The sequence below is a fragment of the Thermocrinis sp. genome, from assembly GCF_036781485.1.
GTDB lineage: Bacteria > Aquificota > Aquificia > Aquificales > Aquificaceae > Thermocrinis.
This window is the reverse complement of sequence record NZ_DAIQAX010000001.1, coordinates 228893-270451: the sequence shown is the minus strand read 5'-3', so window position 1 is coordinate 270451 and position 41559 is coordinate 228893. Positions and strand designations below refer to the sequence as shown.

Sequence of the window (41559 nt, the reverse complement as noted above, 5' to 3'; positions counted from 1 at the left end):
CAAAATTAGCCAAGAGATGGGAAACAGTTGGATAAAAAGCATAATAAACGCAAGGGAGGGGTTGGAGCTTATGTTTGATGAAAGCCCTTCCTTAAGAGGAAAAGCTCAGCAAGAGTTAGAAAAAAGCTGGAGGATAGCAGTAAAAAGGCTCATAGCTTGGTTCAAATATCCAGAGAATATAGCTTTAGCAAGGAAGTTTTTTGGAAGGCTACCAACGGAAAAAGACTTTCCAAGCAAGTGTCCATACACCTTTGAACAACTGCTTGAGTATGAACCTTGGATAGAATAAACTGTAATATGCCATGGAAAACGGCAGGGGAAGGTTGATACAAAAGCTAAGAGGCTTACAAAAAAGCGGTGCAAAGGCTTTGGTTTCTTACCTTATGGTGGGCTATCCTACCTTTGAGGACTCTTTGGAAGCCTTTAGAGTTGTACTCCGGGAAGGCACGGATATTTTGGAGATAGGCTTTCCCTTTTCTGACCCTGTGGCGGATGGTCCTAAAATTCAAAGGGCTCACGAGGTAGCCCTAAGCAACGGTATAAAGTCTAAGGATGTTTTTAAGGCTTCAAGTCTTTTAAAGGAAGAGTTCAAAGATGTGCCCTTTCTTCTGATGACTTACTACAATCCCATATTTAGGATCGGGCTTGAGAGGTTTGTAAAGCTCGCAAAGGACAACGGCATAGACGGCTTTATCGTGCCAGACCTTCCGCCAGAAGAATGCGAAGAGTTAAAAAAGGTATGCGAAAAAGAATCTATGGCTTTGGTGCTTTTGGCTTCTCCCACAAGCACCGAAAGAAGGCTTAAACTCATATGTCAATACACAGATGAGCTAACTTACTTTGTTTCTTTAACTGGAACCACGGGGGAAAGGGAAAAACTGCCCTTAGAAAGGCTAAGGAAAAATCTAAGTCTTTACAGAAGGGTGTGTAAAAAGCCTGTGGTGGTTGGGTTTGGAGTGTCAAAGGGAGAGCAGGCAAAAGAAATAGCTACGATGTCTGACGGTGTGGTGGTCGGAAGCGCCCTCGTTAAACTCTGTGGAGAAAGAAAGTTTGAGGAGTTGGCAGAAAAAGTCAGGGAGCTAAAAGAAAGCATGCTATCACCTTCTTACTCCCCCTGATATTTCAGAGATTGGTAAGATCACGCTTAGCACCACAAAGGCTACGAGAATACCTATAACCAGCATGGCAATAGGCTCAGCCAATCTTAGCCAAAGGTTTATAACCCTCATGGCTTGCTGGTCGTAGACCCTCTCCAAAAGGGAAAGGGACCTTTCCAGCTCTCCGCTCTTTTCGCCCACTGCCAAAAGACTAACAAAGAGTGGAGGGAAAACTTCTTTGGACCTTAGAAGTTCCGAAAGGCTTTTGCCCTTTGCTACCTGTTCCGGCAAGTCTTCCAGCTTTTTTCTGATATATTCGTTGGTTATACTGCCTATGCTCAAAGAGAGGGCTCTGACCATAGGTATGCCAGAAAAGAGAGCCATCCTCAGACTTCCCGCAAACCTTGAAAGCTGAAAGTAAAAGGAAACTTTTCCAAATATGGGGATCTTCAAAAAGTATCTGTCTAAGCTCTCCTTACTTATTAATCTTCTTCTGAGGAGCAAAAGCACGAGGGCAAGGGGTAAAAGGTAAAAGGCATAGCCAAGAAGGTTTGAAAAGAAAAGAAGAATTTTTGTTATTAGCGGTAGTTCCTTTCCCAAACCGCTTAGCACACTGGCGACCTTTGGGATCACAAACTTAACCACCAAAAGCACAGAAAGAAAACTAAAGACTATAACAAAGGCAGGGTAAGTTAAAGAGGAAAAAACCTTTGCCCTAACCTCGGACATTCTACGCAAAAACTCTCCTCCAATGTCCAAAACCTTTTCTAAGTTTTCTCCCCTCTCTGCAGTCTTTAACATTTCTAAGATAAACTCTGGAAAGATCTCTCCCTTTTCAAAGGCTGTGTGTATAGGTTCTCCTTTCTCTATGGCTTCCTTTACGGAAAGTAAAGCTTGTTTTATTCTTCTGTCTTCTACCTGTTGGCTTGCGGTCTCGAGGGCTTTTAAAAGGTTCAATCCGGAAGAAAGCAAAAGCGACAGCTGGGTCAAAACAAAAGCTAAGTCTTCTTGGGAGGGCTTTCTCCTAAAGATTTCTTTCTTCCAAAAGCTTTTGGTAGGCTCTTCTATCTTTATGGGCTTTATGCCCTGAGAGGTCAGAACTTCGTAAGCGGAAACTCCTTCTGGCACTTCTATTTTACCGCTTCTTAAGTTCCCAAACTGGTCTATGCCTTTGTATATCTTTACTTTCTTCACGGCTTTAAGACGTATTCTCTGTCTTCTATGATTATACGGTATTTTTCGGGCAAACCTTTAAAGCTCTTTTGAGTAGTGCCCGCATTTTCTGCAAGAAAAGAAAAGGACTTAAACTTTGCCAGTTTTATGAGCTTTTCCTCTTCGTAGAAGTTTATACTACCGTAAGGGTAAGGAAACTCGTAGTAGTAAAGGATGCCATCTTTGAATATGTAGGCGCACTTGACCATGCCTTCGTAGTAGTCCCCCGCATAGGTGTGTAAAAACAGCTTGTCCTCTTCCATGTAGGCGTCCTTTGCGGACATCAGCTTTCTTTGAATGTTCCAAACAAGCAAAGACTCATCCCTTAGTCTCTGACTGCTTTCCACCACGAAAAGAGAGCTTTCTGTGCCAGACTTTAAAACGTAAGACAAAAGACCAAAGAGCAAACCAAGCAATAAAAGGACAACAAGAACCTCAACAAGCGTAAAGGCTTTTTTCATCTTTTGTAGATGTATATTACCGCACTGCGGTATTTAAGCTCTACCTCCTTTATGTTGGGATAGTCCTTCAGATTTTTTTCTTTAACTTCTATGCTATCAAACTTGTTCTGTATGACTGAGTTGCTCAAAAAGATCACGTCTTCGTAAAGCTTTTTTGAAAGTTGATATTCCCTTTGGGCGTTTGCTAAGAGTTCAAAGAGCACACCAAAGCCTATAGCCAAAACCGTTAAAGCGACCAAAACCTCCACAAGCGTAAAGCCTTTACAGGTTCCAAACATCTATGTCGTCTTCTGTGCCTTCCCTTCCGTCTGGACCAAAGGACCTAAGCTCAAAGGGTCTTTGCACACCCGGAGATATGTAAATAAAATCGTTGCCCCACGCATCCTTTGGAAGCTTGTCCAAATATTGCCTCCATCTGTTGGGCACGGGAGGAGTGTTTGGCTTTTCCACCAAAGCCCTTAGCCCCTGCTCGGTTGTTGGATAAAAGCCGTTGTCAAGCTTATACTGCTCAAGGCTGTCTTTTATAGCTTTCATCTGAACCTTTGTTGCCTCCACCTTTGCCTCATCCACCCTTCCTGTGATCCTTGGCACCACAATAGCCGCAAGTATTCCAAGAATGACTATAACCACCAAAAGCTCAATGAGAGTAAAGCCCTTTTTCATCCTTGATTATTTTAAACCCTAAACCTGAAATAAGCCGCGCTTTTGGACACGGTAAAGCACAAAGACTTAAAATAGTACTGTCCGAGGTGCCCATACTCTACAAGCACTTTCCCATATCCTTTGTGGTTTCCAAAGTGGAGGGGGATAGGCTTGTAAAGGACATAAACATATTTTACAAAATAGAGAAGGACAACGGCTATTGCACCTATCTAGATCCAAACGTTGGATGCACCCTTGGCCAAGAAAAACCCTATCTTGCAAACAGTACCCTTTCTCAATAATAAAGGATCAGCTAAACAGATATTTGGTGAATTTAGACCTAACCTGTCTTGGTTTTAACACAGACGAAAACATGCTCGTAGAACTACCAAAAGAAATACTAAGGGAGTTTGTTATAAGAGGATACTTAAAGATCATCTATTACCATCTCCAACGGAGGAGGCTAAAAGCAGTATGACGGAAGGAGGAAGTCCCTTTGTTTTATAATAAAAAACCGGGGAGTTAGAACACATGGGCTTTTTTATTGTACTACTTCTTTTATTTCTTGGGTCTTCCCTTTCCCAAGAAAGATACGTAAAAGTTTTATACAGCGATGGAAGGGTTCAAGTTGTAGACACAAGAAAGGTTCCTCTGAGTTCTCTAAAGGCCAGAGGGGATGTTATTTACGTAGAAAAACCAATAAAGCTGAATCTTCTGGACGATGTTGCCTACTCCTCCTCTGTTGCTTTGAGGGGCTCTTCCAATCAAAGCATTAGCGTAAGAACATACAACGGACAAAGACTTTCCATACTTCACCTTGGGGCTAATGTTAGCTTTTCTGGGAGCTGTTCTGGAAGCTTGGAAAATCTAACATGCTCTGACGGGAATTTAAGCATAAATGTTTCTTCCACCACAGACTGGAGATTAATAGTCCAGTCCTTTGGCAGAAACTTACAGCGCTCAGACTTTTCCATTCCTGCCTATTACATAGGTACTGGTGCGGCAAACACCGGAAAGACCGGAAGGAATGTGATAATAGGGGTGATAGATACAGGTATAGACTGGTGCCACCCAGCCTTTAGAAAACCGGACGGCTCTTCCAAAATCCTATACTTTTATGAGCCAAGCACAAACACCGAATACACAAAAACCCAAATAGAGCAGTTTATAAGGCAGGGAAGGTGCAACGAGGATTACGATGGACATGGCACCCATGTGGCTGGTATAGCATCTTACATCGCAAAGGATGCGGAGCTTATAGTGGTGCGCACAAACCTTGAGGATACAGACATCATCTTGGGTTTGGAATACTTGAAGAGGAAAAAGGATGCCCTTAACAGACCTATGGTGGTGAATATGTCCTTAGGGGGACATTTTGGACCTCATGACGGCACAAGTTTTTTAGAAAAAGAGATTGCTCGATACTCTGGGAAAGGTTTTGTTGTTGTTGTGTCAGCTGGGAACGAGGGCCACAGAAAGATTCACGCAAAGCTAAACAGTATTTCATCCACAACTTCCGTAGGGATTAACTCGTCCACAGGGGATATAGTGGACGGCTGGTATAAAAACGGCACGCTTAGGGTTGAGTTTTGTAATAGCTCTGGTGGTTGTCTGTCTGCAAACCCAGGGTCTAAAGCAAGCGGAAGTGTGGGAGGATGTAATGTGGAGATTGATAACACCACATCAAGCCATCCTTTGAACGGAGATGGAAGGTTCACAGTTTCGTTTAATTGCACTGGAAATCTCACGCTAAAGCTCACGCCAGTTAGCGGAACGCCAAGGGCAGACCTATACTTATCTAGAAACAGTGAATTTACCAACTTCTTTTTAGAAGACGGTCTTGGTGGCTATCTTGGAACGGTTGCTGTGCCCGGCACATCTCCGCATGTTATAACCGTAGGTGCTCTAACCTCAAGGTGGAGTTCTACAGACTTCAGGAGTTTTACAGACTTAGGTAAGATCGCCTACTTCTCTTCCCGTGGACCAACCAGAGATGGAAGGATAAAACCGGATGTGGTGGCTCCCGGCTACTTTGTGCTTGGTCCTCTTGCAGGGACCATCCAATACATCACAAAGGCAGGCACTTCTATGGCTGCCCCGGTGGTAGCTGGTTTAGTAGCGCTCATTTTGGAAAGCAATCCTAACTTAACTGTGGATGAAGTAAGAGGAATCTTAACTTCTCAAGCACTTTCTGACGATTTCACAGGAACGCTTCCAAACAACGTATACGGCTACGGAAAGGCTTTCCTTGCTTCGATTCCAAGCTCAGGTGGTGATGGGGGTGGTGGTGGAGGTGGTGGAGGTTCTGGTGGTTCCGATGTGGGTGGAGGTGGTGGAGGTGGTGGTTGTAGCATGGCGCAGGGTTCCTTCTCCACACTGCCGGTGCTTGTGCTTGTGGCTTTCCTTTGGCTAAGAAGGCTCGTAAGGAAAGAGTGGAGATGAAAGCTTTTGGGGTTTTTGTCCTCCTCCTTTTTTCATGTGCTATGACCTCTGAACCTGAGCAAGACTACAAGGTTTTGGTTAAGGATAAAGAGTGCGCCCAAAAGATAAAGAAAAAGTATAGGGTAAAGGCTGAGGTTGGAGACGTTTTGGTGGTTACCTTGAACCAAAGGGAACTTGAAAGCATCAAAAAAGAGGAGTGTGTAAGATACGTGGAAAGTCCCATAAAGCTAAAGCCCTTAGATAAACAGCGTTAGACCAAAAGTGTAAAAAGGAGACAAAACTCAAAGAATTGGTTAGTCTGTATGCGTATCCAAAGATCAGCGAAGGGAAGAAGGTAAGCAGAGCATTAAGGCTTGGGTTTAGCAGAAGGTGGGGAAGGACAAACATAAAGGAGACCGCTAAGTTTGAATACCTCTGCATCAGGTAAGCTCTAAAGAAAAGCTCTTCCGCAAAGGCAGAAAGACTTAAGTTTAAAACTTCGTAAGGCTTGTATCCCATAAAGTATGCAAGGGGAATAAAAAGCCACAGAAGGGACCACCTGTCTAAGAGTTTAAAATCTTTGAAAAGCAAAGGAGACAAGAGAATAAATAGAGAAAGGTTTGGAAAAGCAAAGGCTTTGTGTAGTGCCAAAAGAAGGATAAGAGCGCAATAGAGCAAAAGCTCAGAGTATTTTTTTATACAGGATCTTATCAGCAGATCTGTCATAAACCGCTTCAAAGCTTGCCTTCCTTTCTCCAACTTTTAGCTCCATCAGTATGTGAAAGGTTGAGCTTTTTGTGTCTATCAGGTCCCTTATTGCATAAAGTATATCAAGGGTCATGCCCTCTACCATAAGGAGGTCTTCGGGCTTTTTGAAAGGTTCTCTGCTTCTTCTTTCTATGATCTTGCTTGCGAGGGTTTGGTCTATCCTTTGGTCCAAAGCCATAAGTATGTAAGCGTTGGCGGTGTTTACGTTTATCTTTCCCTTAGAATGAACTGTGGTAAGGCTCAAAAGTCCCGGGTAGAAATTTTCTCCAAGCTGTTTTCCAAGTAGGTCCTCCCTTTTAAAGCCTATCCAATATAGCTCTTCCTTTGAGTCTAAGGGTGCCCTTTTTATGGGAGAGTCTGTTTCCAAAAAGCCCTCCTGCTTTCCCATCCAAACAAGCAAAGCTTTTTTGTAGGCAGGGTCTATGGCAAGGACCTTCAAAAGCCTTTCAAAAAACTTTCCGTAATTTCCGTCATCCACAAAGTTTAGGTTCAAAAACCTCTCTTCGTCGTAGATGGATACGCTGATCTCCCCCCTTTCGCTTCTAAAAACCATAGGGTTAGCCCAACTGTCCTGAAGGCTATCAAAGGACGGCTCATCCCTTTTTATGGTTTCTATTACAAAGGGAAGAACGTGCAAAAATGCATAGCTTGACTGTATTTTGAAGTAAATTTCCTCCACCGTCCTTTGGGTAGATTTGACGGTGTAGTATGCGTCCAAAACGTAGTAAGTAGAAAACAAAAACACAAACAGGGCAAGTATGGCAATCATCTTAGGAGCATATAAACCTCAAACATACCCTGACCTGTGTTATCCACTGCCCTTAGCTTTACGATCCTTATTCCCCTTTCCTCTATGGCGTAAATAAGATCGGATAGCTTTTCTCCCTTCAGGTTTGTTCCCCACACCTCGTAGCCCGTTTCTACTTGCTTGAAAGACTTAAAATCCACTCCGCGAGAGGAAAAGATCTCCCTTATAAGATCTTCCGTTGGCTGTTCCCTTTTTGTATGGACGTAGTTTGCCATAAGAAACATAATCTCCTTGTGCCTAAGATAGTCTTTGTAATACTGAGCCCTAAGGTCGTAATACTTGCTGAGAAAAAGGTAAGCAAGCAGGAAATACAACAAAAACAAACCTACTGCTATATCCCTCTTTCTTAGGCTCATCTTACCTCCAACTCAAACTCTACTGTGCCCAAAGGCGTTTTCTTTACCGCCTTGGTTTTTAGTTGTCTTACAATGTTTTCCTCTCCTTCCCCTTTAATGAGAAGGGTGCCCTCGGAAAAATCTATGGAGTATAGCTTTATGCCTTCTCTTAGTTGGGATGAGAGCTGTGAAAGTTTGGAGGTGAGCTGGAAGGGGTCTTCCTTTGTCGCCTTTGAAAGGACTTGCTCCCTGAGTGCGGTGGTTGGTGCGTTGGGAAAAACCTTTCTAAACTCTGCCTTTTCCCTTTCCCTTAGCCCATCCACAGACCAGAGCCTCTCCAGTCCAAGGTAAGAAAGCCCAAAAAGGACAAGCCCTCCCAAAAGCGCAGTTCCAAGGACCTTCAGCTCCCTTTCAGAAAGCTCTCTTTCTACAAAGTCAGGGTAAGGTGTTTTGACAACAGACCTGAGACTTGCCCCAAAGGCGCTGGTGTGCGTTGGCTCACAGTATGGATTTTCTATAGTCTTTTTGAAAAAGTCCTTTATGCCCTTCAGTTTGGCACCACCACCGCTGAGCAATACCGCTCCTTCTTGCAGGTCTAAGACTTCTAAAAGTTTTTTGAATCCTTCATAGACTTCCTTTAGCTGTAAACCTTTCTCTTTTTTTAGTTTTTCTCCCTCTTCTGGCTTTTCTGGGTTTGCCAGACTGCTAAGGTAATCTCCACCCCTCAGAAGAACCCTGTATTCTTTTAGCACACCCTTCTCTACCCTTACGAGGGTAGTTTTTCTCCTTCCCAAGTCAAGCACATAGCCATCTACTCCCAAAAGCCTTAGCACTCTGGCTAAGGAGAAAATCTCCAAATCCACACCGTCGCAACCTTCCGGATTGAAGTTTTTATAAACCCCCACTATGGCATCTCCTTTGTGCAAAGACAAGTCCCACTTTACCTTTCCAAACTTTTCTGAAACCTCAATCTGATAATAGCCTTTTAGCTGGCTCAGCTTTTGGGTAAAGGCTTTTTCTATCTTGACAAAGCAAAGGTCCGATGGCACGACGCATATTTTTTTACCTGCCTTACTGGTAATAGCCCACCTTTTGGTAATAGGGTTTGTCCTTATGCTGAAAACCTTTTTTCCATCTACGCCCGTATAAACCATCACTCTACCTTTATGGCTCTTATTAGCTCTTCGGATGTGGTGATGCCCATGAGCACCTTTCTAACTCCGTCCTCCAGCATGTCCTTAAAGCCCCTTTCCTTGGCAAGCCTTCTTATGGCGTTGGCGTCTTGAGTTCTTAAGATAAACTGCTTTAGCTCTTGGTCAAGCTCTAAAACTTCAAACAAGCCCGTCCTTCCCCTGTAGCCCGCTCCCATACACTCATCACAGCCTACCCCTTTGTAAAAGGTATATTCCCCACTTAGTCCAAGCTCTCTTAACTCTTCTTCCGATGGTCTGTAGCTCACCTTACAGTTTGGACAGATCTTTCTTACAAGCCTTTGGGCTATTACTCCTTCCAAGGAAGAGGCTATCAGAAAGGGTTCTATGCCAAGGTCTGCAAGCCTTGCTATGGCGGAAGGTGCGTCGTTGGTGTGGAGGGTAGAAAGCACCAAGTGTCCCGTAAGGGCTGCATGAACTGCAATCTCTGCGGTCTCGCTGTCCCTTATTTCACCCACCATTATAACATCCGGGTCTTGTCTCAGAATTGCTCTTAGCCCACTGGCAAAGGTCAGTCCCACCTTAGGATTTACCTGAATCTGACTTATGCCCTTTACCTGATACTCGGGAGGGTCCTCTATGGTTATTATGTTTCTCTCTGGACTCTTTATCTGCAAGAGCATGGCGTAAAGGGTTGTGCTCTTTCCTGAGCCTGTGGGTCCCGTTGCCAGCACAATTCCGTAAGGCTTCTTTGCAAGCCTTTTTACTTTCTCCAAGTCTTCCGCAAATAATCCAAGGTCTTCAAGGGTAAGCATGGTGGAGGACCTATCAAGGAGCCTCAGAACTACCCTCTCCCCAAAGACGGTGGGCACCACAGAAACCCTTATGTCCAGCTCTCTGCCCCCTATCTTTACCCTTATCTTCCCATCCTGTGGGACCCTTCTTTCTGCCACGTTTAGGTTTGCCAAAACCTTTATCCTTGAGACCACAGCGTCGTGTAGGGACAGAGGAATGCTCATATAATCGTGTAGCACTCCGTCAAGTCTGAACCTAACGTAAGAACCGTCCTGATAAGGCTCTATGTGTATGTCTGATGCAGAAAGGGTAACCGCCTTTATGAGTGTGGAATTGACAAAGCTAACCGCAGGGCTTTTGTCTTCCTCAAGGAGTATGTCCTTTGGTCCCTCACCTTCTCCCTCTGCGCTTTCTATAATAACCTCCTCTTGGGCTAACCTTTTCTGCAGTTCTGCGGTAAATTCCTCATTTTCCACAAAGACCACATCTACTTCTTTACCAGAAATAAACCTTATCTCCTCCAAAAGGAAACTATTATACCCCTTTGGAGCCAAAAGCTTTATACTGCTTTCAGTTTCTTCTATGGGTATGAGCTTATAGGTTTTTAGAATGTCCATTGTTATTAATTATACGATTTCCTACCCGACGCATTATAATGCTAAATTGTCATGAATATAAACATACTGACTTATTTCTTCCTTGTTTTTGTCTGTTCCTTTGCCCTGCCTTTGTTTTTCTACTTCAATCTCACCTTTAGTCAAAGGCTGGCGTTCATTCCCACCCTAAGGGTGGAAAAGCCAAAAGTTGCAGACCTTAGCTTTCTTTTTAAAAGGGAAGAGGTCAAAGAAGAAAAGCCACTGAATATAACCCTGTTAGCCACAGTTTCGGGAAGCGTAAATATGGCTCTTGTAAATACAGGTGGGGAGACAAAGGTTGTTAGAGTTGGTAGTCAGATAGGGAACTACAGGGTGTCTAAGATAGAGAGAAACTACATACTCCTTTCAAAGGGTCAAGAGACGAAGGCTGTGGGGTTTAGTTTTGCAAGTGCGAGCGCAAAAGCGGAAGGGATGGTTTCTATTCAGAGTCCTGTCAGCACTCTTCAGTCTGTTATTCAAAAGAGAGAGATAGAAAGCATTACCGCAGACCCGGGTATAATGTTTAGACAGATAAGGCTTGTGCCCTACGTTGAGAATGGAAGAACGGTTGGTTTTCTCTTTGAATGGATAGATCCAAATAGCATATTTTCTAAGATAGGTATAAGCCCAGGGGACGTGCTGGTGAGTATAAACAATCAGTCTATAAGAAGTGGGGAAGATGCTTTTAGGATCCTTCAAGTTTTGAGAAATGAAAGCAGTTTTAAAATCAACTTAATTAGAGAGGGTAAATCTGTAGAACTTTTAGTAAGGGTTGAATGAATGGTTAGGTTTTTATGTCTCTTGTTGATTGTCCTTTCCTTCTCCGCTTACGCTCAGACTGGTGAGGATCTACAAAAAACAGCTCAACAGCAAAGAAAAACCGGTAAAGTATTCTTAAACTTTCAGGATGCGGACATATCTCTCGTGGTCAAGTTTATGTCTGAACTTACGGGAAAAAACATACTTTTGGACCCAAGCGTGAAGGGAACCATCACCGTGAGCTCAGCAAAGCCGGTTAGCGTAAAGGAAGCTTGGGAGATATTCCTTTTAGCCCTTTCTTTGCAAGGCTATGGTGCGGTGGAAGAAACAAACTTCGTAAAGATCCTACCTCTGCAAAAGGCAGTGTCCCTTGCAGAACTAAAAAAACCATCAACTTTGGGAGAGATAGTAATATACATATACACCGCACAGAACGCTCAGGCAGTCCAACTTCAACAGGCTATCCAACCGTTTTTATCCGCTACAGCAAAGATTGCGGTCCATCCCCCTTCCAACTCCATCCTAATCGCAGATATAGCAAGGAACATAGAGAGTTTAAAATCCCTTCTGAAAGAGCTTGATTCTCCTGAAAGAGCAATAAGCGTTAAGATCTACAAATTAGAAAGGGCAAAAGCGGAAAGTGTTTTTCAAAGCCTACAAACTATAGCCTCTGCCTTACAACAGCACTTTGGCACCCCCGTTTTCATAACCTTTAACAAAGACAGCAACTCCGTAGTAGTAGTGGCAAATGAAAAAACACAAAGTATAGCAAAGGAGTTTATAGAAACCTTAGACAGGGAAAGCTTGGGACCCTTAGAAAGAAGCTTTTACCTTATAAAGCTAAAGCATATCTCCGCAGAAGAGCTATACAAGAGTATTCAAACCCTTTTCAGGGAAGTTTCTCCAACCACCCCTGTTCAAACTCAAGAGCCAGGAAGAACATCCATTGACCTCAGAGGTCCAGAAACGCCTCTAAGAAGGGAAGAACCACAAAAACCACAGCCAACTCCTTTGACTACCATAGAAACCAAAGAAGGTGTAAGGATCGGCTTTGACAGGGGGACAAACTCCGTAATAATCTACGCCACACCTCAGGAGTATGAAAGTTTAAAGGTTTTTATAGAAAAGATAGACGTAAAAAGGAAGCAGGTTTTGATAGCAGCTACTGTGGTGGAAATGAGCACGAGTAAGGCTTTGGAGTTGGGGGTAAGGTGGCAGATCTTTGGCACCCACGGTGGAGGAGCGTTTGGTGGTTCAAGCCTTCAGGACGTCTATAGCGCCATAATATCCGGAAACTTTGTGATAGGTGCGTTAAGTAAAGCGGGTAGAACTATAACCGTAGGTGGGACTTCCCTGTTTTTCCCAGACTTGGTGCTTCTGTTTTCTCTTTTAGAAAAAGGTAGTGGTTTTAACATAGTGTCAAACCCAAAGGTGCTAACCCTTGACAACCAGGAGGCGGTCATAAAGGTGGGTCAAGTAATTCCCTTTGCCTCCGGAGTAAAGTTTGACATAAACGGACAGCCGGTAATAACCTACGATTACAAAGAGGTGGGATTAAACCTTAGCGTAACACCTACCATATCCGAAAAAGACCTAAGACTTTTGATAAACCTAAGCGTACAGGAGATAATAGACTTTCTTAGGCCTCAGATAGGAACGCTGAGCTATGCCATACCAGTAACCTCAAACAGACAACTAAACTCTGAGGTGGTGGTAGAAAACGGGCAAACTATAATCCTTGGTGGGCTTGTAAGCACAAAGGCTCTAAACACCAAAGAAGGCGTGCCCGGTCTTCAGGATATTCCAGTTCTTGGATGGCTCTTCAGAAGAGAGGTCAAATCCGAAGACAAGGTCTCTCTCTTCATATTTCTTACACCATATGTTATAGAAAGTGCAGAAGAGCTTTCGCGCATCACCCAAGAACATCAAAAGCTAGCCGAAGAGCTAAAAAACCTGCTTCAGGAAAAGAAGAAACAGGAAGATGAAGAGCAGTATTAAGCAAACCATCCTGTTGGGCTTACTTTTCTTTTTTTTTAGTCTTTTTCTCGTTTTTGCCACTCTTCCTAAGTTTCTAATACTTGACAGAATTCTTTTGAAAAACCACATCTACGTTATGGCTGAAGAAGTGACAGAAAGGATGCTTAGCCTAAGACTAAAGAAAGCTCAGATCTATATAAAGGACTTTAAACTTGGTGATTTTGAAAGTTTGGAGCTGTCTTTGGGGACCTTTTATCTTTTGCTAAGCGGACAGTGTGCAGGTGGTAGCTTTCAGATAAAGCTATATCTCAATAAAGAGATCGTCGCCAAGGGGAAAGACCTTGGTTGTATTAAAAATGCACAGGTAAGGTCCTTAGACCTCCGGATAGCAGAGGGAGTAAAGGGTAGCTTAGAGCTTACAAACGTAAAACTCAAAGACCTTAGTTTGAACGAGCTTAGTTTAAACTTTAAGGGAAATGCGTTCAGCGTGGAGGCAAAAACTGCTGGTTTAACCTTCTTGGGCGATGGGGTTATCTCCTTCAACAAACAAAACCCTCTTAGCTCTTCCATAAACGGCAAGCTTGTGGGAAGTGGTATGACTATGCTTTTATCTGGCACTTTAAATAGTCCCTCCCTTGAATTTGCCAGGTAATGCCCTACTCCACCATCCTCAACAATCTGGCGTGCTTTTTATAAACCTTTATCACATACTCGCTGTTTTCCTTTGCTTTGTCTCCTTTGTTGTAGCAATCTATCGTAAGCTTTACGTTTCCTCCCTTTGCATCCATACACCTTTTAAGAACCATAGCGCCAAAGTGTATGTTGTAGCAGGGTTCCCAGATCCATTCGGTGGGGATCTTATACTTTTTGAGCCAGTGGGAGTTTATCTGCATAATACCGTAATCTACGCTACCGTTTTTGTTGCGGTTTATTGCCCTTGGGTTAAAACCACTTTCCACGCTGGCAATAGCAACCAGAAGGTAAGGATCCACTCCATACCTTTTGCCCGCATCAAAAAAGCAGTGATAGAAGGCAAGGGAAGAGGTAGATAAAAGCAAAAGGAAGGCTATTGCTTTCATTCCTTCTTTTCAGGCACTTCAAGAACTTTGTAAAGAAGGACACGAATTTCCCTGAGCTCTTCCTTCACTTCCTTACGGAGCTTCTCAAACTCTCCCTTTACTTCTTTACGGAACTCCATAAATTCTCCTCTCAAGTCATCAATCCTCCTGTTAGTATCGTCAATCCTCTTGCTTGTGTCATCTATCCTTTTGTTTAGCAAGGATTGCGTCCACTCCATGAAAATTAATTTAACCGATACCTTTTAAAAAGGGTTTCTCTTAGCAGAAACAAAACAATCCCTATGGATATCATAGAATCCGCCACGTTGAAGGCTGGATAAGAAAACTTTCCGTAAGAGAAGTATATAAAATCTCTAACCTCACCAAGGATTAGTCTGTCGTAAAAGTTTCCAAGCGCCCCACCACCTATGGCACCCATAGACAGGGATACAAGCCAATCTCTACTCTTGACTGTGTAGAAAAAAGTAAAAACTATTGCAATGGGTGGGACCCCGAGCAATACTAGTATCCTTAACCAATCTGGAGCATCAGAAAGCAGTCCAAAGGCAACGCCCTTGTTATACACAAGCACCAGCTTTAGAAAAGGCAGAACTTGAATATCTTCCTTTATGAAAGATTCGGCCAAATGTTTCGTGAATAGGTCCAAAAGGAAAACAGTAGAGAGAAAAGCCAAGTATATCAAAGCGTGTTGGTTAAGTATTCTCTCCATACTCTTTCTAAGTCTTCAACCTTTTCCCTTAGGATTAGCTCTTCATAAATCTTTACAGAAAGCTCTGACTCTTCCTTTATCTTTCCCAAAAGCATCCAGTCTAAGCCAGACTCTTCTACAGCGTTCTTTAGGAGTTCTTCCTTGCCTTTCTCCACACTTACAACAACCCTTGTGGGACTTTCGGAAAAGAAAAACCTATCAAGCCTTTCCTCCGTGTATATATTAAGCTCAAGCCCAAACCCTGTGCCAAAAACACACTCCAGCAAAGCTATCAAAAGTCCTCCTGTGGATACGTCGTGGGCAGAAAGGACAATGTGTTCCTCTATGAGTTTTATAAGCACCTCTTGCAGGGCTTTTTCCTTCTTTAGATCCACCACTGGCACATCACCAGCCACTATTCCATGAACCACTTTTAGGTATTCGCTACCACCTAAACTGAGCTTTCTTCTTAGGTCTCCTATCAAAAAGATCAAGCTTCCCGGCTTTTCAAACCTGTGGGATACAAAAGTTTTTCCTTCAATGGAACCCACCGCAACCACTATGGGTGTGGGATATACGTTTCTTATCTCTTTACTTTCCACAGTTTCGTTGTAGAGAGATACGTTTCCGCTAACTACTGGCACACCAAAATACTTACAAGCGTCAGCCATTCCGCTTACTGCCTTTTCCAACTGCCACATAATTTCCGGTCTTTCTGGATTTCCAAAGTTTAAGCAGTCAGTTATTCCTAAGGGTTTTGCGCCAACGCAGGCAAGGTTTCTAAGCACTTCCGCAATTAGATATTTTCCCCCTTCGTAAGGGTTCAGAAAGACCATCCTGCCGTTTCCTTCACAGCTCAAAGCTATGAGTTTTTCACTTTTTAGCTCAGGATAGACTACCCACTTGACCCTTAAAATGGCACTGTCTGCTCCGGGCACCAAGACCGTATTGGTCCCCACCTGATAATCATACTGACTGTATATCCACTCCTTTGAACACACGTTGGGAGAAGACAAAAGCTTGTAAAGGGCTTCCCTTAGGTCTGCTTCCTTTAGCTCATCCTCGTTGAAAGCTCTCAGGTTCTTTATGTAATCTGGTTCTTTACTTGGCCTTTGATAGACGGGTGCCTCTTCGGTTATCAGACTTACCGGAAGCTCCGCTACAAGCTCTCCGTTAAAGTAAGCTCTAAAAATGCCATCTTCCGTCAATTTTCCCACTACTTCCCCCTCCAGATGAAACTCTTTGGCTAATTCTTTGAGCCTTTCCACCTTTTCTTTTTCTACCACCAAAAGCATTCTTTCTTGACTTTCTGAAAGGAGTATTTCGTAAGGTGTCATACCTTGTTCTCTGAGGGGAACCTTTTCTAAATATAGCTCTACACCCATTTTGGACTTGTTGGCAAGTTCTGAAGATGCGCCTGCCAAACCAGCAGCGCCTAAGTCCTGCATACCAACAATAAGGCCCTCCTCTACTATCCTCATTATCGCCTCTATCAGCTTTTTTCCAAAGTATGGGTCCCCTACTTGGACGTTTGGTCTTTTGCTTTCCGTGTCTTCTCCAAACTCACCAGAAGCCATAACCGCTCCGTGAATGCCGTCTCTACCAGTAGAAGAGCCTATAAGAAATAGCAGTTGGCCTGCCTTTGTGCCCCTCGCCCTAAGCATTCTGCCCGCAGGTATAATTCCAAGACAGAAGGCATTCACAAGCGGATTTGTCTTATAACACTCTTCAAAAAAGGTTTCCCCACCCACCGTGGGAACACCTATGGAGTTCCCATAATGAGAAATACCTTTTACCACTCCTTTGACTATATACCTTGTCTTTGCGTCCAACGGAAAACCAAAGCGCAGAGAGTCCATCAAAGCAATAGGACGGGCACCCATTGAAAGAACGTCCCTTATTATTCCTCCCACCCCTGTTGCGGAACCGTTGAAGGGCTCTATAAAAGAAGGATGGTTGTGGCTTTCTATTTTAAAGGCAAGCCAAACCTGATCGTCAAGCTTAACTACTCCTGCGTTTTCTCCAGGTCCTTGAATAACGTGCTCACCTTGGGTAGGAAAAAGCTTTAAAAGTCTCTTCGAGGACTTGTAAGAGCAATGTTCTGACCAAAGGGCTCCCAAAATGCCAAGCTCCACTTGATTTGGCTCCCTGCCGAGCTTTTCAACAATGCTTTTGTACTCTTGTTCAGAAAGACCGTGAAGCTTATATACTTCAACCACCAAGGTGTTATTATAACAGAATGCTTCTTAAAGCTTCTTCCCTTTGCCTGCAGGTGGCACACTCTCCGCAGGGAGGCTCAGTTCCTCTGTAGCAGGAGTAAGTCTTTTCAAAAGGCACACACAAAGACATACCCAAACTAACGATATCCCTTTTTGTCATACCCAAAAAGGGTGCATAAACTTTAAGTCTTACTTTCCTCTTTGCACTCAAAGTGGAACCACAGGTCAATGCACTCTCTGCAGCACTTATAAACTCCGGCCTACAGTCTGGATAGGGAGAGTCCAAAGAATGAACCGCAATGCCTATGGTGTCAATCTCGTAAGCGTCTGCATAAGCCCCCGCTATGGCTAAAAAGATCAGGTTTCTCATAGGAACAGTAGTTATAGGTGGAGTGTCTTTGTGGTACTCTTCAGAGGGCACCTCCGGACCACCCTCCAAAAGGGCTGAACCTTTTATCCCCTTAAGGGAGGGCAATTCTACGATTAGGTGCTCTACCCCTGCAATCTTTGCCAGCTCCCTTGCATACTTTAACTCAACTTTGTGTTTTTGTCCATAATCAAAGGAAAGAGCCAAAACTCTATCGTATTCTCTCTTTGCAAGCCAGAGCAGAACTGCGCTGTCTATTCCACCGGAAAGTAGGACTATTATGCTTTTCATTTTTTATGCCGGAGGAGGGACTCGAACCCCCACGCCCTTGCGGGCAGGAGATTTTGAGTCTCCCGCGTCTGCCAGTTCCGCCACTCCGGCTGAAATATAATTATAATGTGGTCTGCCAGAATGTTCAAAGGATAGAAGAGAGTATTTTTAGAGCCTGCCAGAGGGCAGGAAGAAAAAGAGAAGAAATAATCCTTCTTGGAGCATCCAAGTATGCGGACGCCGAAAAGATAAGACAGGCTTATCAATGTGGTGTTAAGGTCTTTGGAGAAAGTAGGGCGCAGGATTTTTTAAAGAAACTGGAAATTCTAAAAGACCTACCCATAGACTGGCACTTCATAGGAAACCTTCAGACAAACAAAGTCAAATACATCATAGACAAGGTTTCTCTTATCCATTCTGTAGATAGACCAGCTCTTGCCGAGGAGATAAACAAAAGAGCAGAAAAGATACAAAAGGTTCAAGAGGTGCTCATAGAGGTCAATTTAGGTGGAGAGGAAACAAAGGGTGGAGTAAGCCCAGAAGAGCTAAAGAAACTTTTTGAGTACTGCTTAAACCTCAAAAACATAAAAGTCCTTGGGCTGATGGCCATACCCCCCTACGAGGAAGACCCAGAAAAAGTAAGACCATACTTTGCGAGGCTAAGAGAGTTAAAAGAAAAGTTAGAAGAAGCCTATAAGGTTAAGCTTCCCCACCTTTCTATGGGCATGTCCAACGACTTTGAAGTGGCTATAGAGGAAGGTACGACCATAATAAGAATAGGTTCAGCTTTGTTTTTGTGAAGTTTTTTTAACTGTTGCAAGCTTCTCACACAGCTTTAGGGCATGTAAAGAAGGAGAAAGGTCCGCTATGCCTTTCCACGCAATATCGTAAGCTGTGCCGTGGTCTGGAGAAGTTCTTGGAAAGGGGATACCAAGAGTCATGTTAACTCCCTCTTTAAAAGCCAAAAGCTTAAAGGGTATTAACCCCTGGTCGTGATACATGCAGAAAAACAAATCAAGGTCTCTTCTCAGAAAGGCTGAATCCGGAGGAAGGGGGCCTTCAACTCTATAACCCTCAGCTTTTAGTTCTTCCACTGCAGGCATTATTTCTTTTACTTCCTCCTCTCCTATTGTTCCACCTTCTCCCGCATGGGGGTTCAAGCCAAGTATTCCAATGGTGGAGTTCACGCCAAACCATCTTTCATACTCCTCAGCTATAAGCTTCACCTTACTGACAATGTTTTGTTTGGTAACCTTTTCTATGGCTTCTTTCAAAGAAAGGTGGGTTGAAAGTAAAGCTACTTTTATCTTCTCAGAGTACATCAGCATGGCGTATTTTCTAACACCAAAGGCCTGGACTAAAAATTCTGTCTGTCCTTCGTAGGAAAAACCGACCAGCCTTGCCCAAAACTTGTTTATAGGCATGGTAATAAGACCATCTATTTTTCCATGAACCGCATCCACTGCCACCCTTCCCAAGTAGGCCACTGCCACCTTACCAGAAGTAAATGAAGGTTCGGGCTTTTCCACTTCACAGACATTTAGGTCAATTAGATAAACACCTGGGTTTTTAGCCTCTTCTGGAGAGTTTATCAAATCCGCTTCAAAGCTTCTGCCTAACTCCCTTGCACAGGCTTTTAAGACTTTTCCTTCTCCGTATATGATATAAGCCTTGTCCTTATCAAAGTGTTCCGTCAAGCGAACTATTAGCTCCGGTCCTATACCCGCTGGATCTCCTATGGTGATACCTATTTTAACCATTAGATACCCTGTCTCCCCGATGCTTTTCTAACAAGATAATTTACCCTTTTCCTAATTTCTCACCCAACGTATTTAAGTTTATAATTATATTTCGTAGGAGGATCTTTAAATGTTATTAAATCTGGAAGTTAGAACCCAACTGAGAGACCTGTTTGAAAAGGAGCTTGAAAACGAGGTAAAGGTTAAACTCTTTAGTCAAGCTATAGGTTGTGAGACGTGTCCAACCGCAGAGAAACTTCTCAAAGAGGTTGGGAGCCTATCTTCGGATAAGTTAAAGCTTGAATTTTACTCGCCCCTGATAGACAGGGCTGTAGCGGAAGCATACAAAATAGAGCGGGTGCCCACATTGGTCATAGAGGGAGATAAAGACTATGGCATAAGATATATAGGACTTCCTGCAGGTCTTGAGTTTTCCACGCTTATAAACGGCATCATCCAAGTTTCCAAAAGAAGACCAAAGCTGAGCGATAGGACTGTAGAGATACTCCAAACCATAGACCTGCCTATGGAAATTATGGTTTTTGTGACCACGAGTTGTGGATACTGCCCTGCTGCAGCTATAACAGCCATGAACTTTGCAATGGCAAGCGATTATGTAAGTGCGATCATCGTAGATGCAGGAGAAAACATGGACCTTGCAGAGCTGTATCAGGTGGTGGGTGTGCCAAAAATAGTTATAAACAGAGGTTTGGCGGAGTTTGTAGGAGCTCAGCCAGAGAATGCCTTTTTGGGATACTTGGTCTCTGCCTACGAAAAACTAAAAAGAGCAAACTAAAAATTAGGAGGTTCTTCCATGCAGTTCTTCTTAGACACAGGAAATGTGGAAGAGATAAAGCAAGCCTTAGAGTGGGGTATTTTGGATGGTGTTACCACCAATCCAAGCCTTATAGCAAAGACAGGTAGGCCCTTTTTGGAAGTGGCAAAGGAAATTCTGCAGTTGGTGGATGGACCGGTAAGCTTAGAGACGGTGTCAAGGGATGCAAAGGGCATGATTGAAGAAGGCAGAAAGCTTGCGGAGCTTGGCGACAATGTGGTAGTAAAGATCCCCATGACTCCGGAAGGCATTAAAGCGGTGCAGGAGCTGGAATCGGAAGGCATACCGGTTAATGTTACCTTGGTGTTTTCCCCATCCCAAGCCCTCATAGCTGCAAAGGCTGGAGCTACGTATGTTTCACCCTTCATAGGTAGGTTAGATGACGCGTCAAACGACGGTATGAGGATAATAAGAGACATAAAAACTATATTTGACAACTATGAATACGACACTGAGATAATTGTAGCAAGCGTGAGACATCCAATGCACGTGGTGGAGGCGGCTCTCATAGGAGCGGATATATGCACCATGCCCTTTGAGGTAATGAAAAAGCTATTCCAACACCCACTAACGGATAAGGGCATAGAGCTATTCCTCAAGGACTGGGAGAAAGTGCCAGGAAAACCTTTCTAAAACTTCTTCCCAGAGAAAAGCCTGATAAAGTCATTTATTATCACAAATAGGGAGAGGGCTATTATTATGGCTAAGCCTGTTTTTTGCCAGGCTTCTTTGAACTTAACAGAGAGTGGTTTTCTCCTCAACATCTCAATAAAGAACAAAACTATCAGACCTCCATCTAACATAGGAAGTGGAAGAAGGTTGAATATGGCTAATTGAACAGAGATAAAGGCTAACAAGTTTAAGTAAGGGATTATTCCCTGCTGGGCAGACTGCCCTGCCAACTGAGCTATGGCTATGGGTCCTCCCAAGTTTGTAGGAGACAAAGTGCCCGTTATCATACTCCACACAGCCTTTAAGGTTAGCCCAGAAAGAAGAACGATCTTTTCCACACTGGCAACTAAGGATTCATAAACTCCTTGTTTTAGTTTTACAGTTCCTATGTGCGGCATCACACCTATCACGGAAAGGTTGGTTTTTGGATCTTTCATAGGAATGATCGTTAATTCTTTTTCTAGCCCATCCCTTTCTATTCTTAGGTTTATCTTCTCAGAGGACCTTATGAGCTTTACCGATTCTTGCCAAGTTTTAACCTCAACTCCGTTTATGCTTAGTATTTTGTCCCCCTTTCTTATACCCACCTGATGGGCAGGGCTTCCTTCTAACACACCACCAATAACAGGCTCTATAGTAGGCTCTGCACCAAAGGCTCTTGGATTTTTAACGTCCAGATTTCCCTTCAAAACTACAACTTTGCCATCTCTGAGAACCTCTACAGTTATGGTCCTGGCAAAGATCTCTCTTAGCATTCTTTCCTCTAACTCTTTCCACGTTTTAACTTCCTTTCCGTTTATGGAAAGCACCAAGTCCCCTTCCCTTATACCCAATTTCTCAGCCAAGCTATTTTCTTGCACATACCCTACCACAGGTTTTTCTAAAGCATACTTTGGAACCTCTTTGCCCAATAAGCCCAAAAACCAAAAGACAAGAACTGCCAGAATAAAGTTAAAGAATGATCCCGCAAAGGCTATCAGTATTTTCTGCCAATTGGGCTTAGAAGAGAAAGCTTTTGGATCCGCTAAGTTGTCCTCTTCACCGTAAAGCTTTACAAATCCACCCAAGGGTATGGCTGAGAGCCTATATTCAGTCTCTCCATACCGCTTTTTTAAGAGCACAGGACCAAAGCCTATGGAAAAAACTTCCACCTTTACGCCAAAAAGCTTGGCAAACAAGAAGTGTCCAAGCTCATGAAACCAAATCAAAACACCTATGAGGACTAAAAAAGCTATTAAGTATTCCATTCCGCAATAATCTCGTCAGGTATTCTAAAGTTATCCCTAAGTTGCCCGTTGCCAAGTATTACAAACTTTTGTATTGTCAGCTCTTCCAAAGCCATTGGACCCCTTGCGTGTATCTTGTCTGTAGATATACCCATCTCTGCCCCAAGCCCAAACTCGTTGCCGTCGGTAAATCTTGTAGATGCATTAACATAAACCGCAGCGGAATCTACTTCTGCAAGGAACTTCATAGCCTTTGTGTAGTTTTCAGTTATTATGGCGTCTGAGTGCTTTGAACCATACTTTTCTATAAACTCTATGGCTTCGTCCAAACTGCCCACCACCTTTATGGCAAGTATTAAGTCTAAGAACTCTTCGTAGTAATCCTCCTCCGTTGCGGGAACAGCCTTTACAAAGTCAAGCTTTGGATGGGATTTTATTACCTTTAAGCTTTCTTCATCGCACCTTAATTCCACTCCAGCCCTTCCAAGTATGTAAGCCATTTTTGGAAGAAAGCTGTTGAGAATGTTTCTGTGGATTATCAGGTTCTCTACCGCATTGCAGACGGATGGCCTTTGAACCTTTGCGTTATAAACTATGTGATAAGCCTTTTCTAAGTCCGCCTCTTCGTCTACGTATATGTTGCAAACCCCTTTGTAGTGCTTTATAACCGGCACCCTTGCGTTTTCTGCCACCGCCCTAATTAAACTTTCCCCACCCCTTGGAATAGCTACGTCCACCTTACCCTCCATCTTAAGAATTTCCCAAACTATTTCCCTTTCCGGTCTGTCTATAAACTGAATAGCTTCTTCCGGAAACCCCTCTTTAACTGAAGCTTCTCTTAACAGTTCCACAAGCGCCCTGTTTGAGTTTATAGCTTCCTTTCCACCCCTGAGTATTACAGCGTTGGAAGACTTTATACAAAGGGAAGCTGCCTCTATGGTTACGTTGGGCCTTGCTTCGTAGATTATAAAAATAACGCCCAAAGGCACCCTCATCCTTCCAACCCTTAAGCCGTTGGGAAGGGTCCACATACGGGTTATTTCTCCCACAGGGTCCGGAAGGCTTGCCACATCCTTCAGCACCTTTATCATACCATCTATTCTTTTGTCGTTTAGAACAAGCCTATCTATCAAAGCGGGAGAAAGACCTTGAGCAAAGGCATACTCCACATCTTTTTTGTTTTGCTCCTTTATGTAGTCCCTTTTTTTGTCCAAAAGCTCCGCAGCGGTTAAAAGGGTTCTGTTCTTTACCTCCGTAGGAATAGAGCTCAAGGTCCTTAATACCTTCCTTGCCCTATCTACCTTTTCTTCGGCATAGACTTTTAGCTCCATGGCAAAACTCCAAGATCTTCTCTAAATTCACAAGGATATATTATAATTCTTTCCCTCATGGGAATATATAAAATAGCAGTTTTAAAAGGGGATGGAATAGGTCCAGAGATCGTAGATTCTGCAATAAAAGTGCTAAGGCATGTGGAAAAGCTCTCCGGACACAGCTTTGAGTTGGAAGAGGGTCTAATTGGTGGCATAGCCATTGACCAAAAGGGTGAGCCTCTTCCAAAGGAAACTTTGGACCTATGTTTGCAGGCGGATGCGGTGCTTCTTGGAGCGGTGGGTGGTCCCAAGTGGGATGACCTGCCCACATCCAAAAGACCGGAGAAAGGATTACTGCAAATAAGAAAGGCTTTGGACCTTTACGCAAACTTAAGACCTGCAAAGGTTTATGAGCCTCTAATTCAAGCGTCTCCCTTAAAAGAGGAAACTGCAAGAGGAACTGACTTTATCGTAATTAGGGAACTGACCGGAGATGTGTATTACGGAGAGCCAAGGGGGATCTTTATAGAAAACGGCAAGCGCGTTGGCATAAACACCATGAGATATACGGAAGATGAGATAAGGAGAGTTGTAAAGAAAGCCTTTGAGGTAGCAATGAAAAGAAGAAAGAAGCTAACCAGCGTGGACAAGTCCAACGTGCTTGAGGTTAGCGGGCTTTGGAAAGAGATTGTGGAAGAGGAGAGTAAAAACTATCCGGAGGTGGAGCTGGAACACCTTTACGTAGATAACTGCGCCATGCAAATAGTCAGAAGGCCCTCTTCCTTTGATGTGATCGTTACAGGAAACATCTTTGGAGACATACTCTCAGACGAGGCGGCGGTAATAACCGGAAGCTTGGGCATGCTGCCCTCGGCGAGCCTTGGAGAAAGGTATGCCCTTTACGAGCCAGTGCACGGCTCCGCTCCAGACATTGCGGGTAAAGGCATAGCCAACCCCATAGCTACCATACTTTCCGTTGCCATGATGTTAAGGTATTCTTTTAATCTGGAAAAGGAAGCTCAAGCCGTAGAGAAGGCTGTGGAAAAAACCCTTGAAAAAGGCTACAGAACACCAGACATATACTCAGAGGGTTGTCTAAAGGTTGGTACCCAGCAAATGACTGATGCTATAATAAAGTCTTTGGAGGAAGTATGGCAAGAATTATAACTATCTTTCTATTTTTTCTCTCCCTTGGCTTTTCGGACGAGCTGAAAGAAAAGCTAAAAGCCTTTTTTGAGAGGGAAGGTTACGTTATAAAGGTGGAGGGGGATAGAGTTTGGGTGGATATAAAAAACCTTAGAGAAAAGGAAGAGCTGACAGTCCTTAGGGAAGGAGAAGAGATCATCCATCCTATCACAAAACAGTCCTTCGGTAAAGAGTTAGAAAGAATTGGTAAGATAGTGGTGGAGGAGGTGAAAGATAATTTTTCCGTGGGAAAGTTGGTGGAAGGTAAAGGCTTAAAGCCCGGTGATAGGGTAAAGGTTGAGATAAAAAGCCTTTGCTACGAGGGGTCTGAAGAAGGATACTTTTTATTGAGCTCTGTCTTTCCAAAAGTGGAAAAGGGTAAAGGCTGCGCCTATACGGTAAAAGAATTTGAAAGGGGCTATGGAGTGGAGTTTAAAGGCTCTGCCGTAGCTTTCTTTGAAAAACCCACAGTGGGAATACCAAGGGCAAGTTTAGAAGACATAAATATCTTGGTCAAAGGAAAGTTTGTGAAACAGCTTCCGAGCTTACCCATCTCTGCGGATGTGGGAGATGTGGTTGGGGATGGAAGGGATTACTTGGTAGTTCTCTTTTCCGGAAGGGTAGAGGTGTACGAAATTGTTAGAAATGACATAGTTTTAAAAGCGTCTTACTCTTTACCTGCGGGAGTACCCGTATCCGTAGTGGTGGCACCTATAGCAGATGAAAAGAAGGATTACATAATCGTAAATATGGTCTCTGGAACAAGGGCAAGCTCTGTAATACTTCGGATGGTAGGTGGGGTTCTGGTGCCTGTGCTAAAGGATGTGCCATACATAATGGGTGTTTTGGACAAATCAAAACCTAAGGAGACCTTTTTAGGACAAAGATTTGATTCAAAGGTGAAGTTTGGCAATGTTATACGGTTGAGTTTGGAAGGGAACAAACTCCAGGAAAGGGGCATCTTCTTAGCGCCGAGGGGTTTTAAGATAGACTCTGCCATATACTATGGCAACTACTTAATTTTCGTAGATAGCAGCGGAAGGCTAAAGGTTTTTGAAGGCGATTCGGAAATCTATGCGTCGGAAGACAGCTTTGATGGTTCCTATGCCTATGCAGAAATAGTTGAAGATATAAAGGACAGGGTTATTTTCCATCCAAAACCTGCTTTATTTAGCTTGATGAACTTTAGGCTTACTTTGGTACCAAAAAATACTGGGGGGAACGTGCTTAAAATTCTGGACATTCTAAAGTTTTCCAGAGGGGAGCTTGTGATCGTTGGAGAAAGGAAAAAAAGTCTTGTGTTCTCAAAGACAGTTAGGGGAAGTGAGTTTTTGGAAGCTATTCAGGCAGTGGTTAGCACAAAGGACGGAAGGGTTTTTGTTCTTACAGGAAGAGTGGGCACCATTCCGGTGCAGAATAAAGGGGACCTATACGAACTGGAGTTTAGACTCCTTTAAATCTCTTTAAATTTACAAGGGCTTGAGCTAAGGAGTTTCTGTAATCCTCGGCTACCTTTATCGTGTGTTCTATAAGCCTCAACAATTCTTCAGCTTGTTCTTTGGTTAAGTTGTTCATTGGAAGATCGGAAAACTCCTGAAGCTTTTCGAGAGCTGTGTCTATTTGCTTTTCTTTTAGAGCCAATTCACATTCCAGGAGCAACCTTTTGGCCTTTTCCATAGTTTATTCTTTCTACCTCTTCCCAAGCTTCCCTTAAGCTCTTGAGTATGTTTGTTATTTTCCTTAGCTTTTCAGAATCTTCTTTGAACATTTGGGACGTTAGCTCATCCATCAAGACAGTGTATATATCCCTTAGGTTCTTTGCTATCTCTCCTCCTTTTTCCATATCCAAAGAAGCGTCCAGCACGTTTATTATCTCTAAGGCCTTGCCCATGGTTTTGTATTTTCTCTCTTTCAAATCAAAGTCCTCTGAAGGGTTTTCCATCAACTCAAGGGCTTCTTCAAGGGAAGAAATAGCCTTATCGTAAAGCATTATGACAAGGCGCACTGGGTTTGCGTTCATCACCATGTTTTCAAGGTAAGGGTTATTGATCATTTTTTACCTCCTCGCATTTCAGATAAGGACACTATAAAGATTCTCATTCTTTCCATGATATCCTGCGCTTGGTTTATAAAAACTTCTACCTTGGAAAACTCACGCTTTAATCTCTGCTCTTCCTCACTCAACTGTTCCTGAAATTTAGCCATATTACTGTTTATGCTATCTATACGGGACTGATAGTCGTTGATGAAGGATTGAAAATCCGTTCTCGTTTGCTCCAAATAGGTACCATACCTTATTTTTAAACCTTCTATAAGCGTCTTTAGCTCTTGGGGTTTGTTAGAAGCCAGCGTATCCACAGCAGAGCCGTTAAAGGTAAGCGTTCCATCTTCGTTGTAAGAGACTATACCGTATTTGAACAGAGGGTCCAACATGTTTGCCAAGGAGTTTTTAACCCCTGTTATTATCTGATCACCCTGGAAGAGCCCCTTGTCTTTGTCCGTCATCTCGTTTACTTGCTTTGCCACTGCGTTGTATTTACTGACAAAGTCTGAAAAGAAGCTCTTCACCTTTGAGTAATCTTCCTTATATAGTTATCGTAGCACTTCCAGTATTCTTTAAGTTTATAGTCAAGCCAGTTATGACGTTTTCCAAGGTGTTTGAAGGAGTGCTAAAAGTAGTGGTTCCTATAGGGTTGATATAATCAAGCCCCCACGTTCCGTTTGGGCCCTTATGTCTGCTATTGATACTGTAACTACTTGATCCATCCTTGCTCCGTAGTGAATGTACTTATCTTTGAATGTGCCGTCAAGGAGCTTTATGCCGTTGTATTCTGTGTCTGTTGCTATCTTTTGAATGGCGTCCCTGAGGTTTGCTATCTCCTGCTGTAGAGAAGCCCTTGCGTTGGGGTCGTTGATGTCGTTGGCTGCCCTTGTGGCCCTTGAATAGATGCCTCTTAGCCTTTCAAAGATCTGACCTGCAGAGTTTTCTGCAATTTTGAAGGCAGATATACCGGTTCTGATGTTTCTGTTACCCTCTTCCAGACCGACAGCAACAATGGACAGCTGGTCTGCTATGAACAGCCCTGCTGCGTCATCTGCAGCTTCCAAAATCCTCATACCCGTGGATATCCTGAGGAGAGACTTACCCATCTCCCTTTGGTTCACAAGGTATGAGGTGTAGGTTGAGGAAGCTTCGTAGTTAAAGTTGATCCTCATGGCTAACACCTCCTTTAAGGTTTTCTGTTTTTTAAAATCGGAACTTAATGAAAAATTTTTAAGTGATGATTTTACTCATAGAGCAAAAAGCTCATTAAGGCTTACAATATGGATAAACTCTTTTTAAGGAGGTAGAGCATGGAGTTTAAGCACGTGTTCGTATGCGTCCAGCAAAGACCCCCGGGTCATCCTATGGGCTCCTGTTCAGACAGACAAAGCAGAGAAGTTTTGCAAAGGTTTATGGAAAAACAGCAGATGGACCCAGAACTTTTTATGAGTTGCATGATAACACCCACGGGTTGTTTAAATGCCTGTGGAGTGGGACCTGTGGTGGTGGTTTATCCAGAAGGTGTGTGGTATGGAGGAGTAAGACCAGAGGATGTGGATGAGATAATAGAAAAGCACATCAAAAACGGGGAGGTGGTGGAAAGGTTGGTAGTCTCTAAAGGAAAACCTCCGGGAATGTTTTAAAACAGAGCCGGGCATTTAAGCCTGCCCGGGCACACCTTCCTCTTCAAATTCAATCTGAATATGTTCTGAAGGCACTATTGTGCTTATAGCATGTTTGTAAACTAAAGTTTGCTGTCTTCCATCTTCTATAAGGATTGTAAAGGTATCAAAGGATTTTACTCTGCCCTGGATACGCACTCCGTTGATGAGATACACGGTCACCTTTACCCTTCTTTTTCTTGTTGTGTTCAGAAAGGACTCTTGTAGCTTATAAGACATAGGGCGTCCTCCTATCTTTGCTCTCTTGTGTTATTTCAAAAAACCTCTTAGTTAAAGAAATATAATAATCTGAGTTCTCCAATTTTTCAACAAGTTCCCAGTCAAAGGCTTCCACACCAAAGTAAGCTCCTATGTATGAACCTACCAAGTAGCCTATGGAATCCGTGTCTCCTCCAAATTTTCCGTAAGAATTCACACTCTCAAAAAATGCCTTTTGGGGATCGTCTAAATTGCTTAAAAAGATAAACAAAGAAAGGGGAAAGGCTTCCAAAACGTAGGTAGAGTTGCCAAGGGCTACTATAGCATCGTTCAAAGAAGCATGCTCTTGCAAAAGGTCTTTCACACGCTCTATGTCTTTTTTGCTATTTTCATACTTGGCAAACTCTTGCAGAAAGGAAAGAAGGTTTATTCTTTGCTTTAGCTCCTCCAGATGCCACTCTCCGCTTACCAAACTTGCAATAAGAGCTGGAAGCATAGCCGATACGTCGTAAACTTCTTTGCTTCTGTGGGTCATGATACATACCAGCCTTCCACCCTCTGCGGAAAGGTAGGGGTTGTAAAAGTGGAAAAGTCCTACCACTGTGCTTCTTAGCACACCTTCTACAGAAGAGGAGTAAAAACAGGCCTTTTCTAAGCTTATTCCAGAGGAAAGAAGGTCTATGGCTGTTAGAAGGGCTGGATCTGGATAGCGATGCCTTTGTTCTTCCTTTCTCCACTTTACCAACTTGCTAAAAAAATGATAGGGGTCTATGCCCTTTCTTTCTACTATGCTTTCAAGAAGCAAAAGGCTGATGGTTGTCTCATCCGAAACTTCTTCGGGCTTAAAGCCGTAAGCTGGACTTTGGGGATGGGGATCTACGAACCCTTTTATTGGTCCTCCGTAAAAGCTTAATACTTCTTCCTCAGTTAAGTCTTCTACCGATTTTCCTATTGCATCTCCCAAAGCGGCACCCACAATGGTGCCGATAAACTTACTCTCAAGGTCCATCAGTACAATTTACCCATTTTTCTTGCCAGCTCTTTCAGTCTTTCTATCCTCTTTTCTGTGGACGGGTGGGTAGAAAAGAGCTCCCATATGCCTTCACCTTTTAGTGGATTTTCTATGAAGAGGTGAGCTGTTCCCTGATTGACCTCTGCAGGGATGTTATAAACGTAGTAGTGTATTTTTTCCAAAGCCCTTGCCAAAGCCAGAGGGTCTCCACTTATCTTTGCGCCCGTTTCGTCTGCCAGATATTCCCTTGACCTTGAGATTGCCATCTGAATTAGAGCAGCTATTATGGGGGTTATGATTATAAGAAGAATGCTACCCAGTATTGATAGAGGATTTTGATTGCCCTCTTCGTCCCTCGAGTGTCCAAAAAGCAAAGCAAACTGAAGCATGTTCACCAAGTAGGAGATGGCTCCAGCAATCGTGGCAGCCATTGTAGCCACAAGCACGTCTCTGTTTTTGATGTGTCCGATTTCGTGAGCCAAGACACCTCTGAGTTCGTCTCTGTCTAGCAATCTGAGTATGCCAGAAGTTACAGCCACTATACCTTTGCTTGGACCCCTTCCGGTAGCAAAGGCGTTTGGCTGTTCCATGGGAACCAGATAAATCTTAGGCTTTGGTATGTTTGCCCTTCTTGCAAGCTCCTCCACCATGGCGTGCAACCAAGGTGCTTCTTCGTAGCTTATCTCCCTTGCACCATACATGGCCAAAACGATCTTATCGGAAAACCAATAAGCCAAAAAGTTCATAATGCCAGCCAGTATTAAGGCGATGGTCATACCAACTTTGCCGGCTATCAAGTTTCCAACAAACAGAAATATGCCGGTTAGCAAACCGAGCAACAGCACGCTTCTAATCATGTATCCCATTCTTATTACCTCCTACAGTAGGATGATTTTTAATTATAAATATATTCCAAAGTTTACCGCCAGCGCTTTAGCTCTCTCTCCATCTGTCTTTTTATCTCCCTTTCCCTCAGCTCCTCCCTGCGGTCGTATGTCTTTTTGCCCTTTGCCAATGCAATCTCCACTTTTACCTTCCCGTTTTTGAAATAAACCCTTAGGGGTATTATGGTAAAACCTTTTTGCTGGACCTTGCCAAAAAGTTTAAGGATCTCTCTTTTGTGCAGTAAAAGTTTTCTTTTCCTTAAAGGATCAGGTGGTTTTATGGTAGCATACCTGTATGGAGCTATGTAAAGGTTGTAAAGCCAAGCTTCTCCGTTTTCTATTCTTACAAAGCTGTCTTTGAAGGACACCGTCTGCTTGTTTCTGAGAGCCTTTACCTCTGAACCCTCAAGCACAATGCCTGCTTCGTAGGTTTCTATAACCTCGTACTCCGCCTTTGCCTCTTTGTTGTAAGCTACGGTGAATTCTCCTGCCCTTTTCAACTCTAACCTCCTGAATCAGCTTCAAGTATACTAATCAATATATTGGCTTAGCACGAAGTAGCTATCCCCTTGCAAAAGATACACACACTGGCTGTTATTTTCAAGGCTTTTTGCTTTTATTCTCTCAGCTTCTTCCCTTGAAGCTACGTCATAAACTATCGTGCAAACTCTCTCCGGATTTGTCCTTCTGTAATCATCGTATATAAAGCTGAAAAATGCAGACGTGGAGTTTTCAAACACGACTATCTTATCTGCAAGGTTGAAAAACTCTAAGGGTGTATTTGTGCCCGGGTTAAGTATAATCAATTTGTCTTTACTTCTTACATATCTGGAGATATTTTCGTAGTATTGGTATTTATCAAGCCTATTAGAAACTTCATCAAGAAAAAAGCCGTCTATTTTGTTTCCATAAAATTCCAGCCAACTATCAATCTCTGATTTTACTTGGTTTATATCCTTTTCACCATAAGATGTTGCGATGTATCCTACAACTTTATAACCTTTGGACTTTAAATGATTAATAGCATTCTCAAAGTTCAGATCCTTCTCTTCGCCCGGACCATTTGAAACATTGACTATTACAAACACCCTTTTGCTGGTCCTCAATTGGTAAAGCCTTTCCCACTCAGACTGATAACTACCTACTGGGTAAGAGTATAAAGGAATTAGGTATGCTTTTATATCCCTGGATGTAGTCTCGGAGTTTCCTGAACCACCACAAGCACTAAGAAATAGAACAATTAAAGCCACCAAAAGAGCGTTTAACAATGCAATTTTATTATAATCTAAAACTATGGGCTTGAAAATATACAACACCTTAAGCGGTAAGTTGGAGGAATTCGTGCCTATAAATCCACCTGAGGTTAAGATATACACCTGCGGTGTGACGGTTTATGATGATTCTCACGTGGGACACGGTAGGAGTTTGATAGTCTTTGATGTGTTCAGAAGATATTTGATGCACCTTGGTTATAGGGTGAAGTTTGTCAGGAACTTCACCGATGTGGATGATAAAATCATAAACAGAGCAAAAAGTGAATGCACAGACTTTATGACCATATCCAACAGATACATAGCAAGCTACTACGTAGATATGGAAGCCATCGGTGTGAAACCGGCGGATGTAGAACCAAGGGTAACGGAGCACATAAAGGAGATAATAGATGTGATATCTAAGCTGATTGAAAAGGGCTATGCTTACGAATCTGGCGGAGATGTTTATTTTTCCGTATCTGCCTTTCCCGAATACGGTAAGCTCTCAAAGAGAAATCCAGAGGAGCTTGAGGCAGGCGCTAGGATAGAACCTTCCGAAAAAAAGAGAAATCCTTTGGACTTTGCCCTTTGGAAGTCCGCAAAGGCTGGAGAGCCTGCGTGGGATTCTCCTTGGGGACCCGGAAGACCAGGTTGGCACACCGAATGCGTAGCTATGATATTCAAACACTTGGGCGAGACCATAGACATACACGCGGGAGGTTTGGACCTTGTTTTTCCTCATCACGAAAACGAGATAGCTCAGGCGGAAGCTTGCACGGGAAAGCCCTTTGCAAGATACTGGATGCACAACGGACTGGTGACCGTAGGCGGTCAAAAAATGTCCAAGTCCCTTGGAAATTACATAACCCTCAAGGAAGTTTATTCTAAATACCATCCGGATGTTTTAAGACTTTTAGTTCTCTTTACCCACTACAGAAGTCCTTTGGACTTTTCCTGGGAAAAGATGGAGGAAACTAAGAAAGCTTACGAGAGACTAAGGGATGCAGTTCTTGATCTGGAGTTGTTAAAAAGCCTTCCTACTGTGGAAGCTCCCGGAGCACCTCATCCACTCTTTGAAAAGGTAAAGGAAGCTGAGGAGAAGTTTTTTGAAGAATTAAGCGAAGACTTCAACACACCCGCAAGCTTAGCCCAAATTTTTAACTTAGTTTCGGAACTGAATAAAATAAAGAAAAGTGCCTTTGAAAGAAAGATCATAACTACACAAGAACTGTCTGCCTATCAGTATGCGGTAGACTCCATTCTAAAACACGTAAAGGGTATATTTGGAATACTTGAAGGTATAAATCCAGAATGTCAAAAGGTTCAGAAAGTAGAAACAGAGCAAGAAAAACCTTTTGTGGATGAAAGACTTATAAGCCTTTTAGTGGATGTTAGAGAGAGGGCAAGAAAGACAAAACAGTATGAGTTGGCTGACTACATAAGAGAAGAACTCAAAAAATTGAACGTGGTTTTGGAAGACACTCCAGCAGGGACAAAATGGAAGGTTCAACAATAATCTTAGACGGTAAATCGCTTTCAGAAAACATAAGGCAGAAGATAAAAGAAGAAATACAAAGTTACATAGCAAAAGGCTTAAGGCAGCCCTGTTTGGCGGTGGTGCTCGTAGGGGACGATCCTCCAAGTGTGGTGTATGTGAGGAATAAAAGAAAGGCGTGTGAAAGCGTGGGAATAAAGTCTTTGCTTTATCACCTTCCTTACAATACTAACCTCAGTGAGCTTTTGGAACTGATTGCAGAGCTAAACGCAAGGGAAGACGTGGATGGTGTTTTAGTGCAATTGCCTTTGCCAAAACACATACCCATGGAAGATGTAATCCTGGCAATTTCACCAAAAAAGGACGTGGATGGATTTCATCCAGAAAACATGGGCAGGCTCTTGGGAAGGATTGAAGGAGGCTTTATCCCTTGCACTCCCTTGGGTATAGACCTTCTTTTAAAACACTACCAAATAGACTTAAAGGGAAAAGATGTGGTTATTGTGGGTGCGGGGTTTATAGTGGGGAGGCCACTTAGTGCGCTCATGCTCTGGAGGGATGCTACAGTTAGCGTCTGCCATATACATACGAAAGACATAAAAAAATACACCCTTGAAGCGGACATATTAATATCCGCCACGGGAGTGCCACACCTTATAAAGGAAGATATGGTAAAAGAAGGAGCTGTAGTGGTGGATGTGGGTATAAGCAAGGTGGGAGACAAGATCTTAGGGGACGTGGATTTTGAATCGGTTAAGAACAAAGCCTATGCTATAACTCCCGTGCCAGGAGGCGTGGGACCGATGACGGTGACCTCCTTGCTTTTGAATACTCTACGAGCCTATGAAAGAAATGTTGATAAAGGTAAAAGCTAAGCCAAGGGCAAAGCAGGAAGAAGTTGGAAGAAGATACCTACGAAGTTGCGGTGAAGGAACCACCAGAAAAAGGCAAAGCCAATCAAAGAATAATAGCCTTAAAGCTCAAAATTTTTAAAATTTCAGGAGAAGAAGACTAACCTTAACATCCAACCGGTTATAAGTTGGAACAAAACCATGAACAAACCAATAAAACATAAGATCAATCCTACCTTTTTAGATCCTTCACCTTTTAGTTTAAAGTAAGCCAAAGTTATGAGGGAAAATACTGTTAAGAATATGCCGTTCCACTTGTGAGGAAAAGCCCAAAGGAAAGGCAGTTTTGATGCCACCAACGGAACTTCTGACACTCTAAAACCAAAAAACACCGCTAAAAGAAGGATAAAAAAAAGGACTAAGTTTCCGTATACGGCATACCTTTTTAAACTTTCTTTGCCTGAAAGAGTTCCCAATATATACATTGAAAAGACTACAAGGGCTAAAAGAAGAGCTGGATAAGAAAACATGGGATGCAGTATCATCGCCTTACCTCCACTTCTTGCTCAATACTTATTATATCTTGATATAGGTCTTCAAGGATATTTTGGTAGTCTGCTTTACCCTCTGCAACTAAATCCATAAGCTCCTCCAATTCCTTTGTAAATTGCTCAGAGAGAAACTTTTTAATTTTTTCCTCTTTGCTGAGATATTCATATACCATCTTACCCAAGCTTGTAGGTATCAAGAAGTTCTTTCTCTCTATCACGTATCCCCTTTCAATTAGCTTGGATATTATCGTTGCATAGGTGGATGGTCTTCCCACGCCACTGTTTTTCATCTCTTGCACAAGTTCTCCATGGGTGTAAAGGTAGGCTTTTGGTTGTTTTCTGAACTGCTTTAGCTCTCTCACGTCCAATTCCCCCTCTAAGGACGGACTTAGTTCCAAAGGAAGGACCCTGTTCCAACCTTCTTCCACCACTTCCGTTATAATTTCCCTTTTTTGCTCCAAACTCCCTGCCTTTATTAGAATCTCCTTCACCTTAACTTTTACCGGCTTCATCTGGCTTGCCACGAACCTTTTGAATATTAGCTCGTAAAGGAGTGTGTGCTGGTCGGTTATGCCTTCAAGCTGTCCGCTCACTTGCATAGACCTTAGCTCTTCTGGCTCAAGCATCTTTGTAGGTCTTATACACTCGTGGGCTCCGCCCTCTCCCCAAGCCCTTGGATTAAAGTATTCCTCTCCAAACTCCTCTTTGATGTATTCTTTGGCTAAGGCAATTCCGTAATCGGAAACCCTCACTGAATCTGTCCTATGGTAAGTTATAAAACCAAGTTCAAAGAGTGTTTGGGCAAGCTCCATTGTCTTTGGGAGAGAAAACCTATACCTGTCGCTGGCATCTTTTAGCATGGTGTCAGTTCTATAGGGCGGTGGCGGATACTTTAGCTCTTCTCTTTCAGAAAGGGAGATTATCTCTATGTACTCTAAGCTGTCAAAAAACTCCTTTGCGGATTGCTTGTTTTCAAAGGTCCATTCAATGGTAAGTTTTTTGTCTTTTTCCCCTAAATTTACTGATACTTTGTAGATTTTTTTCCTGTATTCCTTCTCCCTCTCTATTATCCAGCCAAGGACTGGCGTTTGGACCCTTCCCGCAGATAGCCATTTTTTACCAAAAGCGGACCAAAGCATTTGTGAAAACTCAAAGCCCACCCATCGATCCGAAACCCTCCTGACTATCTGCGCCTTAACCTTATCTTCGTCCACATCCCTCAGTTCGTTGAGAGCTTTGATTATAGCCTTTTTGGTTATTTCGTGAAATTCCATACGCTTTATGTTCTTTGCAAAAGGCTTTAATAGCTGGGCTATATCCCATCCTATTTTTTCCCCCTCCGCATCTGGGTCCGTTGCTATGAACACCTCTTGACTTTCAAAAGCCAGCCTTCTTAGGCTTTCAACCAATTCGTTCTTTCCTTGGATCACCTCGTAGATAGGCTCCACTCCGTCTTTTAGGATCACTCCGTGAAATCCCCCTTCGCTGCTAAGGTCCAAAACGTGTCCTAAGGAAGCGGTGACCATCAGATAATAGCTTTCGGTTGATGTTTCTAAAACTTCGTGACCTCCCACTCTTCTACGCACCGCCTTTCCAAAAAAGTTTGCGATCGTGCGGGCTTTGTTAGGTGACTCAACCACTATAAGGACAGGTTTTAAAAGGTCAGTGTTGTTGAAGAATCGCTCACCATTTATAAACTCTCTTATAAAAGCTCTGTCCCTTTCTATTTCTGAGATTAGCTCCTCAAAGTTTACATCCTCTACTCTAACGAATTGTATGTCTTCACTAAACCATCTTACCTTTTTAATAAGGTGGTTGAATGCTCTTCTGTCGTCCACAAGGACCAAACTTAAGCCTTTGCTTATTCCACCAGCAAACATACGAGAAGTTCTTCCGCTTGCCTGTAGATAGCCAGTCACATCCGAAACCACCAGCTGATAGCCTTCTTTTGTTATCCTAAGACTAACATCCTCAGATTGCTCTAAAACAGCTAAAACCTCTTCTGAGCGGAAGAATTCCTCCAGCTCAGCCTTTAACTTATCTATCTTAGCCTTTAGCTCGGGCTTATCGCTTATAAATTCTTCGCTAAGATACTGATACTTTCCCAGTTGAGAAAGCCATCTGTCAAGCTTTTTAGAAAGATGGGGTAGCTTTTTAACTATGCTGGACCTTATGGAACTCAAAGCCCATAAAAGATGGGAAAGATTAGACTCAAACTTTAAGGAAACTACTATCTTTGGCACGCCGTAGAATAGAGCATACCTCACCACGTGGGGCATGTCAAAACCACGGGCTAAGGGATTTCTGTAGGATGCTATACCAATAAGCACGTGCACCTTCCCACTTTCAAAAAGCTTAAGGTTTTCCTCGCTTAGCTCTTCGTAAGTTAGGGAAGATATGCCTTTGGATTTTAGCTCTTCCTTTAGCACATCTACGTATTCTTTACCTTTGTCTGAAGGTACGAAGATAAGCCCACCCTTTCCAAGCCTTTTTATCCACTCCTCTAAAGGCAAAGCGTTTATGTCCTCGTAAGCATCCACTATGTTTCTCAAGTAAAAGGTAGGTGTGCCCACCTCAAAACCAAGAAGCTCTCTAAAAAGCTTTATCCTGCTTGACCTTGGATTGGAAGTGGCAGAAGAAACCACAAGGACTCCACCCTTTTGGTTGGATATATCTCTTAGCTGTTGGGAGAGTTTTTTGATTTTTTCCCAATCTTCTGCGCTCTTGTTTGGTTTTTCCTTCAACCTTATAAGCTCCAATGCCTGATCTATCTCTTCTTTTGTAAATCCCAAAGTATAAAGTGCTTTATCTACGTTTTTTGCAGTTTTCAAAAAGGAATCCACATCGTCTACAAAAACAAAAGAAAAATCCTTAGGTATGATTTCGTAGTTTTTGTAAAGGAACATAGAGGTAGTAACCAAAACTAAGAAATCCCCTTCCATAAGCTTTTTTCTCTTTTCTTCCTTTTCTTTTTTTCCCTCGTCCCCAAAAGAGAGTATTTCACTTTTCTTAACACCAAAGCTTTTTAGCTTTCTCACTGTTTGTTCAACCAAAAGCCTTGTGGGCAGTATTACGTAAGACTTTTTCCCTTTTTTTGCCAAAAATGAAACCATAGAAAGGCCAAAGGAGGTTTTACCCACACCTGTGGGAGCAAGTAGGGCAAAAGAATTTCCAACAAGCACCCTTTTAGCCCAAGTTTTCTGAAGAGCCCACGGACTTGCAGAAAGCCCCCTTTTAAACTCCTCCATCCACTCCAAAAGTTCCTCTTCCACATTGCATATACTCTTCAATGAACCATCTCTGATACTTTTGCAAGGATCATCCTCCACAACTGGAAGACATCTCTCACACGGAAGACCCATTGCGAGTCTTTCCGAAGATACATCTCCACCACAATTGGGACACAGTCCTCTGAAGAGTGCTTTTATCATAACTAACTAATTATATATACCAGTTAAGCTAAAATTTTCTACGTGAGGGATAAAGATTTTGCTAATCTGGAATTAGAAAAAGTTTTGGGGAGAATAAAAACCTACTTTAATTCAAAGGCTACAGAGAGATTCCTGGAAAACCTAAAACCCATACTGGACCCATCAACCTTAAGGCAGGAGATACAGCTTGTGGAAGATTTCATTGCCGTGGAAGAGAACTTAAAAATCTATCCCTTTGACGATGTGGAGGCTAAGGTAAAAAAGGCTGCCTTGCAAGATGCAATGCTGAGTTTAGAAGAGATTTTAAGTATTTACAAGGTAATAAAGTTAATAAAGGAAGCAAGAAAGACCTTAGGTTCCCATGTGCCTGTGCGGAAAAGTCTTAGTAGCATACTAAGAAGCCTTCATCAATTTCCGCAGATAGAAAGCCTAATAGAGAGCTCTATAGACCAAAGGGGCTTTGTCAAAGACAGCGCCAGCGAGGAACTTTCAAAGATAAGGTCTAAGGTGAGGGAAATGGAAAGAGAGATTACCAAACGTCTGGAAAACATCCTAAACCGTCCAGATGCGGAGAGGCTATTTTCAGACAGAATAATAACCATAAGGAACAATCGCTATGTTCTGCCCGTAAAAACGACAGAGATAAACAAAATAGTGGGTATAGTCCATGGCACCTCTTCCTCCGGATACACCACATACTTAGAGCCCCACAGCGTGATAGAGCTCAACAACAAATTAGTGGTCTTAAAAGAAGAGGAAGAGGAAGAGACAAAAAAGATATTAAGGAGAATAACCTCGTACATAGGAGAGTTTAGTTCAAAGCTACTGGAAGCTCTGAACACTCTGCTAAAGTTGGACTATCTAAAGGCCCTTGCAAAGTTTAGCAAAGAGGTAAAGGGTAAATTTCCGAGAATTTCCGAGGATAGGATCGTTCTCAAAAACGTAAGACATCCCATTCTGGCTCTTACTAAGGAAGAGGTGGTACCTATAGACATAAGGATAGAAGGTAAAAGGGGGTTAATACTTACTGGTCCCAATACGGGTGGTAAGACGGTAGCATTAAAGACCTTGGGGCTGTGCTGTCTTATGTTCCAACTTGCTATGCCTATTCCTATAGAGGACGGGGAACTGCCCGTTTTTGAGGGTATATTCACAGACATAGGGGATGAGCAGAGCATAGAACAGAACCTTTCCACTTTTTCTGCGCACATCTCCAACTTGGTAGAATTCTTACCTTTGGTTAATAAGAAAACGCTTGTGCTCTTGGATGAGCTTGGCGCAGGAACAGATCCTATTGAAGGCTCAGCCCTTAGCATAGGTGTGCTTGAGTATCTTAAAAGAAGGTCAGCCTTTGTCTTTGCTACCACACACCACACTCCTGTCAAGCTCTACGCCATTGAGTCAGATTATTACACACCTGCAAGTGTATCCTTTGACAGAGAGTCTCTTAAACCCACCTACACCATACTCTACAACTCTGTAGGAAGCAGCATGGCCTTTGAAATTGCCAGGAGGTTGGGCATACCAGAGGAGGTCCTGGAGTACGCCAGCCAAAAAATGCCCGCAGAGTTTGAAAGGTTTTCAAAAGCCAAAGAGAGCTTGGAAGAGCTAATAAGAGACTATCAAGAAAAACTCAAAGAGCTTGAGCGTTCAAGTTTGGAACTGGAAAAGATGAAGGCCGAGTATATGGCAGTTCTGTCAGAAGCGAGCAGGATAAAGGAAGAGGCATACAAGGAAGGTATGTCTCAGGCGCTGGAGTATCTCAGGCAAATAGAAAGGGAAGCGGAGGAAATACTAAAAACTGCGAGGGACAGGCAAAGGATAAGGCAGTTCCTTAGGGAAAAAACCCAAGATATAACCCAAAAAATAGAAAAGGAAGAAATAAGAGTGGGCGATTGGGTTGAATTTATGGGTTCAAGAGGAAGGGTGTTAGAAGTAAAGGAGGATAAACTGCACGTATCCTTTGGTGGTGTAAAAGCTTGGATGGATGTGCAGAAGGTAAAGAAAACTTACGCGGCTGAGCAAGAAACTCAAGAGCATAGCTTTGAGATAAAAAAGGCTTTACCCACAGAAATAAACCTTACAGGTTTAAGCACGGAAGAAGCTTTGCACAGGTTGGAGATGTTTTTGAAGGAGGCAAAGGCTATGGGAGTTAAAAGTGTAAAAGTAATTCACGGAACCGGAGTAGTAAAAAAGGTTGTGCAGGAGTTTTTAAAAAATTCAGAGGATGTAGTCTTTTACAGAGAAGGATACCCAAGGGAAGGAGGCTCTGGAGTTTCTATAGTGTTTCTTGAGAAATAAATCGTATGAAGATAATCTATTAGAAAATCTTAATATTGAAATACACTTCGCTAATCCTTCGAAAATTTCTATCTTAGAGACCCAGGCCCGAATATGACACGCACCCACGGTGGCCAGTTTGGCCACAAGATTTGGCAGGGGTGCAATGACCAACTCCTGGGAGGATATAAAGAACGATGTAAGATACACAAGGACTGCTGCAGTGTCTGATATATTCGTCCAAATAAGACCAGGTTCAGATATAGCCTTCATGGGTGGTCTGATAAACTACGTGCTACAAAACAAAAAGTATAACGAAGAGTATTTAAGGCACTTCACCAATAAAGCAGTTCTACTCAAGATACACACCAGAGGTAGTGGAAAAGACTACCGGCGTTCCAAAAGAGAAATTCTTGGAAGTGGCAAAGCTCGTAGCAGAGACAGGTGCGCCTGACAAATCCATGACCCACCTTTATGCCTTAGGTTGGACCCACCACAGTTGGGGCTCCCAGGTAATAGGTTCTATTAGGTTCTTACACGGTTACCTAAGACACCCCAGACCCGAACAGCAAACCCTAAAAGATTACATAGACGCAAACACTCCCAAACCTTGGGACGATGGCTCTATGAACTATTGGTCCAATTACTCCAAGTTTATGGTTTATAACAAAGTATCAGTGCATGCACTGTAGAGACCCTGGATGCCTAAAGGCCTGTCCATCCCCAGGTGCAATAATTCAATACCAGAATGGTATAGTGGATTTTGACCATTCCAAGTGCATAGGCTGTAAATACTGTCTTTTTGGTTGTCCCTAACAATAAGCCTTGGAAGTGTAACTTCTGTGTGGATCGGGTCTCTGCTGAGCTTGAGCCAGCCTGTGTGAAGACTTTTCCCAGCTAAAGCAGAGAGGGTTTGAAAAGGCTTAAGCCAGAGATGTATGGACTTCCCAAGGAAGCGAGTATCTCTCCTCTTTGAAGTTGAGAGGTTCTCTGCCTTTGAAAGGGTAATACACTGGTTGGTCGCCCTATCCTTTCTTTATCTTTTCCTTTCTGGTCAAGGTTGGCTATAATCTTGCACGAGATTGCTTTCATAGTGGTAGGTGCTGGTTTTATAGTGCACGTGTATATGGGAACCATAGGAGTGCCGGGTTCTCTCAGCGGTATGATAACCGATTGGCATAGGGATATAGCATTTGAGCAGTGCTCGTTGGAATTTGCCTTTTC

General features: G+C 43.0%; 45 protein-coding genes, 1 tRNA gene and 3 pseudogenes. 20 read left to right on the top strand and 29 right to left on the bottom strand.

Annotation, left to right across the window (positions count from 1 at the left end):
• A partial coding sequence (locus tag V7P40_RS01570) for a DUF29 family protein (RefSeq protein WP_333784211.1) occupies positions 1–289 on the top strand: 289 nt, incomplete at its 5' end.
• Positions 290–302: 13 nt separating this feature from the next.
• Entirely contained in the window at positions 303–1118 is an 816-nt protein-coding gene (gene trpA / locus V7P40_RS01565) for a tryptophan synthase subunit alpha (protein ID WP_333784210.1), read from the top strand.
• Here trpA and V7P40_RS01560 read toward each other — a convergent pair.
• The 4 genes from V7P40_RS01560 to gspG are packed head-to-tail and all read right to left on the bottom strand — an operon-like array spanning position 1098 to position 3433.
• On the bottom strand, positions 1098–2291 hold the full coding sequence (locus V7P40_RS01560; protein WP_333784209.1) for a type II secretion system F family protein: 1194 nt from the start codon (positions 2289–2291) through the stop codon (positions 1098–1100). The genes trpA and V7P40_RS01560 overlap by 21 nt on opposite strands.
• Positions 2288–2770 (bottom strand): prepilin-type N-terminal cleavage/methylation domain-containing protein, encoded by a 483-nt coding sequence (locus tag V7P40_RS01555; protein WP_333784208.1) that lies wholly within the window; start codon positions 2768–2770, stop codon positions 2288–2290. Before V7P40_RS01555 ends, V7P40_RS01560 begins: the two co-directional genes overlap by 4 nt.
• Positions 2767–3048: a prepilin-type N-terminal cleavage/methylation domain-containing protein gene (locus V7P40_RS01550; protein WP_333784207.1), complete on the bottom strand. Its 282-nt coding sequence runs from the start codon at positions 3046–3048 to the stop codon at positions 2767–2769. Before V7P40_RS01550 ends, V7P40_RS01555 begins: the two co-directional genes overlap by 4 nt.
• A complete protein-coding gene (gspG, locus tag V7P40_RS01545) occupies positions 3032–3433 on the bottom strand; it encodes a type II secretion system major pseudopilin GspG (protein WP_333784206.1) in 402 nt (133 codons plus the stop codon). Before gspG ends, V7P40_RS01550 begins: the two co-directional genes overlap by 17 nt.
• Positions 3434–3519: 86 nt before the next feature.
• Here gspG and V7P40_RS01540 point away from each other — a divergent pair, with 86 nt between their 5' ends.
• The 4 genes from V7P40_RS01540 to V7P40_RS01525 are packed head-to-tail and all read left to right on the top strand — an operon-like array spanning position 3520 to position 6108.
• Entirely contained in the window at positions 3520–3714 is a 195-nt protein-coding gene (locus V7P40_RS01540) for a hypothetical protein (protein WP_333784205.1), read from the top strand.
• Positions 3715–3740: 26 nt separating this feature from the next.
• Entirely contained in the window at positions 3741–3890 is a 150-nt protein-coding gene (locus V7P40_RS01535; protein WP_333784204.1) for a hypothetical protein, read from the top strand.
• Between the two features lie 53 nt (positions 3891–3943).
• Positions 3944–5854, top strand: a complete 1911-nt coding sequence (locus V7P40_RS01530) for a S8 family serine peptidase (RefSeq protein WP_333784203.1) — start codon at positions 3944–3946, stop codon at positions 5852–5854.
• A complete protein-coding gene (locus tag V7P40_RS01525) occupies positions 5851–6108 on the top strand; it encodes a hypothetical protein (RefSeq protein WP_333784202.1) in 258 nt (85 codons plus the stop codon). The genes V7P40_RS01530 and V7P40_RS01525 overlap by 4 nt, the downstream gene beginning before the upstream one ends.
• Here V7P40_RS01525 and V7P40_RS01520 read toward each other — a convergent pair.
• Genes V7P40_RS01520 through V7P40_RS01500 form a run of 5 tightly spaced genes read right to left on the bottom strand, consistent with a single transcriptional unit; the run spans position 6038 to position 10307 of the window.
• Entirely contained in the window at positions 6038–6559 is a 522-nt protein-coding gene (locus tag V7P40_RS01520) for a CPBP family glutamic-type intramembrane protease (RefSeq protein WP_333784201.1), read from the bottom strand. The genes V7P40_RS01525 and V7P40_RS01520 overlap by 71 nt on opposite strands.
• Positions 6516–7370, bottom strand: coding sequence for a type II secretion system protein GspK (locus V7P40_RS01515; RefSeq protein ID WP_333784200.1), 855 nt, complete (start codon positions 7368–7370; stop codon positions 6516–6518). Before V7P40_RS01515 ends, V7P40_RS01520 begins: the two co-directional genes overlap by 44 nt.
• Complete coding sequence (locus V7P40_RS01510; RefSeq protein WP_333784199.1) at positions 7367–7765, bottom strand: hypothetical protein; 399 nt, start codon at positions 7763–7765, stop codon at positions 7367–7369. Before V7P40_RS01510 ends, V7P40_RS01515 begins: the two co-directional genes overlap by 4 nt.
• Positions 7762–8898, bottom strand: coding sequence for a hypothetical protein (locus tag V7P40_RS01505; RefSeq protein WP_333784198.1), 1137 nt, complete (start codon positions 8896–8898; stop codon positions 7762–7764). The genes V7P40_RS01510 and V7P40_RS01505 overlap by 4 nt, the downstream gene beginning before the upstream one ends.
• Positions 8898–10307 carry a GspE/PulE family protein gene (locus V7P40_RS01500; protein ID WP_333784197.1) on the bottom strand — a complete coding sequence of 470 codons (1410 nt, stop codon included), beginning with the start codon at positions 10305–10307 and terminating at the stop codon, positions 8898–8900. Before V7P40_RS01500 ends, V7P40_RS01505 begins: the two co-directional genes overlap by 1 nt.
• Positions 10308–10358: 51 nt before the next feature.
• Between V7P40_RS01500 and V7P40_RS01495 the strand changes: the two genes are divergently transcribed.
• The 3 genes from V7P40_RS01495 to V7P40_RS01485 are packed head-to-tail and all read left to right on the top strand — an operon-like array spanning position 10359 to position 13713.
• Positions 10359–11105: a PDZ domain-containing protein gene (locus tag V7P40_RS01495; RefSeq protein WP_333784196.1), complete on the top strand. Its 747-nt coding sequence runs from the start codon at positions 10359–10361 to the stop codon at positions 11103–11105.
• Positions 11106–13082 (top strand): type II secretion system secretin GspD, encoded by a 1977-nt coding sequence (gene gspD, locus V7P40_RS01490; protein ID WP_333784195.1) that lies wholly within the window; start codon positions 11106–11108, stop codon positions 13080–13082.
• Positions 13066–13713, top strand: a complete 648-nt coding sequence (locus V7P40_RS01485) for a hypothetical protein (RefSeq protein WP_333784194.1) — start codon at positions 13066–13068, stop codon at positions 13711–13713. The genes gspD and V7P40_RS01485 overlap by 17 nt, the downstream gene beginning before the upstream one ends.
• A gap of 4 nt (positions 13714–13717) precedes the next feature.
• Here V7P40_RS01485 and V7P40_RS01480 read toward each other — a convergent pair whose 3' ends face one another.
• The 6 genes from V7P40_RS01480 to V7P40_RS01455 all read right to left on the bottom strand — a co-directional run bounded on the left by V7P40_RS01480 (position 13718) and on the right by V7P40_RS01455 (position 17795).
• Positions 13718–14140, bottom strand: a complete 423-nt coding sequence (locus V7P40_RS01480) for a lytic transglycosylase domain-containing protein (RefSeq protein WP_333784193.1) — start codon at positions 14138–14140, stop codon at positions 13718–13720.
• Entirely contained in the window at positions 14137–14358 is a 222-nt protein-coding gene (locus tag V7P40_RS01475; protein ID WP_333784192.1) for a hypothetical protein, read from the bottom strand. The genes V7P40_RS01480 and V7P40_RS01475 overlap by 4 nt, the downstream gene beginning before the upstream one ends.
• Before the next feature lie 5 nt (positions 14359–14363).
• The gene (gene lspA, locus V7P40_RS01470; RefSeq protein WP_333784191.1) at positions 14364–14849 is read right to left on the bottom strand and encodes a signal peptidase II; all 486 of its coding nucleotides are present in this window, start codon (positions 14847–14849) and stop codon (positions 14364–14366) included.
• Positions 14819–17047, bottom strand: a complete 2229-nt coding sequence (gene purL / locus V7P40_RS01465) for a phosphoribosylformylglycinamidine synthase subunit PurL (protein ID WP_333784190.1) — start codon at positions 17045–17047, stop codon at positions 14819–14821. The genes lspA and purL overlap by 31 nt, the downstream gene beginning before the upstream one ends.
• A gap of 10 nt (positions 17048–17057) precedes the next feature.
• The gene (gene queC / locus V7P40_RS01460; RefSeq protein WP_333784189.1) at positions 17058–17705 is read right to left on the bottom strand and encodes a 7-cyano-7-deazaguanine synthase QueC; all 648 of its coding nucleotides are present in this window, start codon (positions 17703–17705) and stop codon (positions 17058–17060) included.
• A 6-nt stretch (positions 17706–17711) separates the two neighbouring features.
• Positions 17712–17795: transfer RNA gene (locus V7P40_RS01455), tRNA-Leu, on the bottom strand.
• 17 nt (positions 17796–17812) lie between these two features.
• Between V7P40_RS01455 and V7P40_RS01450 the strand changes: the two genes are divergently transcribed.
• Positions 17813–18484: a YggS family pyridoxal phosphate-dependent enzyme gene (locus tag V7P40_RS01450; RefSeq protein ID WP_333784188.1), complete on the top strand. Its 672-nt coding sequence runs from the start codon at positions 17813–17815 to the stop codon at positions 18482–18484.
• Here the strand turns inward: V7P40_RS01450 and pdxA are convergent.
• Entirely contained in the window at positions 18467–19444 is a 978-nt protein-coding gene (gene pdxA / locus V7P40_RS01445) for a 4-hydroxythreonine-4-phosphate dehydrogenase PdxA (RefSeq protein ID WP_333784187.1), read from the bottom strand. The two genes, V7P40_RS01450 and pdxA, sit on opposite strands and share 18 nt — an antisense overlap.
• Before the next feature lie 109 nt (positions 19445–19553).
• On the opposite strand from pdxA, the gene V7P40_RS01440 reads away from it, so the two are divergent.
• Together V7P40_RS01440 and fsa are read left to right on the top strand one after the other, a co-directional pair.
• Positions 19554–20219: a thioredoxin family protein gene (locus V7P40_RS01440; RefSeq protein ID WP_333784186.1), complete on the top strand. Its 666-nt coding sequence runs from the start codon at positions 19554–19556 to the stop codon at positions 20217–20219.
• Between the two features lie 18 nt (positions 20220–20237).
• Entirely contained in the window at positions 20238–20891 is a 654-nt protein-coding gene (fsa, locus tag V7P40_RS01435) for a fructose-6-phosphate aldolase (protein WP_333784185.1), read from the top strand.
• Here the strand turns inward: fsa and rseP are convergent.
• Entirely contained in the window at positions 20888–22177 is a 1290-nt protein-coding gene (rseP, locus tag V7P40_RS01430) for an RIP metalloprotease RseP (protein ID WP_333784184.1), read from the bottom strand. The two genes, fsa and rseP, sit on opposite strands and share 4 nt — an antisense overlap.
• Positions 22165–23487 (bottom strand): glutamate-5-semialdehyde dehydrogenase, encoded by a 1323-nt coding sequence (locus tag V7P40_RS01425; RefSeq protein ID WP_333784183.1) that lies wholly within the window; start codon positions 23485–23487, stop codon positions 22165–22167. The genes rseP and V7P40_RS01425 overlap by 13 nt, the downstream gene beginning before the upstream one ends.
• A 57-nt stretch (positions 23488–23544) precedes the next feature.
• Here V7P40_RS01425 and leuB point away from each other — a divergent pair, with 57 nt between their 5' ends.
• Both leuB and V7P40_RS01415 read left to right on the top strand, forming a co-directional pair.
• Positions 23545–24636 carry a 3-isopropylmalate dehydrogenase gene (leuB, locus tag V7P40_RS01420; RefSeq protein ID WP_333784182.1) on the top strand — a complete coding sequence of 364 codons (1092 nt, stop codon included), beginning with the start codon at positions 23545–23547 and terminating at the stop codon, positions 24634–24636.
• Entirely contained in the window at positions 24621–26111 is a 1491-nt protein-coding gene (locus V7P40_RS01415; protein ID WP_333784181.1) for a hypothetical protein, read from the top strand. The genes leuB and V7P40_RS01415 overlap by 16 nt, the downstream gene beginning before the upstream one ends.
• Here the strand turns inward: V7P40_RS01415 and V7P40_RS01410 are convergent.
• The 4 genes and pseudogenes from V7P40_RS01410 to V7P40_RS01395 all read right to left on the bottom strand — a co-directional run bounded on the left by V7P40_RS01410 (position 26098) and on the right by V7P40_RS01395 (position 27870).
• Positions 26098–26331, bottom strand: coding sequence for a hypothetical protein (locus tag V7P40_RS01410; protein ID WP_333784180.1), 234 nt, complete (start codon positions 26329–26331; stop codon positions 26098–26100). The genes V7P40_RS01415 and V7P40_RS01410 overlap by 14 nt on opposite strands.
• Positions 26297–26707, bottom strand: coding sequence for a flagellar export chaperone FliS (gene fliS / locus V7P40_RS01405; protein WP_333784179.1), 411 nt, complete (start codon positions 26705–26707; stop codon positions 26297–26299). The genes V7P40_RS01410 and fliS overlap by 35 nt, the downstream gene beginning before the upstream one ends.
• Positions 26704–27225, bottom strand: a pseudogene (gene fliD / locus V7P40_RS01400) (flagellar filament capping protein FliD); the annotation flags it as partial. The gene fliS and the pseudogene fliD, both read right to left, overlap by 4 nt.
• A gap of 114 nt (positions 27226–27339) precedes the next feature.
• Positions 27340–27870 carry a flagellin gene (locus V7P40_RS01395; protein WP_333784178.1) on the bottom strand — a complete coding sequence of 177 codons (531 nt, stop codon included), beginning with the start codon at positions 27868–27870 and terminating at the stop codon, positions 27340–27342.
• A 138-nt stretch (positions 27871–28008) separates the two neighbouring features.
• Between V7P40_RS01395 and V7P40_RS01390 the strand changes: the two genes are divergently transcribed.
• The gene (locus V7P40_RS01390; protein WP_333784177.1) at positions 28009–28341 is read left to right on the top strand and encodes a (2Fe-2S) ferredoxin domain-containing protein; all 333 of its coding nucleotides are present in this window, start codon (positions 28009–28011) and stop codon (positions 28339–28341) included.
• 15 nt (positions 28342–28356) lie between these two features.
• Here the strand turns inward: V7P40_RS01390 and hfq are convergent, their stop codons facing one another.
• The 5 genes from hfq to V7P40_RS01365 are packed head-to-tail and all read right to left on the bottom strand — an operon-like array spanning position 28357 to position 31724.
• Entirely contained in the window at positions 28357–28599 is a 243-nt protein-coding gene (hfq, locus tag V7P40_RS01385) for an RNA chaperone Hfq (RefSeq protein ID WP_333784176.1), read from the bottom strand.
• Complete coding sequence (locus tag V7P40_RS01380; RefSeq protein WP_333784175.1) at positions 28589–29587, bottom strand: ADP-ribosylglycohydrolase family protein; 999 nt, start codon at positions 29585–29587, stop codon at positions 28589–28591. The genes hfq and V7P40_RS01380 overlap by 11 nt, the downstream gene beginning before the upstream one ends.
• The gene (locus V7P40_RS01375; RefSeq protein WP_333784174.1) at positions 29587–30456 is read right to left on the bottom strand and encodes a zinc metalloprotease HtpX; all 870 of its coding nucleotides are present in this window, start codon (positions 30454–30456) and stop codon (positions 29587–29589) included. The genes V7P40_RS01380 and V7P40_RS01375 overlap by 1 nt, the downstream gene beginning before the upstream one ends.
• A 53-nt stretch (positions 30457–30509) precedes the next feature.
• Positions 30510–30974, bottom strand: coding sequence for an SsrA-binding protein SmpB (smpB, locus tag V7P40_RS01370; protein WP_333784173.1), 465 nt, complete (start codon positions 30972–30974; stop codon positions 30510–30512).
• A gap of 30 nt (positions 30975–31004) precedes the next feature.
• Positions 31005–31724: a spherulation-specific family 4 protein gene (locus V7P40_RS01365; RefSeq protein ID WP_333784172.1), complete on the bottom strand. Its 720-nt coding sequence runs from the start codon at positions 31722–31724 to the stop codon at positions 31005–31007.
• Positions 31725–31767: 43 nt separating this feature from the next.
• On the opposite strand from V7P40_RS01365, the gene cysS reads away from it, so the two are divergent.
• Together cysS and folD are read left to right on the top strand one after the other, a co-directional pair.
• Complete coding sequence (gene cysS / locus V7P40_RS01360) at positions 31768–33243, top strand: cysteine--tRNA ligase (RefSeq protein WP_333784171.1); 1476 nt, start codon at positions 31768–31770, stop codon at positions 33241–33243.
• Positions 33225–34097: a bifunctional methylenetetrahydrofolate dehydrogenase/methenyltetrahydrofolate cyclohydrolase FolD gene (gene folD, locus V7P40_RS01355; RefSeq protein WP_333784170.1), complete on the top strand. Its 873-nt coding sequence runs from the start codon at positions 33225–33227 to the stop codon at positions 34095–34097. The genes cysS and folD overlap by 19 nt, the downstream gene beginning before the upstream one ends.
• 122 nt (positions 34098–34219) lie before the next feature.
• Here the strand turns inward: folD and V7P40_RS01350 are convergent, their stop codons facing one another.
• Positions 34220–34618, bottom strand: coding sequence for a hypothetical protein (locus V7P40_RS01350; protein ID WP_333784169.1), 399 nt, complete (start codon positions 34616–34618; stop codon positions 34220–34222).
• Positions 34615–38055, bottom strand: coding sequence for a reverse gyrase (rgy, locus tag V7P40_RS01345; RefSeq protein ID WP_333784168.1), 3441 nt, complete (start codon positions 38053–38055; stop codon positions 34615–34617). Before rgy ends, V7P40_RS01350 begins: the two co-directional genes overlap by 4 nt.
• Positions 38056–38097: 42 nt before the next feature.
• Between rgy and V7P40_RS01340 the strand changes: the two genes are divergently transcribed.
• From V7P40_RS01340 to V7P40_RS07645, 3 genes and pseudogenes are all read left to right on the top strand, one after another.
• Positions 38098–40356, top strand: coding sequence for an endonuclease MutS2 (locus V7P40_RS01340; RefSeq protein ID WP_333784167.1), 2259 nt, complete (start codon positions 38098–38100; stop codon positions 40354–40356).
• 73 nt (positions 40357–40429) lie between these two features.
• Positions 40430–40997 (top strand): annotated as a pseudogene (locus V7P40_RS01335) (formate dehydrogenase); the annotation flags it as partial.
• Between the two features lie 16 nt (positions 40998–41013).
• Positions 41014–41233 (top strand): annotated as a pseudogene (locus V7P40_RS07645) (4Fe-4S dicluster domain-containing protein); the annotation flags it as partial.
• Positions 41234–41559 lie beyond the last annotated feature (326 nt).

Coding starts and splice junctions, on each gene's coding strand:
- V7P40_RS01495 (WP_333784196.1), top strand. CDS start 10,359: ATGAATATAAACATACTGACTTATTTCTTCCTTGTTTTTGTCTGTTCC.
- lspA (WP_333784191.1), bottom strand. CDS start 14,849: ATGGAGAGAATACTTAACCAACACGCTTTGATATACTTGGCTTTTCTC.
- pdxA (WP_333784187.1), bottom strand. CDS start 19,444: ATGGTTAAAATAGGTATCACCATAGGAGATCCAGCGGGTATAGGACCG.
- gspD (WP_333784195.1), top strand. CDS start 11,106: ATGGTTAGGTTTTTATGTCTCTTGTTGATTGTCCTTTCCTTCTCCGCT.
- V7P40_RS01555 (WP_333784208.1), bottom strand. CDS start 2,770: ATGAAAAAAGCCTTTACGCTTGTTGAGGTTCTTGTTGTCCTTTTATTG.
- queC (WP_333784189.1), bottom strand. CDS start 17,705: ATGAAAAGCATAATAGTCCTACTTTCCGGTGGAATAGACAGCGCAGTT.
- fsa (WP_333784185.1), top strand. CDS start 20,238: ATGCAGTTCTTCTTAGACACAGGAAATGTGGAAGAGATAAAGCAAGCC.
- V7P40_RS01375 (WP_333784174.1), bottom strand. CDS start 30,456: ATGGGATACATGATTAGAAGCGTGCTGTTGCTCGGTTTGCTAACCGGC.
- V7P40_RS01525 (WP_333784202.1), top strand. CDS start 5,851: ATGAAAGCTTTTGGGGTTTTTGTCCTCCTCCTTTTTTCATGTGCTATG.
- V7P40_RS01395 (WP_333784178.1), bottom strand. CDS start 27,870: ATGAGGATCAACTTTAACTACGAAGCTTCCTCAACCTACACCTCATAC.
- leuB (WP_333784182.1), top strand. CDS start 23,545: ATGGGAATATATAAAATAGCAGTTTTAAAAGGGGATGGAATAGGTCCA.
- V7P40_RS01505 (WP_333784198.1), bottom strand. CDS start 8,898: ATGGTTTATACGGGCGTAGATGGAAAAAAGGTTTTCAGCATAAGGACA.
- V7P40_RS01510 (WP_333784199.1), bottom strand. CDS start 7,765: ATGAGCCTAAGAAAGAGGGATATAGCAGTAGGTTTGTTTTTGTTGTAT.
- V7P40_RS01440 (WP_333784186.1), top strand. CDS start 19,554: ATGTTATTAAATCTGGAAGTTAGAACCCAACTGAGAGACCTGTTTGAA.
- V7P40_RS01550 (WP_333784207.1), bottom strand. CDS start 3,048: ATGTTTGGAACCTGTAAAGGCTTTACGCTTGTGGAGGTTTTGGTCGCT.
- gspG (WP_333784206.1), bottom strand. CDS start 3,433: ATGAAAAAGGGCTTTACTCTCATTGAGCTTTTGGTGGTTATAGTCATT.
- V7P40_RS01515 (WP_333784200.1), bottom strand. CDS start 7,370: ATGATTGCCATACTTGCCCTGTTTGTGTTTTTGTTTTCTACTTACTAC.
- V7P40_RS01475 (WP_333784192.1), bottom strand. CDS start 14,358: ATGGAGTGGACGCAATCCTTGCTAAACAAAAGGATAGATGACACAAGC.
- V7P40_RS01425 (WP_333784183.1), bottom strand. CDS start 23,487: ATGGAGCTAAAAGTCTATGCCGAAGAAAAGGTAGATAGGGCAAGGAAG.
- V7P40_RS01500 (WP_333784197.1), bottom strand. CDS start 10,307: ATGGACATTCTAAAAACCTATAAGCTCATACCCATAGAAGAAACTGAA.
- V7P40_RS01410 (WP_333784180.1), bottom strand. CDS start 26,331: ATGGAAAAGGCCAAAAGGTTGCTCCTGGAATGTGAATTGGCTCTAAAA.
- V7P40_RS01480 (WP_333784193.1), bottom strand. CDS start 14,140: ATGAAAGCAATAGCCTTCCTTTTGCTTTTATCTACCTCTTCCCTTGCC.
- V7P40_RS01390 (WP_333784177.1), top strand. CDS start 28,009: ATGGAGTTTAAGCACGTGTTCGTATGCGTCCAGCAAAGACCCCCGGGT.
- cysS (WP_333784171.1), top strand. CDS start 31,768: ATGGGCTTGAAAATATACAACACCTTAAGCGGTAAGTTGGAGGAATTC.
- trpA (WP_333784210.1), top strand. CDS start 303: ATGGAAAACGGCAGGGGAAGGTTGATACAAAAGCTAAGAGGCTTACAA.
- rseP (WP_333784184.1), bottom strand. CDS start 22,177: ATGGAATACTTAATAGCTTTTTTAGTCCTCATAGGTGTTTTGATTTGG.
- V7P40_RS01350 (WP_333784169.1), bottom strand. CDS start 34,618: ATGATACTGCATCCCATGTTTTCTTATCCAGCTCTTCTTTTAGCCCTT.
- V7P40_RS01485 (WP_333784194.1), top strand. CDS start 13,066: ATGAAGAGCAGTATTAAGCAAACCATCCTGTTGGGCTTACTTTTCTTT.
- folD (WP_333784170.1), top strand. CDS start 33,225: ATGGAAGGTTCAACAATAATCTTAGACGGTAAATCGCTTTCAGAAAAC.
- hfq (WP_333784176.1), bottom strand. CDS start 28,599: ATGTCTTATAAGCTACAAGAGTCCTTTCTGAACACAACAAGAAAAAGA.
- V7P40_RS01520 (WP_333784201.1), bottom strand. CDS start 6,559: ATGACAGATCTGCTGATAAGATCCTGTATAAAAAAATACTCTGAGCTT.
- V7P40_RS01530 (WP_333784203.1), top strand. CDS start 3,944: ATGGGCTTTTTTATTGTACTACTTCTTTTATTTCTTGGGTCTTCCCTT.
- V7P40_RS01415 (WP_333784181.1), top strand. CDS start 24,621: ATGGCAAGAATTATAACTATCTTTCTATTTTTTCTCTCCCTTGGCTTT.
- rgy (WP_333784168.1), bottom strand. CDS start 38,055: ATGATAAAAGCACTCTTCAGAGGACTGTGTCCCAATTGTGGTGGAGAT.
- fliS (WP_333784179.1), bottom strand. CDS start 26,707: ATGATCAATAACCCTTACCTTGAAAACATGGTGATGAACGCAAACCCA.
- V7P40_RS01380 (WP_333784175.1), bottom strand. CDS start 29,587: ATGGACCTTGAGAGTAAGTTTATCGGCACCATTGTGGGTGCCGCTTTG.